Genomic DNA, 53,429 nt, shown 5'->3' with positions numbered 1-53,429 from the left:
ACCCCGGCCCAGCCCCCGCACGCGCAGAAGCACCCGCCTCCCACGCGACCGCCCTCACGGGCGTCGATGCGAGAAGCGGGTGCTCCCGAGCGAACCGCTCCCTCGTTACTCCAGCGCGAACAGCGTGTACGACTCCGCGTTCGCCGCGTTGATGACGATGCAGTCGATCGACTGCTTCTCGTCCTCGCCGGTCTCGCCGTCGGTCAGGTAGGCGTCGGCCTGCTGCACGGCGAGCTGCGAGATGAGCACGGCGGGCTGGAGGCCCGTGGCGACGAGCTTGCCGGCCTTGATCGCCTCGACCGCGTCGGGGCTGCCGTCGAAGCCGACGATCTTGATCTGGTCGATCAGGCCCGCGGCCTCGACCGCGGCGACGGCGCCGAGGGCCATCGTGTCGTTGCCGGCGATGATGCCCTGCACGTTCGGGTCGCGCTGCAGGAGGGTCTCGACCTTCGAGAAGGCCTCGTCCTGGCTCCAGTTCGCGGTCTCCTTGGCGGTCTGCACGAGCTGCGGGTACTGCGAGACGACGCTGGCGAACGCCTCCGAGCGCACGCCCGCGTTGGTGTCCGACTCCTTGCCGGTCAGCTCGATGTAGTTGCCGCCGTCGGGCAGCGCCGCGACGAACTCCTCGGCCACGGCCGCGGCGCCCTGCGCGTTGTTGGCGACGATCTGCGACTTGGCGATGCCGGTCGCGTTGATCTCGCGGTCGACCAGGAACACCGCGACTCCGGCGTCCTCGGCCTTCTGGATCGGGCCGATCGACGCGTCGGCGCCCGCGTTGTCGAGGATGATCGCCTTCGCGTTCTGGCTGATCGCCGAGTCGATGAGCTCGCTCTGGCGGTTGGGGTCGTCGTCGTGAGAGGCGACCGAGGTCTCGTAGCCGAGCTTCTCGGCCTCGGCCTGGGCCGCGTCCGCCTCGGCCTTGAAGAAGGGGTTCTCGAGCGGCGGAGTGATGATGGCGATCAGACCGCCCGCCTCACTGGCGCTGGACTCCCCACCACCGCTGGTCTCCGTGCCGCCCCCGGAGGAGCAGCCGACGAGCGCGAGGGCGGCGACCGCCACGGTCGCGGTGGCGAGAACGAGCTTGCGTCGCATCATGTGTCCGGTACCTTTCGTTTCTCTGTGCTGACCGACGCCGTTGCCGGTCAGAGCTTCCCGACGGGCGCGGAGGCGCCCGTCCGCGTGTCGTCGCTGCCCGTCGCGGGCGGCTCGGAGGGAGCGCCCTTCGACGAGGCGAGTGCGGCGTTCTTGTTGCGCGTGATCTTCTGCTGGGTCTGATCGAGCATCACGGCGAGCACGATGACGGCGCCCTTGATGGTGATCTGCCAGAAGGTCGAGACCCCGACGATGACCAGGCCGTCGCTGAGGAACCCGATCACGAAGGCGCCGAGCAGCACCCCGCGCACATTGCCCCGGCCGCCGGTCAGCGCCGCTCCGCCGATGACGACGGCCGCGATGGCGTTGAGCTCGAAGCTCTCGCCGGTCTGCGGGGCGGCGGCGGTCAGCTCGGACGAGATGATCAGTCCGGCGGTCGCGGCGCAGAAGCCGCTGATGATGTAGACGCTCATCTTGACCCGCTTGGTCGGCACGCCGGCGAGCTCGGCGGCCCGCTCGTTGCCTCCGGTGGCGTAGACCCAGCGGCCGAACGGCGTCTTGCGCAGCACGATCAGGGCGATCACGGCGAAGACGATCATGATCCAGATGGCCATCGGGATGCCCAGCACCCGGCCGCCGCCGATCAAGGTGAAGCCCGTGTTGCCGAGCGACTCGTCGCCCTGGAGCCGCGGGTACGTCGATCCGTTCGAGATCAGCAGCGCCGCACCGCGGGCGATGTAGAGCATGCCGAGCGTCGCGATGAACGGAGCCACGTTGAACCGGGTCACGAGCAGGCCGTTCACGAGGCCGACCAGCGAGCCGACGAGCAGCGAGCACAGGACGACGACCCAGACCTTCGGATAGAGGACCACGTCGAGCGCGTCGATCCGCAGCCCCTGCAGCAGCACGCCGGCGACGACGCCCGAGAGGCCGACCGTCGAGCCGACCGAGAGGTCGATGCCGCCCTTGAGGATCACGAACAGCATCCCGAGCGCGAGGATCGCGTTCATCGCCACGTGGCGGGTCATCGTGATGAGGTTCGGGAGCGTCAGGTAGGCGTCCGAGAGGAGGGAGAAGATGATGATGAGCGCGATCAGGGCGATGAACGCCCGGCCCTCCAGGAGGAGCGCGCCGAGGTCGAAGTCGCGCTTCGCCGCGGTCGGGGTGCTGCTGGTCATCGGTGTGCCGCCTCTTCTTCCGGGTCCTGATGGGTCTCGCCGCTGGCGACCATGACGTCGTCCCGCTCCGCCGTGCGGGGGTCGAACTCGCGCACGATGCGCCCCTTCGACAGCACGATCACGCGGTTGGAGGCGCCGAGCGCCTCGCCGATCTCGCTCGTCGCGAAGAGGACGCCCAGTCCGCGCCGCGCCTCCCGCGCCATCAGCGCGAAGATCTCGGCCTTCGCTCCGACGTCGATGCCGCGGGTGGGCTCGTCGAGCAGCAGCACGTCCGGCTGCGTCATCAGGACCTTGCCGATGACGACCTTCTGCTGGTTGCCGCCCGAGAGCGAGGTGATGGAGGCCTGCGGTCCGGCGGTCTTCACCCGCACGTCGCGCACGCCCGCGTCGACGGAGGCGCGCTCGGGGCCGCGGCGGAGGAAGCCGCCGCGCACGAAGTCGAGCAGCGACGCGAGCGAGAGGTTCTCGCCGACCGACATGGTCTGCACCAGTCCGTCCCGCTGCCGGTCCTCGGGCACGAGGGCGAGTCCGCGGGCGATGCGCCGGCGGACGTCGAGCCCCTTCACCGAGACGCCCTTGAGGCGCACGTCCCCGTCGCGCAGGGCCAGGCGCCCGGCGACCGCCTCGAGCAGCTCGGTGCGCCCGGCGCCCATCAGCCCGTAGAGGCAGACGATCTCACCGGCCCGCACCGTCAGGCTCAGCCGGTCGACGCTGAGGCGGCTGGGGTTCGAAGGATCGGCGACGCTCACCCCGTCGATCTCGAGGACCGGCTCGCCGAAGGTCTCGAGCAGATCGGGGTTCAGGTCGTCGGCGCTGCGGCCGACCATGTTCGCGATCACCCAGTTGATGTCGATCTCGTCGCGGTCGCCGCGGGCGACGAGCTCGCCGTCGCGGAACACGACCGCGTGATCGGCGATCTCGAGCGCCTCCTCGAGGTGGTGCGAGATGTAGACGATCGCGACGCCGCGCGAGGTCAGGTCGTGGATCACTCCGAAGAGCACCTCGACCTCGCTGCCGCTGAGGGCGGAGGTGGGCTCGTCCATGATGAGCACCCGCGCGTCGCCGGCCAGCGCTCGGGCGATCTCGACGAGCTGCTGCTGGCCCAGGCGCAGGTCGGCGACCAGGGTCCTGGGGTCCAGCGGCTCCTGCAGCCGCGCGAGCAGCTCGACGGTCTGCGCCGCCTGCGTCCGGGAGTCGATGATCAGTCCGCCGCGGGCCAGCTCGCGCCCCATGAAGATGTTGTCCTGGATGCTGAGGTTCGGGGCGAGGCTCAGCTCCTGGTGGATGATCGCGATGCGCTTCTCGACCGCGTCGACGGTGCCGCGCAGCTGCAGGGGCTCGCCGTCGAGCTCGAGGGTGCCCGCCGTGGGGGTCTCGACTCCGCTCAGGATCTTCATCAGCGTCGACTTGCCGGCGCCGTTCTCGCCGAAGAGCACCGTGACGGATCCGCGCCGGATCTCGAAGTCGACGCCCTTGAGCGCCCGGGTCGCCCCGTAGACCTTCGTGATGCCGACGGCGCGCATCACGACCTCGCCGGTCATCCGATCACCTCGATCGAGACGGGGACGACCGACACGAGCTGCGGATTGACGCGGAGGAACGCGCCCGTGACTTCGATGGTCCTGCCTGCGGCGGCCGCGGCGTCGAAACCCTCGAGGACGTCGGTCCGCACGAGGTCGTTCAGCTCGGTCGACACGTTCTGGTACTCGAGCTGGTTGGTGAACTCGTTGAACGAGATCTCGCCGGTGACGTCGCGCAGCGCGGTGCCGTTGAGCGCCGGGCCGATCTGCACCTGCACGGTCGTCTCGGCGGGCACGCCCTCGACGGTGACCGGGAGGATCGGCGGCGTCGCGGTGCCGGCGACGGCGGTGAAGGTGACGGGGAACGCGTAGGCGCTGCTCGCTCCCGACGTGTTGCCGAACTCGGCCTCGTCGGCGCCGCCCTCGAGCTGCGTGAGCAGGTCGGCCAGCGGGACGGCCTCGTCCTCGACCTGCGCGGCGATGTCGTCGAAGCGCTCGGCGGCGTAGGCGGCGGGATCCAGCTGCCCCTCGGACGCGGCGGTGTCGGCGTCGGAGGCGCTCACGACCTTCACGTTGAAGGCCGCGGCGACGAGGACGACGGCGGCGAGAGCGGTGAGGACCATCCACGCTCGGACGGGTCGTCGTGAGGATCGGGACATCGATGTCGCTCCCAGGGAGGTGTTCGGCGGTGAACGGCAGCGGGCGGCGGGCCGGCTGAGCAGCCGGCGCGGAACATCCGGTGCAGCTGCTGATGGCACGGTGGCACGTCGTTCGGTAGCCTGTCAACCGGTTCGCCAATTCCGAGCCACTTCGACTCGACGATGAGGAGAACGACCTGTGGGATCCCCCTCCCGGCGCTCGACCGCGCCCCGCACTGCCGACCGCCGAGCGGAGACGCTCCCGTGCTGAAGGGCGTCGATCCGCTGCTCTCCGGCGCGCTGCTGCACCTGCTCGACGACATGGGCCACGGCGATCAGCTGCTGCTCGTCGACCGCAACTTCCCGGCCGTCGCCACCGGCCTGCCCGTCGTGCACCTCGGCGAGGCCACGATGAGCCGGGCGATGAGCGCCGTGCTCAGCGTGTTCCCGCTCGACGTCTTCGTCGACACCCCGCTCGAGCGGATGGAGGTCGACGGAGACGCGTCCGTCACGACTCCCGAGCAGGACGCGGTGCTCGACATCGCCCGTCGCTCGCACCCGCGGCCGCTCGAGTGGGGCGTCATCCCGCGGCTCGAGTTCTACGAGCGCGCGCGGTCGGCGTTCACCGTCGTGCACGTGCTCGATCCGGCGCCGTGGGGCTGCTTCGTGCTGCAGAAGGGCGTGGTGTTCCCGCCCGAGGCGGAGTGAGCGCCCGCGGCTCTTCCGCGGATGGCGAGGTGAACATAGGGTGGGGAGCGGCTCGGCCTCTCCGCCGCATCGACGCACAGACGGGTCACAGCAACGACCCAGGGCCCTCCTCGACTCCGACCGTAGTCTCGCCCGCACGACGCCTCCGGACCCGGAGTGCGGCCGACACCACGACGCCAAGGACGACGCCGATGAACCGCACGAAGATGATCACCGCCCTCGCGGCCGGACTCCTGCTCACGTCGGGCGTGGCCGCCCAGACGGCGGCCGCCGCCGAGACGTCGAACACGTCGGAGGACCGCGGCGTCGACAGCTCGGACACCCTCCTCATCAACGGGCGCGCGTACACGCTCGACTGAGCGCCGCCCTCTGCTCCCGTCCGCAACCGAGGCCAGTAGGCCTCGCGGAGTCGGTTCGAGCCGTTCGCGCAGCTCCTGACCTCGGTTGCGGACCACTCGGCCTGCACAACGAAGGCTGAGCGCGGAGATCAGGGCGAGAATCGCCGGATCGCGTCACGGAGCCTTACTTCCGAGGCCCGTCCGGGCACCTCCGACGCCGCCGCTCGATGCGCAGCCTGCGGAGCAGGAGTCCGCGTCAGGCCGGCTCGGCCACCGGCTCCGCCGCGGTCGTCGCGCGCGGACGCGCCGCGCCCGTCAGCAGCGACACCGCCGCGACCAGCACGAGGACCACGATCATCGCCCCGCGCAGCCCGAAGTGCTCCCCGAGGAACCCGAGCAGCGGCGGACCCACCAGGAACGCGACGTAGCCGGCGGTCGCGACGGCCGAGACAGTGGCCGTCGGGTCGTCGCTGTCGGCGGCCGACGACAGCGTGACCGGGAAGCCCAGCGCCGCGCCGAGCCCCCAGAGCGCGACCGCGACTCCGGCCATCGCCGCGCTGTCGGCGACGACCACGACGGCGATGCCCGCGGCCGAGACCAGGGCGCTCGCGCGCAGCACGGCGACGTTGCCGAACCGGGCCAGCAGCGGAGCGCCGACGAAGCGGCCCACGGTCATCGCGGCCGCGAAGCCGGCGAACACGACGGTGCCGACCGTGGCGGTCGCTCCGTAGCCGTCGACCATCAGCAGGGGCAGCCAGTCCATGGCCGAGCCCTCGGCGAGCGCCAGCGCGAGCACGATGGCACCCAGCGCGAGCACGCGCGGCTGCCGCCAGACCGGACCGCCGGTGCGTACGGCCACGGGCTCTCCGGGAGTGCCGGGCACGATCTTGCCGGTGTCGCTCGGCACCGAGCGGATCACCGTGACCAGCAGCGCCAGGCTGAGCGCCGCGACCGCGAGCAGCTGCCAGAGCACGGGGAAGTCGACGGCGGTGAGTCCGATGCCCGCGACGGCGCCGATCACCGTGCCGAGGCTGAAGCAGCCGTGCAGCGCGGGCAGGACGGAGCGGCCCGACACCGCCTCGAGCGCCGCGCCCTCGAGGTTCAGGGCGATCTCGGAGACGCCGATGCCCAGGCCCACGAGCGCCAGGCCGACGAAGACCCCGGGCGCCGAGGAGAGGTTCGCGGCGAGGCCGACGAGCGCGACTCCGCTCGTGAACGAGAGGCCGCCGATCGTCACCGTGAAGCGCACTCCCCGGCGGCGCACGATCGCGGCGGAGGAGAGCACCCCGGTCATCGAGCCCACCGAGAGACCCAGCAGCACGAGCCCCATCTGCGCGGTCGAGGCGCTGAGGAGGTCGCGGACGGCGGGCGTGCGGACGACCCACGACGCCATTCCGACCCCGAAGACGAGCATGAAGGCGAAGATCGCGAGACGGCGGCGGGCGACGGACGTGGGCATGGTTACGACCGTAGGTGCACGACAGCCGTCGGGGGAACAGCTCCGCACTTGCGGTCGTCGACGGCGGACGCGACGATCCGTGCATGCGGAAACGGTGGTGGGCGGTGGGCGGCGCGTCGGTGCTCCTGGCGTGCGCGGTCCTGACGGTCATCGCGATGCTGGCGGATCACGGCGGCAGCGTCCCTCCCGACGGCGAGAACGAGCGGGTCGCCGCGATCCTCGCCGACGACCTGTCCGCGGTCGACTCCGTGGCCCGGCTCGAGAAGCACTTCCCGGCGACCGACCGCTCCGCCCTCGCCGCCCTGGCCGCGAGCTGCGGACCGATCGCCGTCCGGGCGCCCGCCCCCGCGATCCACGCCGACATCATCCCCACCTCCGCCCGGATCCTCCTCACCGATCCCGAGGGAGCCGTCTGCGACGCCCGGATCGAGTGGGTCGACGGGGAGTCGGCCTGGCACGCGTACCTGTCGCAGCCCGGTCCCGGCTGAGCCGCCCGGGTGAACACCGGCTGTCCAGAATCCGTCGGCCTCCGCACGGGGTCGCCCCGGCGTGCGACGCTGGAGGGTCCCCCTCCGCCCCTCCCCCGCTTGGACCCTGTTGACCGACGTCAAGACCCCCGTGTTCCCCTGGATCGGCCTGCTCACGCTGGCCGGCGCGATCTTCGTGTCGGTGACGAGCGAGTTCCTGCCGACCGGACTCATCCCCGACATGTCGCGCGACCTCGGCGTGAGCATCCCGCTCACCGGCCAGCTGGTCACGATCTTCGCGGCGACGGTCGTGGTGGCGACCACTCCGCTGACCCTCGTCACGCAGCGCTTCTCGCGCAAGAGCCTCGTGCTGGTCGCGCTGGGCGTCATCGCGGTCGCGAACGTCCTCGCCGCCCTCGCGCCGACCTTCGAGCTGCTGGTCGGCGCGCGGATCCTCGGCGGACTCGCGCACGGGCTGTTCTGGGCGGTCGTGGCCGCCTACTCCGCCCACCTCGTCGCTCCCGAGCACCTCGGCCGGGCCACGGCGATCACGGCGGGCGGAGGCTCCGCGGCCTTCGTGCTCGGCGTGCCGGTGGGAACGGCGCTCGGACACGCGTTCGGCTGGCGTCCGACGTTCGCGATCCTCGGCGGGATCGTGCTGGTCCTCGCGCTCGTCGTCATCCGCTACCTGCCCGCGGTCGAGCACATCGTCCCGGTGCGCACCGGCGAGATCCGGCTGCCGGCGCGCAAGGACCGCTCGCTGCCGCGGATCCTCGGCGTCTGCCTCGTGATCCTGCTGGTGCTGATCGGACAGAACACCCTCTCGACCTACATCACGCCGTGGCTCGAGGAGGCGCAGTTCGCGCCCGACTCGATCCCGCTGGTGCTGTTCGCCTTCGGCGGCGCGGGCGCCGTGGGCCTCGTGCTCGCCGGCTTCGCGACCGACCGGTTCCCCCGCTCCGGCTTCGTCGTCGCGGCCCTCGCGGTACTCGCGGCGCTCGCGGGCCTGTCGTTCGCGGCGGGCTCCGGAGTGCCGGCGCTCGTGGTCGTCGCGGCGATCGTCTGGAACATCGCGTTCGGAGGCATCCCCGCGATGCTGCAGACCCGGATGCTGCGGACCGCGTCGTTCCAGCTGCGCAGCCTCGCGGCCGCCCTGCAGACGACGGCGTTCAACATCGGCATCGGCGGCGGAGCGATCGTGGGCGGCCTGGTCATCGACGGGAGCGGCCTCGGCGCGCTGCCGTGGGTCGCTCTCGGCATCGTGGCGCTCGGGCTCGTCGTGAGCCTGCTGGTGGAGTGGCGCGCCGGCCGGACCGCCGCCCCCGTGGCGCGACGCGTCCCGACGGAGCCGGTGCGGACCGACTCGGCGCGCTGAGCGCCCCGGGTCCGCCGCGCGACGGACGGCTCGGGCGAGCGCCGCGGGTAGCGTCGGAGGATGGCTGAGACGACTCCCGACCTCGTGCCCGCCCCGCTCCGGCAGGGGGCGCGCGGATGAGCCGCGTCGCTCCCGCGCTCGAACTGCCCTACCCGGGCGCCCCGGCGAGGGACGCGGTGTCGCGCTTCTTCCGCAAGTACGCGACCTTCCGGGGGCGCGCGAGCCGCGCGGAGTACTGGTGGATCATCCTCGCGACGCTGGTCGTGAACCTGCTGCTCCGCTGGGCCGACGGGTCGCTGTCGCGCTACACCTTCACGACCTCGCCCTTCACGACGGGATCGGACTTCTCGACGCCGTGGGTCACCGGACTGTCGATCCTGATCGCGCTCGCGACGCTGATCCCCGGACTCGCGCTGATCTGGCGGCGCCTGCACGACGTGGGCCGCAGCGGCACGTGGTTCCTGATCATCCTGATCCCGATCGCGGGCTGGGTCGTGCTGATGATCTGGTTCCTGATGCCGGGCCGGCCGGAGGGCGCGCGCCTCGACTGAGCCCCCGCTTGCTGGTCGAGCAGCCGCGCAGCGGCGTATCGAGACCCGCGTCCGCCCGCAGTGCCGGTGACGTGGATCTCGATACGGCCCTCCGGGCCTACTCGATCAGCAAGGGAAGGGGGGCCTGCGGGCCTACTCGACCGCGGCAGTCCCTTGCTGGTCGAGTAGCCGCGCAGCGGCGTATCGAGACCCTCGTGTCCAGCGGACGGGGATCTCGATTCGGCCCTCCGGGCCTACTCGATCAGCAAGGGAAGGGGGGCCTGCGGGGGTCCACGCTCGACCATCGGCAGTCCCCTGCTGGTCGAGTAGCCGCGCAGCGGCGTATCGAGACCCGCGTGTCCAGCGGACGGGGATCTCGATACGGCCCTGCGGGCCTACTCGATCAGCAGGGGGGCCCTGCGGGCCTGCTCGATCAGCAGAGGGGTCACGCGCACCAGTCGCGCGAGACGCCGTTCACGCTGCGGGAGGTGTCGCCCGATTCCAGGTCGACGAGCACCGTCGACGTCGCGCTGAAGCCCGGCACCTCGGGGTAGTCGTCGGGCTCGCCCTCGACCGAGACCGCCTCGACGGCCAGGAACTGCCCGTTCGGCGAGAGGCAGATGCTCCGGATGCGGCCGGTGGGCGATGTGCGGAACACCTCGGAGGTTCCCTCCGCGTCGACGCGCACGACCGAGTACTGCGTCGCTCCGCTCTCGGGCGAGTACTCGGCCTCGAGCTCCACGTAGCTCGTCGCGTCGAGCAGGAGCAGCTGCACGGGCGACGCGGTCGGGCTGACCTCGGCGACCGGCAGGGCGAGCGTCTCGACGGAGCCGTCGGCCAGGTCGATCAGCGAGCCGCGGTCGGGGTCGGCCACGACCAGCCGGTTCGCGCCCGGCACGAAGCCGCGCAGCTCCGCGTGCTGGCCGAGCGGGCTGATCGCCCCGGGCACGAGCAGGTCGACCAGCAGCACCGTGTCGTCCACCGAGTGCGTGACCACGGAGGTGGTGCCCGGCACGAACAGCCAGTCGCGGGCGCGCAGGGGTCCGCCGTCGATCCCGACGACCGCCACCGCTTCGGCCTTCTGATCGGTGAGGTCGTAGGAGTAGAGCGCGCGGTCGAGCGGGCCGGTCGGCGCCTCGCCGGTGAAGGTCCAGCCCAGCACGCCCTTCTCGGACGCGGCGTGCAGCTCGCGCACGACGCCCGATCCGGGCAGCGGGATGACCCCCTCCGCCCCCGTGTCGAGCGCGACGGTGCGGATGAGGTTCGTGTTGTCGGGCTCGATCGTCACCAGCACGAGCAGCGGGCCGACGACGACGTAGTCCTGGATGCGGTCGGCCGTGGCGACGACGCGGGTCTCGTCCCCCGCTCCCCCGGACAGCGGGCGCACGCGGATCGCGTCGGGCTCGGCCGGGTCGGGCGTGCGGTCGAGCGTGAAGAGGTCGGGGTCCTTCGTGGTGAAGGAGGCGCTCACATCAGCCGCCGAGCCGGTCGCCCGGCCGCGGGCGTCGTCGATCGTGATCTCGTAGGTCGTGGCGTAGCGGAGGGTGTCGGCGAAGGTCACGGTGACCACTCCGTTCTCGAGCTCGACGGTGTGCTCGGCCTCGGGAGTCACGCCGACCCGGTCGAGCGCGTCGGGCTCGAGGTCCTGGTCGAGGTGCAGGCGGGCGCGGCCGCCGTCGCGCTCGACGACGCCGTCCGCGCTCACCTCGAGCGAGGTCACCCGCGGACCCCTGCTGATCGTCGCCGCGGTCAGCCCGCCGACGCCGAGCGCGAGGACGAGGGTCGCGCCCCAGAAGACGCGCGAGAAGCCGCGGGCGGAGGCGGCGCGCGGCTCCCGGGAGCGGCGCGGGCGCGACTCCCACGATTCCTCGCCCCAGGGCTCAGTAGACATAGGGCATCGCCGGCTCGTCGATCTCGGCGACCGACGACGGCTCGAGCACGACCGCCTCGGCGCTCGTCACGCTGGCGTTCGCCGCGAAGCCGCCGGACACCTCCAGCCACTGGCCCTCGGTGTACGTGTCGGCCCATCCGGGCTCGTAGATCGGCACGCCGACCGGCTGCGCGTCGACCGCGCAGCACGTCACGACGAAGCGGGCGACGTAGAAGACGTTCTCGGGGTCGTCGGCGTCCGGAGTCACGAATCCGCTGACCGTCGCGGTCGTGCCCGCCAGGAACTGCTCGCTCGCCCCGGAGCGGAGCAGGGCCGCCCAGTCGCGCACCGAGAACGAGGCGTAGTCGCCGGTCGGCGCGGCGACGACCGCGGTCGTGTCGACGGCGCTCGTGTTGACCTCGCGCTGCGTCGCCGTGCCCGCGGTGAGCGCGGCGGGCGGGACGACGAGCAGCGCGACTCCGGCGGTCACGATGATCGCGACCGAGCCGAGCACCGCCGACCGCGCCCGCCACGGGTGACCGGGCGCGTGGTCGTGCAGGTGGCCGTGGGCGTCCGACTCCTCGACGCTCGCTCCGTCGCTCTCGTCGGCGCCCGGCACGATCGCGAAGGCGAGCACCAGCAGCACGGCCGCGATCACGGCGAGGATCACCGTGAACTCGAAGTAGCGGGGGTGGATGTAGAGGCCGAGCCGGCCGGTCGCCGCGAGCCACAGCGTCGAGACGACGCCGATGACGCTCAGGACCACGCCCTTCCAGCGGGTGAGGAGGCGCTCAGAGCGCATGGTTGACCGCCAATCCGAGGACCGCGGAGCACAGCCCGACCAGGACCGTCATCCGCACGAGCGTGGGGACCGAGAAGGTGGTGCGCAGCAGCGCGAGCATCTTGATGTCGATCATGGGCCCGAAGACGAGGAACGCGATGATGCCGCCCGGCAGGAACGTGGAGCCGAAGGACAGCACGAAGAACGCGTCGACGTTCGAGCAGATCGAGATGACGAACGCGAGCACCATCATCGCGAGCACCGACCAGAGCGGGTTGCCGCCCAGCGCCGTGAGAACGTCGCGCGAGACTCCGACCTGGATCAGCCCCGCGATCGCCGACCCGACGAAGAGCGCCGGCAGCATCGCCCCGGTCTCCTCGGCGAACAGCAGGACGCTGCGGCGCGAGCGGGCGCGGAGCGTGCCGGGCGCCCGCTCCCCCGCCTCGCACGCGGCGCGGAAGCGGTCGGTGAGCAGCGACATCGGCTCGGAGTGGCGGCTGAAGATCCAGCCGACCAGGTTCGCGATCACGAAGCCGCCGACGATGCGCCAGACGAGGATCCCGTCCTCCCAGCCGAAGGCCTGGTAGGTCGTGATGATCGTGATCGGATTCACGATCGGTGCCGCGAGCAGGAACGTCATCGACTCCGAGACCGAGAGGCCCTTCACGATCAGCCCGCGGGCCAGCGGCACGTTGCCGCACTCGCAGACCGGGAGCAGCACGCCGAGCAGCGAGATCACCAGGCGCCGCGGCAGGGCGCGCTTCGGCAGGATCCGCAGCAGCACAGCCTCGGGCACCCAGAGCTGCACGGCGATCGAGAGCACGATGCCGAGGAAGACGAACGGCAACGACTCGATGACGACGCTGATCGAGAGGGTGAGGAAGTCGCGCATCGCGTCGGACAGCACATCGCCCGTCGCGTCGGGCGAGAGCAGCCGCAGGGCGACCGCGGCGGCCACGAGGGCCAGCCCGATGCCCAGTCGACGACCGGTGCGGGACCGGGGACGGGGCGGGGCGGCGATCGACATCGCGGTCCATCGTAGGCGGGGCCGCGGAGGCGGGGCTTCAGGAGCGGCTGTAGGCGGGACGCCTGACAGCCGAGCCCTCCTCAGTCAGCCGAGCGTCCGCACCGGCCGCCGCGGCACCCAGCAGCGCACGGCGCGCCGGTACGCGCGGAACTGCTCGCCGAAGCGCTCCTCGAGATCGGCCTCCTCGAGCGGGCGCACCGCGTGGTTCCAGACCAGCGAGCCCAGCAGGGCGTAGACGACGACCAGCCAGGAGGAGAAGAGGAGCCCCACCGCGACGCCCTGCGCGATACCCGCGACCGCCATCGGGTTCCGCACCCACCGGTACGGACCGGCGATGACGAGCCGGTTCGGCATCGCGCTCGGCAGCGGCGTGCCGTCGCCGAGCAGCGACATGGCCAGCGCCGACCAGATGCCCAGCGCGCTGGCCGCCACGAGCAGCACCGCACCGAGCGGAGCGACGACCGGCGGCACCGGCACGCCGACGCCCCAGCGGGACTCCAGCAGCGCGATCACTGCCGGGATCACCGCGAGCGCCCCGCCCCAGAAGACGACGATCTGGGCGGCGGTCGCGGCCAGGTGCGCGAGCGGCGAGCGCCCGCGGGCGGCGAGGCGGAAGGCGAAGGGGCCGGAGGCGATCCAGCGGGTCGGGAGGCGGCCGGTGGTGAGCAGGAGGAGCGCGGCGACCGAGCCGCCCGCCGCGGCGAGCATGGCGAGGACGCCCCAGCCCGCCTCCGTCGTGAGCGTCGCGACGACGGCGAGCGCTGCCGTGACGAGGAGCGTCCAGACCGTCGCGACCCACGCCGCCCACCGCACGCCCGCGGCGGCCAGAGCGGAGGCGCCGACGAACAGCGGCAGGTCGAGGACGGCGATCGGCACCGGGTCGAGGGAGCCGAGCGTCGCCTCCCGCACCGGCGGCACGAGGGCGACGCCGAGCCACCAGAGCGCGCCGCCGAGCGCCTGCACGGCGAAGTAGACCCGACCCCAGCGCATGCGTGCACGGTACACGGCGCGAATATAGAGTGTCGCTAGGTATTCGGCGCGAGGCTGGATCAGGACCCGGCAGCGCTGCCGACCGAGAGGCTCACCATGACGAGCACCGTCGAATGGATCACGACCACCGAGTCCTCCCCGTGGCAGCGGCAGGAGGACGTGCCGCTCACCGAGCTCCGCGGCATGCCGAACGTGATAGTCGGCGTGGACGCCCCGCGCCAGCGGATCGACGGCATCGGCGGCTGCTTCAACGAGCTCGGCTGGGACGCGCTCTCCCTCCTGTCCGAGGAGGACCGCGAGCGCATCCTCCGCGACTTCTTCGCACCCGGCGCCGGGCTCAACCTCTCGCTCTGCCGCATGCCGATCGGCGCCAACGACTTCTCGCGCGACTGGTACTCCTACGACGAGGTCGCCGGAGACCTCGCCCTCGAGCACTTCGACGTCGCGAACGACCGCGGCACGCTGATCCCCTACATCCGCGCCGCGCAGCGCCACAACCCGGAGCTCCGACTGTGGGCGTCGCCGTGGAGCCCGCCGACGTGGATGAAGACGAACGGGCACTACGCGGCCGCCCTGCCGTGGCCGGGCAGCGACGTCGAGAACGGACTGCGCCCCGACCAGGTCGGCACCGAGGGCACCGACCTCTTCCGCGTCGACGACGACGGCTACCTCGAGGCGTACGCCCGCTACTTCGCGCGGTTCGTCGAGGCGTACGGCGAGGAGGGCATCCGGGTCGAGACCGTGATGCCGCAGAACGAGTTCAACTCGGCGCAGGTGTTCCCGAGCTGCGTCTGGTCTGCGGAGGGACTCGCGCGCTTCATCGCGCTGCTCGGACCCGAGATGGCGCGACTCGGGGTGCGGGTGTTCCTCGGCACCCAGGAGCGGCCGCACGACGAGCAGATCGAGCTGGTGCTCGCGCATCCGGAGGCGGGGCCGTGGGTCTCGGGAGTCGGGTTCCAGTGGGCGGGCAAGGGCGCGATCGCGGCCGTGCGGCACGCGCATCCGTCGCTCGCGCTCTACCAGACCGAGCAGGAGTGCGGCGACGGGCGGAACGACTGGCGCTTCTGCCGGTACGCCTGGGGGCTGATGAAGCACTTCTTCACGCAGGGAGTGGAGTCGTACGCGTACTGGAACCTCGCGCTGACGGAGGGAGGCGTCTCGCGCTGGGGCTGGGCGCAGAACTCGCTCGTGGTGGTCGATCCCGAGACGCGGACTGCGCGGTACACGCACGAGTACTTCCTCCTGCGCCACGTCTCGCACTTCCTGCAGCCCGGCGCCCGCCGGCTCGACACCTTCAGCTGGACGGGGCACGAGAACCAGCTGGCGTTCGCGAACCCCGACGGCAGCACCGTGATCGTGCTGCAGAACGACCTCGGGACGCCGCTGCCGGTGTCGATCGCGGTGGGCGACGTCGCGCTCACTCCGACGCTGCCGGCGGACTCGTTCTCGACGCTGGTGCTGCGGCCCTGACCCGGCGACTCCTCGGAAGTCGTCGTACCCGGCCCCGAGTACGACGACTCCTGCGGACTCGATCCGCGCGCCCGCCCCGACTCCTCGAAAGTCGTCGTACTCGGCCTCGAGTACGACGACTTGTGCGGACTCGCGGCAAGCGCGGGAGTCGTACCTGAGGATTCTTCGCGACAGAACCCCCCGCCCGACGGGTGATCACGCCCCCACCGGCGCTCCTAGCCTGACCCCGATCGTGAGCGAGGACGGCCTCGCTCCACCGAGTGAGTCAGGGGTTCGTCGTGCACCGTCGTTCTGCAAAGGTGGTCGCGCTGGCCGCGATCGCGACTCTCGCCGCAACACTCACCGGAGGCGTCATCCCCGATTCCGCGCAGGCCGCCGAGGCCACCGCCCCCGCCGTCTCCCTCGCCGCCCCCGCCCCCGCGGCGGGCTGGACGACCGTCTTCGCCGACGACTTCGACGGTGCCGCCGGCTCCCCCGTCGGCGCCAAGTGGATCCACGAGATCGGGGTCTGGGGCACCGGCGCCGTCGACCGCACGACGAACTCCACCGCCAACGTCTTCCTCGACGGCGCGGGCAACCTCGGCATCCGCGCACTTCAGGACGCGGCGGGCGCCTGGACGTCGGGCCGCATCATCACCGCCGACAAGTCCTTCTCGGCCCCCGCCGGCGGACAGCTGCTGATGACCGCGTCGATCCGCCAGCCGAACCCCGCGCAGGCCACCGGCTACTGGCCCGCGTTCTGGGCGCTGGGCCTCGATGAGCAGGGCGCGATCGACTGGCCGAGGACGGGCGAGATCGACATCCTCGAGGCGGTCAACGGCACCGGCCAGGTCACCCAGACCTTCCACTGCGACCTCGAGGACGGCGGCGAGTGCGAGGAGCCGTACGGGCTCACGAGCGGGTTCCAGGACTGCGACGGCTGCCTCACCGAGTTCCACACCTACTCCGCCCTCGTCGACCGCCGCATCGCGGGGCAGGAGCGGCTGCAGTTCCTCGTCGACGGCGAGGTGCGGCACACGGTCGAGCAGACCCAGCTGAGCCCGGAGGCGTGGAGCGCCGCCATCGGCAACGACTACTTCCTGATCCTCAACCTGGCGATCGGCGGCGGGCTGCCCAACGGGGTCTGCGGCTGCGACAGCGCGGCCGCGCCGAAGTCGTCGGGAGGCACGATGAGCGTCGATCACGTCGCCGTCTACCGGTCGGACGCCGCGGCCGAGATGGCGGCCCCGACTCCGACGGTCACCGGCACCGCGAAGGTCGGCTCGACCCTGACCGCTCAGCCCGGCACGTGGGGACCGGCTCCGGTCGCCCTCTCATACCAGTGGAGCGCCGACGGCGTCGACCTGGTCGGGGCGACCTCGCCGACGCTCGTGCTCGGCGCCGCGACGGCGGGCAAGCAGATCACGGTCGAGGTGACCGGCACGAAGGCCGGCTACGCGACCACGAGCCGCACGTCGCTGCCCACCGCGGCCGTCGGAACAGGGACGCTGACCGCCGCGACTCCGACGATCACGGGAACCGCGAAGGTCGGGTCGCTGCTCACCGCGAAGCCGGGAACGTGGGGGCCGTCCCCGGTGACGCTGAAGTACCAGTGGCGGGCGAACGGAGTCGCGATCAGCGGAGCGACCGCGGCGACGTACAAGCCGTCGAGCCTGATGGTCGGGCTGAAGATCACCGTCTCGGTGACCGGGTCGAAGACCGGCTACACGAGCGTCACGCGGACGTCGACGGCCACGGCCGCCGTCGTCCGGTGACGCCTCGGGGTCAGGACTCCTGGACCTCGCGGTGACGGCGCGGGACGATGCGCATGATCGCGGTGCCGGTGGCGATGAGGGCGAAGGCCGCGAGGCCGAACCACAGCGAGTTGAAGCCGGTCGACGCGAGGACTCCTGCGCCGGCGCCGGCCCCGAGGGCGGGCGAGAGGTTGCTGTACATGGTCGGGTTCTTCCTTTCGATTCACCACGCGCGCTGACGGCGGGTCAGCGCATCGAAGTAGGCCTTGGTGTGCACGATCTGCAGGAACAGATCGAGGAACAGCTCGTACATCGAGGCGGCGAGGAGCATGTGCTTCCACCCGCGGTCGCGCACCGTGACGATGCGCTCGACGACGAAGATGAGGGTGATGCCGAGCCAGAACGGCTGGATCGAGAGCTGACCGAGCACGAGGGCGTAGATCACGGTCGCGAGGTACACGTAGGTGATGACGCAGCCTGCCATGGTCAGCAGCTGGCGGCCCCAGTACGGCCAGGTGACGCGGGTGAGCCCGTACTGCACGCAGTTCTCGACGGCGCCGCGCTTCCAGCGCAGGCGCTGGTGCCAGAGCTCCTTCCACGTCGGCATGACCTCGGTGACGAGGGTGCAGCCCGCGGGGCTGAGCACGTCGTAGCCGAGGTGCTTGATCGCGAAGGTGAGTTCGTTGTCCTCGGTCAGGACCGTGGTGTCGTAGATCCCGCCGCGGCCGTCGCCCGCGGGGAGCGTTCCGGCGCGCCGGGCCTGGCTGATCTCGCGGAGCAGTCCGCCCTTGAGCACCGCAGCGGTTCCGGTGACGACCAGGCACTTGCCGTTCAGGCGCCGCACATCGCGGGCGTAGCGGGCGTACTCGTTGCGCTGCAGGTGGCCGACGACGCCGCCGCCCGGGGTGCCGCGGAACACGCCGCCGACGGCGCCGATCCGCTTGATGCCGACCTTGAGGCGGGCGATCGCGAGGAAGTCGGGGTCCAGGGCCGAGTCGGCGTCCTGCACGAGGACGAGGTCGTCGTCCTCGAGCTCGAGCAGGAGCACCTCGAGGAACTGGTTGAGCGCGCCGGCCTTCTTGTCGGTGTTGCCGACGGTCGCGAAGACCTCGGCGCCCTCCTCGAGCGCGATGCGCGCGGTGCCGTCGGTGCAGTTGTCGGTGACGACGACGATGCGGTCGGGCGGGGAAGTCTGGTTCTGCAGTCCGTGGATGGCGGCGGCGATGCCGGCCTCCTCGTTGTGCGCGGGGAGGACGGCGACGAGGCGGCCGACGACCGGCGACGCGTGGCGTCCGGAGCGGGCGGTGCCGGTCCGGCGCACGGGGGCGGGGGCCTCGGCCTTCGCCTTCCCGGTCGGGGCATCGGCGAAGCGCACGGGGAGCGGAGAGGCGCCCGCCGCCGCCAGCGACCGGAACGGTGCGGCGGGGGTCAGGGCGCGGGCGGTCGCCGTAGGGGCGGTCGCTCGTGTCGGTGCTCCGGACGCAGGGGTCGTCCGGGCAGCGGGCATCACGCCCGCAGAGTGCGCTGTCAAGGCCAGGGGTCCTTCACTCGATCGGATCAAACGCGCGCCGATGTCCGTCGTGAGGCGATTCGGGTCGCCGGACGACGGGTGAGGGGGACCTTCCGACGCTCCGGGGGAAGCATTGCCGGTCTGTACCAGATCACTGAGCATCGGGTTGCTCGATGATCAAGCTACTGCGCCGGACGTTGAATGATCAACAAAAATTTTCACCCCCGGATGGGGCGCGCCAGGGGGGTTGCCATCGAGAAGTGCGTTCGGAGGTGCTCCGCGGGATTGTCGAGAGGCGCCGCTTTCCTTTCGGCAGACCCTCCGGATAACAGCACTCCCGTCATTCGCGGCACGTGTGCGGGCTATGCGGGAGAAGCACGGAGAAGTCACTCCGGAATGCGACGCTCTCACCCTCGGGAGAATGATCGTTCTCTGCCCCGATCACTCCCCCCTCAGGGAGATCGGATCCAGTGGAGAACGATTGTTCTCCTGTAGCCCCGCCTGCCGACGATCGTCGAGAAACAGCCTCTCACCGGCTCTTTCGAGCTCACCTCCACACCTTCGACCGTTCCGGAATCGTCTCGGACACGGATCACCGGCTGGCTCGACCGCTAATCCGCATTCAGAGCCACCGCTCAGCGACAATCGGGCGCGAGCAGTGCCGGTGTGCTCCGGGGGGGACACTCGGAAGGAGTGACGGCGTCCCGATTCTCGGCACTCGCCGCCGAATTCCGCCGGGGAGATCGGCGAGAGCGTCAATGCCGCCCGGGAGGCGCGGGACGGCCTCCCGGAGAGGCTGCTCCCGCAATTCGATAGGCGTGACGTGTCGCGTCGGGAGACGGTCGCGGGACGTCGCTCCGCTCGGCGTGTCGCGGGAGCGCCTTCGGCGTGTCGCGGGTCCGGAACGGAGCCGCCGCGGTGGCGCGCGCCCGGTCGCGTCCCGTCGCGGACCCCCCTTTTGAGACACAGCGTCGGACCCCATTGCCCGGGCGCGGAGCGTGACGATAGCTTGCGAAGACCGTTCCACTCCCTTGTCGGTTCCCGGCATCCGGTCGCATCGTCGCGTCTCGCGTGAGCGACGGGACCCTCCGACGAGGACGTCGACGGCCCGATCCGCCCTCTCGAGAAAGCCGACACGATGTCGTCAACGCTCCTCCTCTCCTCTCTCTGCACCTCTGCGGTGGTGGCCCTGTGAAGGTCTCGCGCCGCTCCCGCCTCGCCCTGATCACCGCCGCGCTGATCGCCGGCTCCGCGGGACTCACTCCCGCGCTCAGCGCCGCCGCCGCCCCCTCCGCCTCCACCGCCGTCACCTGCGACGCCGACGGCCCTGTCAGCGCCATCGTCTCCGGCACCAGCGACGCGACCGCGAGCGACACCGCCCTGGGCCTCGATCGCAACGACGTCACCGTCGAGCGGAAGACCCAGCCCGCCTCCGGCGGCGCCTTCGTCTTCGCCCCGGTCGACGTCGAGATCGGCGACACCCTCGAGGTCTGGGCCGCGAGCTCCGCGAACGTGCAGTACCGCTACCGGGTCACCGCGCAGTCGTGCGGAGGCACCGCCACGCCGACCCCGACGCCGACCGGCACCGCCGTCCCGACTCCTGAGCCCACCGCGACGGCCACCCCGACCGCGACGCCCACGGCGACGCCCACCGCGACGCCCACCGCGACTCCGACCGCCACTCCGACCGCGACTGCGACTCCGACCCCGGTTCCGACCGCGGTCACGGACACGCAGAAGCCGACCGCGACGATCACCTCGCCGGCCACCGGGACCACCGTCTCGGGTTCGATCCGCCTGGTCGCCACTGCCGAGGACAACGTCGGCGTGACCGCCGTCGTGTTCTACGCGGGCCCGACCAAGCTCGGCCCCGGCGTGAAGCAGACCAACGGGACCTGGGCGCTCTCCACGAGCTCCCTGACCTACCCGAACGGCTCGTACAACGTGACCGCCAAGGCGCAGGACAAGGCCGGCAACGTCGGCACCAGCGCTCCGATCGTGGTGCGGGTCGCCAACTGACGGGTGCTCCTCTGAGAACGACCGAGGGCCGAGTGGCCGTGCCGTGTGCACGCCCGCTCGGCCCTCGGTCGTTCGGCGGATGCTCCCCTGCTGGTCAGCCGCGGCCGGAGGCCGCGTATCGCGACCCGCGTGGCCCGGGTGACGGGGATCTCGATACGCCCGCTGCGCGGGCTACTCGATCAGCGGGGCGGGCGGGTGCCCTCTTGCTGGTCGAGTAGCCGCGGTACGCGGCGTATCGAGACCCACCCACTCCCGGAGGGCGGGTATCACCGATACGCCCGCTGCGCGGGCTACTCGATCAGCCGGGCGGCCGGTGGGCGGGACGCGGCGCCGATGAGGTGGGTGAGGCTGTCGCGGATCGCGACGAGGTCCTCGAGGGGGAGGTCCAGGCGCTCGACGATCTGCGGGGGCACCTGCAGGGCCTGCTCGCGGAGGGCCGCTCCGGCGGGGGTGAGCGCGACGTCGAGGCGGCGCTCGTCCTCGCTGCTGCGGGTGCGCGTGACGTGGCCGCTCGCCTCGAGGCGCTTGACCAGCGGGCTGAGGGTCGCGGGCTCGAGGTGCAGCGCCTCGCCGAGGTCCCCGAGCGAGCGCGGGCTGCTCTCCCACAGGGCGAGCATCACGAGGTACTGCGGGTGGGTCAGGCCCATCGGCTCCAGCACCGGGCGGTAGAGGCCGATGACGGTGCGCGCAGCGACGGCGAGCGAGAAGCACACCTGGTTCTGCAGGGCGAGCGGGTCCGGTTCCACCCGCTCATCCTGCCACTCGTCGCGGCGCGAATCATTCGTGCCCTCACGATCCGGGAGCGTTCCTCCTCCACTCCGGTCCGTTCGGCTGTCCGCGAGGCGCACGTCCCCGTTCGGGGGTCACCGGTTCTCGTCCGAGGAGGAACAGGATGAGCCCATGAACCGTCTGCGCTCCGACTCCGCCCGTGTGGTCCAGTACTCCCGCTTCGGCGGGGTCGACGTGCTCGAGGTGGCCGAGGTCCCCCGTCCCGTCCCGGGGAGGGGCGAGGTGCTCGTCGAGGTGCTGTCGGCGGGCGTGAACCACATGGAGGCGTTCATCCGCGAGGGGCGCTTCGACTCCGATCACTCCGCCGTCTTCCCCATGCGCCAGGGCACCGATCTGGCCGGCGTCGTCGTCGGTCTCGGGGAGGGGGTCACCGACCTCAAGCTCAAGAGCGACGTGGTCGGCCACGCCCTCGTCGGCTCGCACGCCACCCACGTGGTCGTGCCGCGCGAGAACCTCGTGCCCAAGCCCGCCTCGGTCAGCTGGGAGGTCGGCGGCGCGCTGTTCCTGGCCGGCGTGACCGCCTGGCGCGCACTCGAGGCGGTGCACGTCGGAGCGGGCGACACCGTGGTCGTCTCGGCCGCGGCGGGCGGGGTCGGCAGCCTCGAGATCCAGCTCGCGAAGCTGCGCGGCGCGACGGTCATCGGCACCTGCGGCGAGCGCAACTTCGACTACCTCCGCCAGATCGGAGTGAAGCCGATCGTGTACGGCGACGGCATCGCCGATCGCATCCGCGAGGTCGCTCCGGGAGGCGTCACGGCGTTCCTGGACAACTTCGGCGGCAACGACGAGCTCGCCGCGTCGCTGGGCATCGAGGGCAGCCGGTACCACTCGAGCGACGACCGCAAGGAGATCGAGCTCCGCGCCGTCTGGCCCGATGCCGAGACGGCGGCGCAGGACACCGAGATCCTCGGCGAGCTGGTCGGCCTCGTCGCCGCGCAGAAGCTGCGCGTGCTCGTGTCGGGCTTCTACCCGTACGGCCTCGTGCAGGACGCGTTCGACGACCTCGAGAAGCGGCACTCCCGCGGCAAGATCGTGCTCGGCATGAACCCCGTCGACTCGGCCCGGGTGATGAAGGCGCGCGACGTGCACGACTCGCGCCGCTGACCCGCCTCGACGACCCCCGCCACGAGGCCGTCCCGAGCGCCATGATGGTGCCCGGAGGCGCGCCGCACGCGCCCCCGGAGAGGGCCCTGTGGAGGAACCGGTCGTCGCGATCGTCTGGATCGTCTCGTTCGTCGTCGTCACCGTCCTGGTCACCGGCCTCTCGGGCCGGGTGAACTGGTCGGCTCCCGTCGCGCTCGTCGCGGTCGGTGCGCTGGCCTCGTTCGTGCCCGGGATCCCCGAGGTGGTCGTCGAGCCCGACGTGGTGCTGTTCGGGATCCTGCCGCCGCTGCTCTACGCGGCGGCGATCCGCACCTCGGTGCTCGACGTGCGCGCCCGCGGCGACAGCATCCTCCTGCTCTCGGTCGGCCTCGTCGTCTTCACGGTGCTCGTGGTCGGAGCGGTGGCCTGGGCGGTGGTGCCGGCGATCTCGATCGCGGCGGCCCTCGCCTTCGGCGCCATCGTCGCTCCGACCGACGCGGTGGCCGTGACCGCGATCGCCGGGCGGCTCCGCCTGCCGCGCCGCATGCTCACGGTGCTCGAGGGCGAGAGCCTGCTCAACGACGCGACCGCGCTCGTGGCGCTGAACGCGTCCATCCTGGCCCTGGTGAGCACGGTCACGCCGGGCGGCGTCGCGCTCGACTTCGTGCTCGCCGTGGTCGTCGGCGGGGGAGTCGGCATCGTCGTCGCCGTGGTGCTGGGGGCCGTGCGCAAGCAGGTGCAGTCCTCGGTGCTCGACACGAGCCTGTCGCTCGTGACCCCCTACCTCGCCTTCATCCCCGCGCAGCTGCTGCACGGCTCGGGAGTGCTCGCGGTCGTGGTCGCCGGGCTGTACCTCGGCTTCCGGGCGCCGGTGATCCAGTCGGCGCAGGCGCGGATCGCGGAGTCGCTGAACTGGCGGACGATCCAGTTCCTGCTCGAGAACGCGGTGTTCCTCTTCATCGGGCTGAGCCTCGCGTCGGTCGTCGAGGCGACCGCCGACTCCGGGATCGGCCTCTGGCAGACCGTGGGCATCAGCGCGGCGCTGCTCGGGGCGCTGATCGGCAGCCGGGTGCTCTGGATGGTCATGACGACCGTGCTCTACCGGCACGGTCCGACGCGGCTGCAGCAGCGCGGCTGGACCTGGCCGACGGCGATCGGGGTCTCGTTCGCGGGCATCCGCGGCGTGGTCACGCTGGCCGCCGCGTTCCTCCTGCCCGAGGAGACACCGCAGCGGGCGTTCCTGCAGTTCCTCGCGTTCGTGGTGGTGGCGGGCACGCTCGTGGAGGGTCTCGCGCTGCCGAGCCTGATCCGGGTGCTGAAGCTGCCGCCGCCCAACGACATGCAGGAGCACGTCGAGAAGCAGATGCTGCTCGCGGAGGCGCAGACCGCGGGTCTCGCCCGGCTCGACGAGGAGCCGCAGGAGGGCGTCGAGGAGCGGGTGCTCGACCGGCTGCGGCGCAACGCCGTGTTCCTCTCGGACGCGCTCGAGAACCCGCCGGCCGATGAGGACTCGGAGCCGCTGACGCACTCCTACAACCGGCTGCGGCGCGTGATGATCGCGGCCGAGCGGGAGGCGGTGCTGCGAGCCCGCGCCGAGGGGCGGTACCAGGAGCCGGCGGTGGTCAGCGCGCTCGCGTTCCTGGATGTGGAGGAGGAGGCGCTCGCGGTCGGCCGGGAGTAGAGCGCGGCCCTGGCCTCGTCGGGCCAAAATCCTATAGGATCGAGTCTGTCAGGCCTTCGGGCCGGAGAACTCGATGATGAGGAGCCGACGCGCACATGACCCGTCTCTGGAACGAACCGGCGGACTTCGCCGACGACATGGTGGACGGCTTCGTCCGCGCCAACGGCCGCTGGGTGCGGAAGGTGCACGGCGGCGTCTCGCGCTCGACCCGCTCCGCCGACCCCGAGGTCGCGGTGGTGATCGGCGGCGGCTCCGGCCACTACCCCGCCTTCGCAGGACTGGTCGGGCCGGGCCTCGCGCACGGAGCCGCGATGGGCAACCTGTTCGCCTCGCCCTCGGCGCACCAGGTCGAGTCCGTCATCCGCGCCAGCGAGCAGGGACGCGGGGTGCTGCTCAGCTACGGCAACTACGCGGGCGACGTGCTGCACTTCACCGCGGCGCAGGACGCGGTGCGCGCCGACGGCATCGACTGCCGGACCGTCACGGTCACGGACGACGTCTTCAGCGCCCCCCCCGCCGAGGCGCACCGCCGACGGGGCATCGCCGGCGACCTCACGGTCTTCAAGGTCGCCGGAGCCGCGGCCGCCGCGGGCTACGACCTCGACGGCGTCGAGCGGGTCGCCGCCGCCGCGAACGCCCGCACCCGCTCGCTCGGCGTCGCCTTCAGCGGCTGCACGCTGCCGGGCGCCGACGAGCCGCTGTTCTCGGTGCCCGAGGGGAGGATGGCCGTCGGGCTCGGCATCCACGGCGAGCCCGGGATCGACGAGGTCGACGTGCCCAGCGCCGCCGGACTCGCCGAGCTGCTCGTCACGCACCTGCTCGACGACGCCGAGATCCCGGAGGGGGTCGCCGTCGAGGGAGCGCGCGTCGTCCCGATCCTCAACGGACTGGGCTCGGTCAAGAGCGAGGAGCTGTTCGTCGTGTTCAGCACCGTCGCCGACCTGCTCGAGGCGCGCGGGGCGGTCCTCGTCGATCCGCAGGTGGGCGAGTTCTGCACGAGCTTCGACATGGCCGGCGTCTCGCTGACGCTGCTCTGGGTGGACGACGAGCTCGAGACCCTGTGGACGGCTCCGGCCGACACCCCCGCCTACCGCACGGGCGCGATCGACTCCGGCTCGCTGACGACCGTCACGACCACGGACGAGGACGTCGCCGAGGCCGCGCTCGGCGAGGCGAGCGACGAGTCGCGCGGGGCCGCGGCCCGCCTGGCCGACGCGCTCGGCGCGATCCGCACGGTGATCGACGAGAACGCCGACGAGCTCGGACGCCTCGACGCGATCGCGGGCGACGGCGACCACGGCATCGGCATGCAGCGCGGAGCCCGCGCGGCGGCCGACGAGGCCGGGTCCGTGCTCGCCCGGGGTGCGGGAGCCGGCTCGCTGCTGACGCGCGCCGGCGACGCCTGGTCGGACCGTGCGGGCGGCACCTCCGGAGCGCTCTGGGGCGTGATCCTGCGCAGCCTCGGCGACGCGCTGGGCGACGACCGGCCCGTGACCGCCGCCGAGGTGAGCGCGGGCGCGACCGCCGCCTCGGACGCCGTGCGCGCCTACGGCAAGGCCGAGCCCGGTGATAAGACCATGGTCGACGCGCTCGTGCCGTTCGCCGAGACGCTCGCCGAGCGCGTCGCGGCCGGCTCCGCGCTCAGCGAGGCCTGGGCGGCCGCGGCCGTCGCCGCGCGAACCGCCGCCGACGCCACCAGCGAGCTGATGCCCGGCCTCGGCCGCGCGCGATCGCACGGCAGCAAGTCCCTCGGCACCCCCGATCCCGGAGCGGTGTCGCTGGCCCTGATCGTCGAGACCGTCGGACGACGGCTCGCCGCCCCGATGGAGGAGGAGACACCGTGAGCACCACCTGGAGACTCGTGATCGGCTCGGACGACGCCGGCTACGACTACAAGGAAGCCCTGAAGCGCGACCTCGAGGCGGACGACCGCGTCGTCTCGGTGGTCGACGTGGGAGTGGACGCCGACGGGCACACGGCGTACCCGACCGTCGCGACCACCGCCGCCGAGATCGTGGCGCGCGGCGACGCCGATCGCGCCCTGCTGATCTGCGGCACCGGCCTCGGAGTCGCGATCGCCGCGAACAAGGTGCCGGGCATCCGCGCGGTGACGGCCCACGACTCCTACTCGGTGGAGCGCAGCGTGCTCTCGAACGACGCGCAGGTGCTCTGCATGGGCCAGCGCGTCGTGGGCCTGGAGGTCGCGCGCCGGAACGTGAAGGAGTGGCTGGGCTACGTCTTCGACACCTCGAGCGCCTCGGCGGCGAAGGTCGACGAGATCCGCGAGTACGAGCGCGGGACGTCCGGCGGGGAGTGATCGGGCGGCTGCCGGGCGTGGGATGCGTAAGCTTCTCCCGGGCCCGGCAGCCGTCGCCCCTCCTGCAGCACTCACCCCGCGAGGCCACATGACCGACCCCGTGTTCCGACTCACCGGCTCGGAGTCGATCGAGCGGCGGGGGCTGCGCGACCACGTCTACGACCGCGTCCTCGACGTGCTGCTCGGCCCCGGCATCGAGCCCGGCATGCGGCTGTCCATCGACGCGGTCGCCCGCGAGCTCGGCGTCTCGCCGACTCCCGTGCGCGAGGCGCTCGTGCAGCTCGAGCGGACCGGCCTCGTGACCCGGGTGGCCAACAAGGGCTACCGCGTCGCTCCTCCGCTCGCCGACGACCAGCTCGACGCGCTCTTCGACGCCCGCGTGGTGCTCGAGAGCGGGGCCGCGGCGCTCGCGTCGGCGCACGAGGCCGCGCTCGTGCCGCGCCTCGAGGCGGCGCTCGCGGAGCACGAGGCGATGACGGCGGTGGTGCGGGCCGCGTCGTCGACCGGCGACCTGCCCGTGGACCTGCTGCGCGAGTACTTCGAGGTGGACTGGAACTTCCACCACCTGATCTTCGAGGGCACGCACAACCCGTTCCTCATCGACATGTCGGACGCCATCTCGACCCGCGTGCACCGCATGCGCCAGACGGTGCAGACCGGGGTGAGCGATGCGGACGACGCGGTGATCGAGCACCGGGCTATCGTCGCCGCGTTCGCCGAAGGGCCGGAGGCGGCGGCCGCGGCGATGCGCGCGCACATCGAGCGGGTGCGCGAGCGCTCGCGCCGGGACTCGGTGCGCTGAGCGATCGGCGCTCGGGCGGGTCGCGCCGCTCCGAGGGTCGGAACGCGCCGACGAGGGCGGAGAATGGGGTGTCCTGCGCGCGCGGGCGGGGGAGGAGCGGCATGACGGGGCCCGAGGTGCTGCCCGAGACGACGGCGATCGTCGTGCCCAGCACCGTCGACCGGCTCCGCGGCACCCTCGCCGACACCTACGAGCGCGGAGTGCTGCTCGTCGGACTCGGCGTGCCCATCAGCGTCCTCGTCGTGCTCGGCAAGATCGCCCTGACGGCCGCCTCGCCGTCGGTCTTCCTCTTCGCGAACGTGCTCGTCACCGCGGCCGTCGCCGTCTCGCGCGTGCTCGTGTTCCGCGCGCACCACTCGAAGCGCGCGATCGGCGTGCGGGCCGACTTCCCCGTGCAGCGCCGGCTCTACCGCGTGATCGGGCGCCTGATCGCCGGGACGGCGCTCCTCTACACGGCGGCGTCGGGCTGGGAGTTCGTCGACGACTCCCCGGAGGCGGCGTTCCCGCAGCCGATCGCGCTCGCCCTCGCCGTCATCGCCCTGACCGAGCTGGTCTTCGCGATCGTCGGCACGATCACCGCGCGGCGCCAGCGGGCGCTCCTGCTCGAGGCGGCGCGGCTGGCCAACATCGCGGCCGCTCTCGTGCTGCTGGTGCTCGCGCAGACGGCGCTGCTCAGCCTCGTGAACGCGGAGTCGCAGGGCCGGATCGACGCGGTGAGCGGCATCGTGCTCGGCTCCGCGGCGACGCTGATCGGAGTCGGGATGCTCGTGCGCTCGCGGATCCCGCGCGGCCGGTTCTCCCCGGATCCGCGGGTGCGGGCGCGGCTCGACGACTGAGCGCGGCTCGACGACCGAGGGACCCGGCCGCTCGCCGCGACCCGGTCCCTACCACCCGAGCACAGACCTGCGCAGGCGGGGCTTGAGCCACTCGGTGGGGTGGCCGGGTGTCATCGGCAGTGCCGCATGTCCCGCGAACTCCACGGTCGTGTCCCGGCCCGGATGAACGACGATCACCTCTCGGCACAGACCCTGAGGGTCGTTCCTCCGATGGATACCGCCGTAACGGGCGTGCAGCTTCTGCGACTTGGACGCCAGGTCCTGCTCTCCCACGTACTTCGCGTCGAGCACGAGGATGCCGGCCGGGCCACTGACCACGACATCGGGGGTGACGTGCACGGGGGCCCGTTCTCTGTCGACTTCGAACGGGGGGACACGGAGATCGAATCCGCCAGCGCGGGTCGAGGGGTCGGCTCGTCCGATAACGGGTTCGTAGTGCACCGAGACACCGCCCCGGAAGTCAAGTCGCGTGCCGGGCTCGAGTCTGAGTTCACGGCGGTCCCCGCCTCGATCGCGACCGAAAGCCGCGTAACCCTCGTCGAGGGGTGCGCCCAGAATCAGCTCGACACCGATGACGACTTTCATGAAGACCCAGTACTCGTACAGAGCGGAGAGCCGGATCAGTCCGATCGGGTCGGGGAAGGGTCCGGTTGTGTTCGACGTCGCAGGAGACGCGAGTCGCCGCAAGGCATGCCAGCAGCGGAGGTACCGCTGATCCTTCGCGACGACTGCGTCAGGCGAGGGGAAGGCATCGGCGCGCAGCTCCCGGAGAGTCGGATGATCCCTCATCCGCCTCGCGTCGGCGGCGACGACGGCGTTGCCCGCTCGCTCGGCCGCGGTGGCCACGGCGTCGCAGAACCGGGCGATCAAGCGATTGGCAGGGATGTCGGCGCTGCCGATGACCGGCCGAGTCGGCAGTTCATCCTGAAGGGCCGCGCCCATGACAAGCTTCCGGGACGGCGTGAAATCGACGTTCCGCGCTCGCGCGTAGGGCGCAGTGGACCGCCCTCGGACGAGTTGGGTCTGCGGGTAGGCGCAGATCGACTCTACGAGCGGACGTGCGCCCCGCCAGAGCGAGCCGGGGTCTGCACGGCGTTCGACCGCACGGATCGACGATCGCGCACGGAAGAGCAGATCGACCCAGACCTCGTGGAGCTCTCGCCACAGCACATCGAACTCCGCCTGCCGCACTTTGCCCGGCAGGATCTCCACAGTCGCGCGAGCGATGTCGCGCCGACCGCGCCAGACCGAGGCGGAGGTGAGGCCGATCGCCTGCAAGTGGGCCAGTCGCACGATCACCGTTCCGTTGGCCGCCGGAAAGGTCCGGGTCCCGCCGAGGATGAGCTCGTCACCGGTCTCGAGACCCGTGACGGTCAGAGTGGACGTCTCGGCCACGACCACCTCCGCTCCATGCAGCGGGGTCGCGCTGCCGTCGTCGATGGAGTACCAGGTCGTCACAGGTCGACGACCTCGTCGATGACATCGGGAGCGAAACCCCACGTCGAGGCTTCGAGCCTCTCACGCATCGCCGTCCGTAGACGGAAGAGCCCGTACTCGGCCGAGTACACGTCCGCGGCCAGCCGGAACGTCGAGGGGGGTCCCGGTTCCTCGGTCTTCTCGAGAACCGCGGCCGAGATCAGATTCCGGACGCAGCGGCTCCACTCCTCCGGCTGCGCGTCGACCATGCCGACGAGACCGGTCAATTCCGTCTGCTGCCACTCCCGAGGGTCCTCCAGCAGCGTCCGCAAGCCGGACTCCGTCAGCCCGCGCGGAACACGATCGAAGCGTGGTGCCCCTTGAAGCACCAGTTCGGCTCCAGAGGGGGACCGCAGCGAGTGCTCGGGGATGTCTGCATGCGGACGTACGGCAGTCGCACGCGGCGCGATCACGAGTGCGGCCGGAAGGCCCGGTTCGTCCACGCAGTACTCGGAGCCTGTCAGGGCGTAGCGCAGAGCTACCGAGAGCTTCGGGAAGCCGCTCTCCCGGAAAGTGGGCGCCGACGCGGACAGACGGCCGCCGAGCATCGTGAGCTCCAGAAGGCCACGCGGTGCGGTGCGGAGGCTGGTGGTCCACGGCTCCGAGGCCAGCGCCTCGAGGACGGCCGAACGGAAGGCCGACGGGGTCGTCGACGTGCTGACGGAGACGGGGTTCGCGGCCTCGTGAGCGACCGGAGCGACCGGAGCGACCGGAGCGACCGGAGTAGCGGGAACCGCCGGCGCCATGGTCCAGCCGAGGCTCTCGACCAGCTGCTTGAGGCCTCGGGGCTTCTGGCCGAGGCCGGGGACCTGCCTCCGCAGCTCTGTGCCGAGGGACGGCCCGAGGACCATGCCGCTCGGGTCGGTATAGGCGCCGGACTCGATGAGTCCGCGGACGATCGGCCTCAGCTCGTCGTCGTTCCACAGTCGGACGACGGGAACGGGCGCCGCGACGGGAGAAGAGACCTGGACCCGCTCCGCGACGGAAGCCGGGTTGTGCGCCCGCTCCTCCACAGGATCCTCGTAGACGGGTGCGACCCCGCTCAGCACGAGTCCGACGGCCTGGTCTCCGCCGTCAAGGTAGTCGTCGATGTCGACGGCGTCGGACAGCCACCACCGGGTGACATGGGCGCAGCGGTGAGCTCCCTGAGCTTCGAAGACGACGGTGAGCTCTTCGAGTGTCGCTTGAAGTCTGCGCTTGAACCCGCGGATCTTGGGGATCACCCGTTGCAGTAGCGCCGCGTCGAGGGCCGCCTGACGGCCGAGCACACCGGTCGAGTTCGCGATGTAGCTCTCAATGCCGAGATGCGATCGGAGACCGACGCCGATGTTCACGGCACCCAGTTCGCGCGCGATGCGGACGAGCGGCTCATGCGCCCACCGGGCGACGCCCGTGTCCTCCGCGCAGATGGCCCTCCAGGCGCGCATGCGCACTTGAATGGGGGAGACCTTCGTCGCCGAAGTCCTCCGCTGATGGTGGGTGTCGTCGACTGTCGTGTCGAGCTGCACGTAGCTGGCACGGTCGAGCACGCGCTGCGAGATGGTGCGCGTCGTCTCGTCCGTGTTCACCGTGCCGATGAGGAAGAGGTTCGGCGGATAGGCGATCGTCGGTTCGTAGGTCTCCCTGTTGGCCGGGTGGATACCGGACGAGTAGAGCCGGATGGTGGAGCCCTCGCTGTCCTGGACGTCCTCCATGACGGAGAGGACGTCGGCGAGGTAGTACTCGACCGGAGCGAGGTTCATCTCGTCGAGGAGGACGAAGTGCGGCTTGTCCGGCGCGTTCAGGCAGCGCACGATCACGTCGGTCAGCCAGCCGGGCTCGAACGCCCCCGTTACCGGGTTGTAAAAGCCGAGTGTGCTGGCCGTGTCGATCCAGTTCGGCTGCACCGCTTCGCGGGAGAACTGCCCGTTGACCGCCGTCGCCCCGATCGCCTCCGCGTAGAGGCGGGCGATACTGCTTTTCCCTGATCCGGAGAGCCCTGCGAGGATGACGAATGGCTTGGTCTTCAAGGCCACGTGCAGTCGCTTGATGTCGTCAGCTGAGACATTGAGCCGCGCGCGCACGTACTGGGTGACTCGCTCGATGAGCGTCGCCTCGCCGAGGGCCGGCTCGAAGACGGGAGCGGTTCGGAGCCGAAGACCGCTCAGTGAACGTTGCGCGATACGGCGCGCGCTTCTGAAGTCCTGCTGATCACGGAGCATCTCAGCCGCCGCCAGCTCGCTCTCGGCCTGCGGATCGATCCCGTCCTGGAGTTCGCCTCGCAGGGCCGCGATCGCATCGTTCGCCGACGTCTGCAGCAGCTCGCGCTGCTGCTCGATGAATGTGCTGAGGGCGTCGAGATCGGAGATCGCATCGGAGGGGTCTGCCGAGTCCTCGCCCGAGCGCTCGTAGAGCGCCCTCCCGCTTGCGAGGACGGGACCGGCGAGCTCGAGCTCGTCCAGGGCGGACTTGAGCAACGCGCGCCGAGCCGCACGCTGAGTGGCCCGCTGCTCTTGTTGGACGTCGAAGGCCTGTCGCACGGCGTCATTCATGAGATCGATCGCGGTATCGGTCAGTTCCTCGACCGGAGTCTCCGAGAGTGACCGGGCGAGCATCCGCAGAGCCTCAGAAGTCTCGTCCAGGCGTTCGAACGCGGAGATGACCTGTCCGCGCCGCTCCACGAACCGGTCGCGCTGCTCCTGAACCCGTCGTGATCCTCTGAGGACGCGGAGCAGGGATTCCGCCTGCGCGAGATCGCCCGTGTCGAGTGCGACCTCGACCTCGAAGAGCTCCTCGTCCGTGTCCATCGTCGATGGATCCCGGGCCGATTCGACACTTGTGGCGAGTGCCTCGTGACGCCGTTTCCATGCCGTCATGTTCGGCCGCAAGGAGTCGTCCATCGGCGAGAAGGAGGTCAACTGCAGTTCGGAGACGACTCGGAGTCGGACGTCGTCGGGGAGGTCCGGCCATTCGGCGTCGAGGTCCTCGATGAGAGTCAGTGCCTCCGCCTCAAGGACCTCAGGCAGAGCCCCATCGGGTCCATGAGCATCCAGCCAGGCGAGGAGGCTGTTCGCCGCGGGATCGGTGAGGGTCCTCTCGAAAGCCGCGCGAAGACTCAGACCCCGCAGCTCCACGGCCAGCTCGGCGCTGACGGGCCAGCCCGATCGCGCGTCCTCCGCGTCAGCGGCCCGGTGGAAGGCTGCCCAGGTCTCCTCCATGCGGCTGACCATGATGTTGTAGCGCGGCGAGTTGAGCTCGAGCCGAGCGGCGCGGGCTGCGGTCTCCAGTTCCCGGGCGGTCGGAGGCGCAGGCACATCGCGGACGGTGACGTCCCAGGATTCGAAGGCGGCGCGCAGTGGCGAGACCAGATCGGTGAAGGCGGCCAGTTCGGCCTGAGTGTCGAGATTCCCGTGCGCCGTGTAGACCAGGAGCGAGCGGGCATCGGCGGAGAACTGTGCCGCCGTTTCCAGCCCGACGATCGCACGGAACAGCGGTCGCGAGTGCGTGTGGCTCGTCACGCCGAGGAGCCGGATGGCTTCGGAATGGGGATCGAACGACGGATCATTCGGGATCATCCACCTCGAATCATCGATGCCGGTCCCGACGGCGGCAGCCGACCACCAGTCGATGAGCTCGACCGACCACCTCTGCTCCGGCGCAGTCTCGGCGGCGACCGCCTGCAGACACGCGAGGGCAGGCTGGTGCCCGGCCGCCCACAGGGCCAGGAGGACGGTGACGGCCGGTATGCCCCCGCCGACGAGCGCTCCGCCTGGAGATGGCGTCTCGGACGAGCGGTCGTGATCCATCGGGATCCCTTCGTCGACGGAATCGCCTGGTCCGGCCGTGCTCCTTCGAGGCGATCGATTGGGACATCGTATCCGTACCGATCCGCTCCGGTCCCTTCTTCTTCCGGGGCTACCGTCGCGGTCGCGGTGCGCCGAAACGACGGAGGGGCCCGGCCGCCGCGGCGACCGGGCCCCTCCGCGCCGGGGTCAGTGCCCGGTGTTGATGTTCGTGGTCTCGAGCAGCTCGTCCGCCTTCGCACCGCGGAAGAACTTGGTGCTGAACATCATCGCGGCCGCGAGGAACGCGAAGACGCCCAGCGAGACGACTCCCCACACCCCGCTCTCGGTCGGGATCGCCTCGTTGAAGCCGTTGCGCATGAGGGGCGCGACGAAGCCGCCGAGGTTTCCGAGCGAGTTGATGAGGCCGATGCCCGCCGCCGCGGCCGCGCCCGTGAGGAACGCGGTCGGGTAGGCCCAGGTGATCGGTCCGACCGAGAGGAAGCTCGACACCGCGAGGGTGATGAACAGCAGGCCCAGGATCGGCTGGCCGTTCGCTCCCGCCCACGCCGATCCGAAGATCGACAGGCCGGTGAAGATGTAGAACAGCGAGCCCCAGGAGCGGCGTCGGCGGATGGTGTTCGCGTGCCGGCCCACGTAGTAGCAGGCGAAGAGGCCCACGAGCCACGGGATGGCCGACACGAGTCCGACCTGGAAGCCGACGTCCTGCCCGATCAGGTTCGCGACCTGCTGCGGGAGGTAGAAGGTGGTGCCGTAGACCGCGATCTGCAGGCAGAAGTAGATGATCGTGAAGTACCAGACCTTCCAGCTGCCCATGGCGCGCCAGATGCCGGTCGGGCCGTCGGCCTGCCGCACGGTGTCCTCGCGCTCCATCGCGGCCGTCAGCGAGTCCTTCTCCTCCTGGGTCAGCCACTTCGCCTTCTGCGGATGGTTCGTCAGGAACTTCAGCGCCGCGAATCCGGCGACCACCGCGAGCATGCCCTCGGCGAAGAACATCACCTGCCAGCCCTCCCAGGGGGTGATCTGGTTGCCGATGCTGATCAGGCCGCCGCTGAGCGGGGCGCCGAGCATCTGCGAGAACGGCTGCGCCAGGTAGAAGATCGAGAACATCTGCACGCGCACCTTGTTCGGGAACCACTCCGACAGGAACATGATGACGCCCGGGAACAGGCCCGCCTCGGTCACGCCGAGGAGGAAGCGCAGGATGATGAACATCGTGTCGTTCGTCGTGAAGGCGAACAGCGCCGCGACGATGCCCCAGGTCACCGCGATGCGGGCGAGCCAGAAGCGGGCGCCGAAGCGCTTGAGGAGCAGGTTGCTCGGGATCTCGAAGATCGCGTAGCCGATGAAGAAGATGCCGGCGCCGAGGGCGAACGCTCCGTCCGAGATGCCGCGGTCGACGCGGAGCGCCTCCTCCGCGAATCCGACGTTGGTGCGGTCGAGGAACGCGACGAAGTAGAGGATGACGAGCATCGGCATGAGATGCCGGCCCGCCTTGGTGATCGCGGACTTCAGTGCGGGATCCCGCGTGGATCCGACGGCCGCGGACGGCGAGGGGTTGGACAAGGCACTCTCCTTTGAGATGACCGGTGCGAGGGGGAGGCGCTGCTGCGCCGGACGGCCGGAGCCGCCGCGGAGGGCGGGGAGGTCAGCCGCCGAGGGCGGGCAGGATCTGGGCGGCGCCGACGCCGACCAGCAGGACGCCGACGGCGAGGAAGAGCACGCGGCCGATGGACCAGGTGCCGATCGTCTTGTTCATGAGGGCTCCGATCAGTGCATGTAGAGGCCGCCGTCGACGTTCAGGGTCTGGCCCGTCACGAATCCGGCGTCCTCGCTGATGAGGTAGGAGACGGCCGCGGCGATGTCGCGCGGTGTCCCGATGCGGGGGAGCACGCCGTCGGCCGCCATGGCCGTCTTGCGCTCCTCGGTGAGGGTGCCGCCCATGATGTCGGTGTCGATCGGGCCGGGCGAGATCGCGTTGACCGTGATCCCCTGATGGCCGAGCTCGCGGGCGACGCTCCGGGTGAAGCCGATGACGCCGGCCTCGGCGGCCGAGTAGGCGGTCTTGCTGAAGGTGCCGCCGCCGCGCTGGGCCGAGACGGAGGACAGGTTGACGACGCGGCCGACTCCGCGCGCCGTCATCGACTCGACGGCGCGACGGGTGCTGAAGTGCACGCCGTTGAGGTTGATGTCGATCACGCGCTGCCACTCCTCGGGAGTGACGTCGAGGTACGACACGGGGGAGGCGACTCCCGCCAGGTTCACGAGGGCGACGACCGGGGGCAGTGTGGCCTCGAGGGAGTCGAAGGCGGCGCGGACCTGCGCGTCCTTCGAGACGTCGGCACCGGCTCCCGCCGCTTGCACGCCGTGCTGCTCGGCGATCTCGGCGGCGACCTCGCGGGCGGCGTCGTCGGCGAGGTCGATGACGCCGACGTTCCAGCCCTGCTCGGCGAGGTGATGGGCGGTGTAGCGGCCGATGCCGCGGGGAGAGGCGGCGCCGGTGAGGACGACGGTGCGGGATTCGGGGAACGCGGGCATGCGGTGGCCTTTCTGACGACTCTGTCGGGGGTGGTGCGTGCGCGGTGGCGGGTGCGCTGCGCGGGGCCTGCGTGAGCGGGCGGCGGCCGCGGTGCGGGTCAGGCGATCGGGGCGGGGCCCAGCTCGTCCATCAGCTTCTTGATCGCGACGTAGGCGCGGTTGCGGTAGGCGATGAGCTCGGCGGTCCGCTCGGCGGGCACGTCGAGGTAGCCGGCGCCCGACTTCGTGCCGAACTTGCCGGCCTCGACCAGCTGCGCGAGCGACTCCGGGGTCGCGAAGCGCTCGGGCCAGCGGGTCTGCAGCGACGCGTAGCAGAAGGCGTAGACGTCGAGCCCCGCCATGTCGGCGATCGCGAACGGGCCGAAGACCGGCAGGCGGAAGCCGAAGGTGGTCCGCACGATCGTGTCGATGTCCTCGGGGGTCGCGATGCCCTCCTCGACGATCTGCGTCGCCTCGTGGAACAGCGCGTACTGCAGGCGGTTGAGCACGAAGCCGGTCGAGTCCTTCACCCGCGCCGTCTCCTTGCCGGTCGCGGCGACGATCTCCTCGGCGAGGGCGATCGCGCTCTCGGAGGTGGCGGCGTGCGGGATCAGCTCGACGCCGGGGATGAACGGCGCCGGGTTCGAGAAGTGCACGCCGAGGAAGCGCTCGGGGCCGGTGACCGCCTCGGCGAGCGAGCCGATCAGGATCGTGGAGGTGTTGGATCCGATGACCGCGTCCGGACGTGCGGCCGCGCTGATCCGCCGCAGGGTCTCGTGCTTGATCTCGATCTTCTCGGGCACGGCCTCCTCGATGAAGTCGGCGTCGGCGACGGCGTCCTCGATCGAGGCGGCGGGGGAGAGGTTCTCGCGGATGCGCTCCACGGCGTCCTCGGGGAAGAGCCCGTCGGCGACGAACTGCGCGGTCTCGGTGAGGAGGCGCTCGTAGTTGCTGCGGGCGATCTCCTCCGAGATGTCGGCGATGACGACGGTGGCGCCCGAGAGGGCGAGCACCTGGGCCATGCCCCCGCCCATGTAGCCGGAGCCGACGACGGCGATTCTGCGTGCGGTCATGGTGCTGCGTCCTTACTTCTTCGAGGTCCGGGCTGCCCGCGGGAGCAGGGTGCGGAGGTAGGTCTGGTTGGTGGCGCACATGCCGAGGCTGTCGCCGCCGTAGTGCTCGGCGAGGAGGATCCCGCGGAACCCGCCCTCGACGGCGTCGCGCATCACCTGCCGGTAGTTGATGAGACCGGCCTCCATCGTCGACGGGACCGAGGTCGCCCAGCTGCCGTCGGCCGACTCGTCGCGCGTGTAGTTCTTGACGTGCATGTAGTTGGCGTAGGGGAGGGTCTTGGCGAAGAGCTCGCGCCAGTCCTCGACCGGGCGGTGCAGGCGGATGAGGTTGGCGACGTCGGGGTTCAGGCCCACGTTGTCCAGTCCCACGTCCTCGACGAAGCGCACGGCGCTGTCGGCGGTGCCGAGGTAGGTGTCCTCGTAGAGCTCGAGGGCGAGCGGCAGGCCGACGGCGGCGGCGTGCTTCCCGAGCTCCCGGATGCGGCTGACGGCGGCGTTCCAGACGTCCGGGTCGTCGGGGTCCTTCGGGCCCTCGGCGGTCCAGAACCACAGCGCGCGCTTCTGCGCCTCGCTGAAGGGCTGGTGCAGTCCGGTCGAGAAGACCTTCATGCCCCACTCGGCCGCGGCGTCGATGGTGCGGTGCGCGTAGGCGAGGTTCTCCTCCTCGCGGCCCGGCATGATCACGCTCTGGCGCTGCAGATGGACGGAGGGGATGCCGACGCCGTGCGAGCGCGCGATGTCGAGGAACTCGTCGCGGCGCGAGGGCTCCAGGTCGGCGGGGCGGACGTGGCTGTCGGCCAGCTCGGCGAGCGTGAACCCGACGCCCTCGACCTGGGCGAACAGGTCGTCCCACACCTCGGGGGCCGCGTCGTGCAGGGCGACTCCGTCGCGCGAGACCGGGGGGATGCCGTGGAGGCAGGTGGCGATGGGCCAGGTCTCGGCGGTCCAGGTGTCGGGGTCCCAGTCGACGCCGTCCCAGGTCTGGGCTCCGGTCGGGGCTTCGGCGTCTGCTGCGCCGGTCGTGACGTCGGTCATCCGTGCTCCCTCGCACTCGGTGCGCCCGGCTCTGGACGCACAAAAGATCCTATAGGAAATATAGTCCTGATCGCGGGGAGCGCAAGGGGGCCGAGGGGTGGAGGTGCTCGGCGAGATGCCACTCCGGTACGCGACACGCCGTCCGAGGCGTACCGGAGTGGCATCTCGCGGGGGTGTCCCGGGGTGGACGCGCTGATGGCGGGGACCCCGGGAGGGATCCCCGCCATCAGCGGTGGTGGTGCGGGTCAGCCCAGGGTCGAGTGGACCGCGCTGCGCGCCTGCTCGAGCGCGGTGCGCAGGGCGTCGACGCTCTCGGGAGTGACGTCGCCCTGCGAGGCGGCCGTCCGCAGCTCGGCGCGCAGCTCGTCGCGGAATTCGGTGAGCAGCACCTCCGCGTCGCGGAGCGCGAGGCGCGACGCCGTGCGCGCGTCGGTCGGGGCGGGCATCGGCTCGCGGGAGGGCTCGGCGGCCGGCGTCGGTGATGGAGTAGACGGTCTTGCGGCCGTCGGCCTCCTTCGTCACGAGACCCTCCTCCTCGAGCTTCGCGAGGCGCGGGTACACCGTGCCGGCGCTGGGCGCGTAGGTGCCGCCGAAGCGGTCGCTCAGGGCCTGGATCAGCTCGTAGCCGTGCTTGGGGGCCTCGGCGAGGAGGCTGAGCAGGTAGAGGCGCAGGCGTCCGTGCGCGAAGACGGGGCTCACAGGGCACCTCCGTCGACGGGGCGCTGGTCGTCGGTCGAGGGGCCGCCGTCGGGCGAGCCCCAGCCGGCGCTCTCGCCGCTCGGGGCGGAGGTGGAGGCGGTGACGGGGCTGCGGCGCACGACGGTCACGTCTCCCGTGACCGAGTTGGCGGCGATGTCGACCCACTTCGAGTCGAGCGAGCCGGTGGTCGAGGTGTAGCCGCGACCGAAGGTGCCGCGCACGACCGAGCCGTCGAGCTGGAGCGTGCCCGACACGGTGTTGATGCGGTAGCGGGCGCCCAGGCCCTCGTCGACGCGGACGGTGAGGTCGCCGCTGACGGTGTTGGCCTGGATCTGGTCCGGAGTGCCTTCGGCATCGACGAAGACGCTGCCCGAGACTCCGTCGACCGAGAAGCGCGTGAGCTCTCCGGCCGCGGTGACGTCGCCCGAGACGGTGTGCGCGGTGACGCGTCCGGTGTGGTTGCGCACCGAGAGCTCGCCGTGGACGGTGTTCACGTCGATGTCGCCGTGCAGTCCGTCGACCACGACGTCGCCGCCGACCGTCGAGATCCGGGCGTCGCTGTGGAGCCCCGCGACGAGCCCGTCGGCCGAGACGGTGTCGAACTTGAGTGCGACGCCGCGGGGGACGAGCAGGCTGATGTCGGCGCGGTCGCCGCGACGGCCCAGTCCCTTGACGACCTCGACGATCGAGTCCCAGCGCAGCTGCACGTGGTCGATCTCGAGGCGGTCGCCCTCCATCGAGACCTTGAGCGCACGGCCGCCGACGCTGTGCACCTCGACGCGAGCCGTCGGCTCGTCGTGCGCGATGACGTCGATCTGACCGCCCACGAGGGCGATCTTGACCGAGCGGACGACGTCGAGGTCGATGACCTTCGACTCGCCCGCCTGCACGAGCCATTTCTCGAGCGACATGAGCTCCTCCTTCTGTCTCCGGCTCCATTGCGGGGCCGATGCGTATGACGCGATATATCGCGAGTGGTGAGAGACACGATATATCTCGACTCGTCGGCAGGACAAGACCGTTCAGCGAGTCCGCAGTTCTCGCCGTCTTGACTCTGACGCGGCGTCAACCCGTACCGTCGCTCCCATCGCCGTCGGATCCCCGTCGGCGGGCGGAGGGGGACGGTGCGGTGGAGCGGGAGTGGTTGGTGCACGAGGTGGCGCGCCTGGCGGGGACGACCAGCCGGACGCTGCGGCACTACGGGGCCCAGGGGCTCCTGCCGCCGAGCCGCGTGGGCGCGAACGGGTACCGCTACTACGACGCCGCCGCGCTCGTGACGCTGCAGCGGATCCTGCTGCTGCGCGACCTCGGTCTCGGGCTGTCCGAGATCGGGCGGATCCTGCGGCGCGACACCGAGCCGGTGGCCGCCCTCGAGCGGCACCTCGACGTGCTGCAGGAGGAGCGGCGACGGCTCGACCGCCGCATCCGGGCGGTCGCCGGGACCGTCGGGACGATGAAGGAGGGGAACGGGCCGATGGCCGAGGAGATGTTCGACGGGTTCGACCACGCGGAGCACCGCGAGGAGGTGGAGCGCCGCTGGGGTGCGCCGGCCTACGCCGACGGCGACCGCTGGTGGCGCTCGATGGGCGACGAGCAGCGGGAGCAGTGGCACCGCAGGCAGGCGGACCTCGCCGGCGCGTGGACCGCCGCGGCGGCGAGCGGGGCGGATCCGGCGGGGGAAGAGGCGCTCGCGCTCGCCGAGCGGCATCGCGCGTGGCTCGCAGACGTGCCGGGGACGCCGCGGGACGAGTCCGGCGGGCCGAGCGACGAGTACCTGCTCGGACTCGGCGCGATGTACGTCGAGGACGAGCGCTTCGCCGCGGTCTACGGCGGGGTCGCGGGCGCCCGGTTCGTCCGGGACGCGCTGAGGGCGCTGGTCGAGCACCGAGGGTGATCCTCCGCCCGGGCGACGGTGTCTGCTAGACCGGGGGTCATGGATCCTCTCGACGCGCTGCAGGAGATCGCGACACTGCTCGAGCGCGAAGGCGCCTCGAAGTACCGCGCCAAGGCCTTCCGGAAGGCGATCGCGGTGCTCGAGGGCATGCCGGAGGCGGAGCGCGAGGATCTCGCCGTCGTCCGTCGCGCGGCCGGGATCGGGGACACGACCTTCACCGTGATCAGCCAGGCGCGCGACGGGCGCGTCCCCGACTATCTGGCCGACCTCCGCGGGGGCGATCCGCTGCCCGCGAGCGCTCTGCGCGGCAGACTGCGGGGCGATCTGCACAGCCACAGCGAGTGGTCGGACGGCGCGACTCCGATCCTCGCGATGGCCGACGCCGCCCGCGCGCTCGGCCACGAGTACCTCGCGCTCACCGACCACTCCCCGCGGCTGCGCGTCGCGCACGGGCTGAGTGCCCAGCGCCTCGAGGAGCAGCTCGCCCACCTCGCGACCCTCGACACCGGCCCGCTCCGTCTGCTGAGCGGGATCGAGGTCGACGTGCTCGAGGACGGCTCGCTCGATCAGACGCCGGAGCTGCTCGACCGCCTCGACGTCGTCGTGGCCAGCGCGCACTCGAAGCTCCGGACCCCGCGGCGCGAGATGACGGCGCGCCTGGTCGCGGCGGCGTCGGATCCCCGGACGGACGTGCTCGGGCACGTCACCGGCAGGCTCGTCGGCGGGGAGCGGGGCACGCGTCCGCCGTCGGAGTTCGACGCGGTCGCCGTCTTCCGGGCGTGCGCCGATCACGGGACGGCCGTCGAGATCAACTCGCGGCCCGAGCGGGAGGACCCGCCGGACGAACTGATCGCACTGGCTCTGGACGCGGGCTGCCTCTTCGCGATCGACAGCGACGCCCACGCCCCGGGCCAGCTCGGTCTGCTGGACTACGGGGCCGAGCGCGCCGAGCGGCTCGGGGTGCCGGAGGAGCGGATCGTCACCACCTGGCCCGTGGACCGGCTGCTGGAGTGGACCCGGCGCTCCTGAGCGCGGGCCGGTTCTCTTCAGGCGCCTGCACGCGCGCGTGGAGGATGCGGATCGGTGGCGGTAGCCCCTTGACAGTGCGCACATTCCGGGGGTCTCCGCAAGTGGTGAAATCCCAGGGCTCGCCCCGGCATGCTCGTACTCGGTCCGCCGACACCGCGATCCGTCGAGCCCGAGGGCTCCGAAGGAGGAGCGGTGCCGACGCGCCGACCCATCCGCCCCGACGAGACCAGGTGAACTGTGGCCACCCAGACCGTTCTCGATGCCGTGCGCGGCGCGCCCACCCTGCTCGAGGCGATTCGGGCCGCCGACGAGCTCACCATCGCCGCGGTCAGCGACGGAGGCGGTCGCGCGGTGCGCCTGCTGACCCGCGCCGCTCTCGACCCCTCCGATCAGCTGACGGCCATCGCCGCGGTGCACTCGCTCGCCCAGGTCTTCGACGAGGAGGCCGATCTGGCGCTGCTGCGCCTGCTCGCCGACGAGCGGCCCTTCATCCGCGAGCACGCGGCGTGGGCGTTCGGCGGACGCCTCCCCCGCGCCGGCGCCGTCGGCCCTCTGCTGCGGATGATCGCCGCGGGCGGTTTCGCCGGCATGCTGGCCCAGCGCACGCTGCTGCTGTGGGCGCCCTCGACGCCCGATCCGATCTCGCTCGCCCTGGAGGGCGTGCTGATCGGCGAGCGCGATACCGGCGCCCGCTCGCGGGTCGTGGAGACCCTGGGCCTCGTCCCCGGCGCGATCGCCGAGCGGACCCTGCTCGAGGTGGCCGCCGACGAGGCGGAGGGCTTCGACGCCCGGGCCGCGGCCATCGACGCGCTCGGGGAGCGCCGCTCCGACGACGCCGAGCTGCTGCTCTCGCGCCTGACCACGCTCGACGGGGCACTGGGCTCGATCGCGCGCACCGCGCTCCTCGACCACGCCCCGGCTCCGGTCCCGGACGCGGGACCGACCATCGCGCAGCTCTTCGTGCACGCCGACATCGACGGCACGCTGACGCGGGTGGGCGCCGGCGACAACGGCGGCATCGCGACGCTGCTGGTCCGGCTCGGCGACGCGCTCGAGGGCGAGGACGGCATCGAGCGCGTCCTCACGCTCTCGCGCGGAACACCGGCCGAGGCGGAGCGCGCTCTCGCCGAGCTGCCCTCCTCCGGCCACGGCTTCGCGCCCGTGCCCTTCGCGGGGCCTGCGGTGCCCATGCCCGAGGCCTGGCCGCGCCGGGTCGCGGCCGAGCGGGGGATCCGTCGGATCCTGCGCGCCGCAGGACGGGTCGACGTGCTGCACCTGCGGATGGCCGACGTGGGATCGCTGGCCGCCGCCGCGGTCGCCCGCGAGCTCGAGATCCCCGTCGTCTTCACCGTCGCCCCCGATCCGCACGCTCTCATCGCGGGCCAGGACGCCTCCGGCGCTCTGTCGCGGGCCGACTTCGGCGACCGCGACGCCGCGGACCACTTCTGGTTCCGCGTGCGTCTCGTGCAGCGACTCGCCGCCGACGCCGCCCACACCGTCCTGTTCCCGCGTGCGGACCTCGAGCGGAGCATGCGCGAGCTGATCGGCATCGACATCACCGCGCATCCGGAGCGGCACACGATCGTCCCCGAGGGGATCGACGTGCACCTCGTCGAGCGCGGGGAGCAGGCCGCACGGAGCGCCGCCGCAGGCGAGCCCGTCGCGCTCGACGCGGGCGACGACCTCTCGGCCCTCGACGAGCTCCTCCGCGAACTGCCGGAGGATCGGCGCGGCCTGCCCCTGCTGCTCAGCGTCGGACGCCTGCACCGGGTCAAGGGCATGGCCGCCCTGGCCGAGGCGTGGGCCGGCGACCCGTCGCTGCGTCGGCGCGCGAACCTCGTACTGGTGGGCGGCGATCTCGCCGACCCCAGCCCGGACGAGCGCGAGCAGCTCGACCGCATCGGCGCCGCGGGCGGCTCCTCGGCCGGTCTCCTGCTCGCCGGCCACCGGCCCAACGGCACGGTGGCCCGCTGGCTGGGCGCGGTCCGGCACGGCAGACCCGGTCTCGCCGCACCCGGCGGCGCGTACGTCTGCGCCAGCGTGAAGGAGGAGTTCGGCATCGCCCTGCTCGAGGCGCTCGCCGCGGGCCTCGTCGTCGTCGCTCCCGCGACCGGCGGACCGGTCACCTACGTCGAGGACGGCGTCACCGGCTTCCTGATCGACACGGCCGACTGCGCCGCACTGGCCGGTGCCGCGGCGGACGCCCTCGATCTGGCGGGCGGTCCGCTGGCCGAGGACGCCTCCGAGCGCGGCCGCGCGATGGTCGCCGAGCGGTACACGATCGAGGCCATGGCGCGAGCCCTCTCGGGCGTCTACGCACACGCCACGGCGGACCAGGAGCGGCCCCTCCGCTCGGATCTCGTGCTGGGGGCGTCGTGACCCTGCTGATCGTGAGTCCGGACTACGCCTCGCACCTCCTCCCGCTCGCGACCCTCGGCACCGCCTGGCGCGACGCCGGGGAGCGCGTGGTCGTGGCGACGGGGGACGCGACCCGGTCGATCGTGGACGACTTCGGCTTCGAGCACGTGCCGCTGCGACTGGGCCGGGGCTCGAACCCCGGCACGATCCGCGCCGAGGAGCAGGCTCCGGACGAGGGCGCCTCGCTCCGCGGGTTCTTCGACGCCACCCGGCGCGGCATGGTGCCGACTCTCGCCTACCAGGCGCGGGAGCGGCTGACGGACCTGCTGTGGGATCCTGCCGGAGTCGCCGCGCGGCTGCGCGAGATCCTCGACGGGGTGCAGCCCGACGCGATCGTCGTCGACCACCTCGCCTTCACCGCCCGGGTGGCGCTGCGGGCGCTCGGCGTGCCCTACGGCGACGTGGTGCTCGGGCATCCGACCGCCCTCACGGTGCCCGGTGAGGTCTACGGGTTCCCGCCCGTCTGGCCCGACGCCTTCGCTCCCGAGCCGGACGAGCTGGCAGCCCTGCGCGCCCTGTGCGACGAGGTCCGCGACGCGTTCACCGCCGAGTGGAACACCGCCCTCGCCTCGCTGGACCCCTCCGCCCCGTCGAGCCAGGACGCCTTCGCCGAGTCCGGCGACGTGCTGCTGCTGAACTACCCGGGCGGCCTGCACGACCCGGCGCGCACCGCCCAGCTGACCCCGCACGCCTTCCTCGGCTCGGCCGTCCGCTCCGAGCCGGTCGACGACGAGGTCGAGCAGTGGCTCGCCGCCTCGGACGATCCGGTCGTCTACGTGAGCTTCGGCAGCTTCCTCTCGGTGCGCGACGACGTGCTCGCGCGGGTCGCGGCGGCGCTCGCGGACGTCTCGGTCGACGGCCGGCCGGTGCGCGTCGCACTCGCCTCCGGCGCGACGGACCGCTCGGCCCTGGGCGGGGTCCCCCCGACCTGGCTGGTGCGCGGATTCCTCCCGCAGGTCACGCTGCTGGGTCGTGCGGCGCTCGCGATCACCCACGGCGGCAACAACAGCGTCACCGAGTCGATGACCGCCGGCGTGCCGCTGGTGGTGCTGCCCTTCTCGACCGACCAGTTCGCCGGCGCGGCAGCGCTGGAGGACGCGGGGGTCGCCGAGGTGCTCGACCCGAACAGCGCCGGACCCGGGGCGATCGCCGCGGCGGCCCGACGGCTGCTCGCCTCCGACCACCTCGGACGGGAGCGGCTCGCCGCCCTGTCGGCGGAGCTCACCGGGACGACCGGCCCCCAGCGCGCCTTCGCGGCCCTGTCCGGACTCGTCTCGCGCCGCTAGCCTGACCGGATGAGCGCCCTCCACGCCGAGACCGACCCGGAGCGGGGCCGCTGGGTCCTCGACGCGCTGGGCCCGTTCGCCACGTTCGAGGGCATCGTGCCGCCCCTGTTCGAGGCCGCCGTGCGGATCCTGCACCCCGCCTCCGACGACGCGGGGCAGCGGCTGAGGTGGCGCGAGGTCGCGGAGCGCGCGGGCACGGTGCTGCATCCGCTCGCCCAGTGGGAGGACCTCTCGCGTCACGACCGGAGCTTCGGCGCCCCGCGGCTCGGGGAGCTCGACCTCGACGAGCTGGCGGCGATCGCCGATGTCCTCGCCGGCGCCACCACGACTCCCGAGCGGTGCTCGGCGGCGTTCTGGGAGGGGACGGGCGTGATCAGCACGGTCGTTCTCGGTTCTCGTGACGTTCCGGAGGATCGGAACGCGGCGGCCCGGGCGTCCGGAAGCGGACGTCGGGTGATCTCCCGACTCGAGAGCATCGCGCTGCCGCAGCGGGAGTCGCTCCTGGTCGACCTCGACGTCCGCGCGCTCGTCGATCCGGCCTGGGCTCTCGACGCAGGACTCGCGACCGCCGACGGCATCGTCGTCCAGACTCCGCTCGCGCTCTGGCCGGACGACCGCGCCTGGTACCTCGCGAGCGAGATCGACTTCGACTCGACGCTGATCGGCGGCTCGGAGGAGCTCGTCGCGCGGATCCTCGCCCTCGCCGATCGCGGCGTGATCGAGGCGCTGCGGCTGCCCGCCTCGGTCGACCTGACGAGCACCGGCGATCGGATCAACGGGCGTGGCTGACCAGCACGACGCCGAACACGACGCCGCCCGGCAGGACGCCGAGCGCTGGCTCGTCGTGAACGGCCGCCGCTGGCGCCGCACCGACCCGATCCTCCCCGAGGAGCTCGTCGCCGCCCTGACCTCCCACCTCGGCCGCGGCCGCTCGGGCACCCGGTCGGCGAAGCGCGCCGGGGACGAGGACGCCGTGGCCGCCGCCCGCACCCGCACCGGTCTCGCCAAGCACGGGCTCGGGGAGCGGGGCCCCGCCTGGTGGGACGAGCCCGAGGCGGCGCGGCTCTCGCGCGCCCGGGACGCGCTGCGCGATCTGGACGCTCTGGACGGGGACTGACTCGACACCTGCATGCCGCGAGGATGCCCCGGCGACGGCAGGCGCGGTTCCGGAGCGACGCGATCGGTGGAGACGCGCCGTCATGAGCCCCTGGGGAGGACGTCAGGCCCGGAACGTCACCACGAAGCCGTCCGCCGGCTCCGTCGGGAACGAGCGGAGGCTGATCGAGAAGTCCTGCCCGGGCATCACGTCGTAGGGGTGGCCGGTCGCGAGCAGTTCCAGCGCCTCGGCCAGCAGGTCCACGGTCGCGGGCTCGCCGGGGCAGCGGTGGCCGTCGCCGTAGTGGCCGCCGCCCTGCGCGATGAAGCCGTTGCGGTCGACGGGGGCGAGGAACCGCTCGGGATCGAAGGTCTCGGGCGCATCCCAGTGCGCGGTCGCGTGGTCGGTCGCGTACAGGTCGAGCAGGAACCACTGCCGGTCGGGCAGGGTCTCGCCGTGGAAGTCCAGACCGCCGCGAGCCCGCCCGCCGACCATCGGGAAGAAGGGGTGGAACCGGCGCACCTCGTTCGCGAAGGCCGCCCGCTCCTCCGGATGCACGAGCCGCTCCCGCCACTCGGGGTGCTCGTGCAGCGCCAGCGCGGCGAACACGACGAAGCGCCCGACCGCCACCGTCGGCCGCAGCAGGTTGAGCAGCTCCACCGCGGCGACCCCGATCGGCAGCGGAGCGCCGTCCTCCTCGGCGTGCGCGATACGGTCGACGATCGACGCCGCACCGTCCTCGGGCGGCAGGCCCGCCGCCCGGCTCGCCTCGAGCAGGCCGCGCGCCCAGCTCTCGGTGCGCCGGCGCCGCAGCCGGGCCGCCCAGTTCGGCGGTCCGAAGCGACCGGCGTTGTCGATCATGCTGCGCAGCTCGTCCGACCGCTGCTGCGCCTCCCGATCCGGGAGCGCGACGCCGGCCCAGACGAGGACCGCGCGTCCGAGCACCTCGGCCGCCATGTCCTGCAGCGGTACGGGAGTGCCCGCGAAGCGCGCGGCAGCCCGCTGCCACTCGACCGCGAAGGCGTCGACGAGCCGCGAACGCTCCTCCGGCGCCTCGATCAGCGAGAGGAAGAGCCGCTTGCGGCGCCGGTGCCGCTCGTCCTCGAGGGTCTGCACGCTGCCCTCGTCCTGCAGCAGGTGCAGCACCGAGCCGGGCAGGGCGCCCGCCCGGTCGAATCGGCCGCCCTCGTAGAAGAAGCGGGCGGCCTCGATCCCCCGGGCGACCACGACGGGCCGCCCGAGGATCCGGGTGCGGAAAGCGTCGCCCTCGACCTGCGCGAAGCGCCTCGTCCCGAACAGGTAGCCGTCCGAGAGGACCGCCGCGGTGCTGTCCAGGGCGCTCAGCGCGGGGATCACGCTCAGTCCGTCGGCTCGCTGACGCCGGCGTCGAGGTCGTCGTCGTCGACCGCGGTCGTGACGTCCTCGGCGGTGCTCTCGGCGCCGCCGACCTGTGCGTCGTCGCCCTCGGCCTGCGAGGGCTTGTCCACTCCGGCGTCGCTCACCGTGTCGTGGTTCTGCGGGTTGTCCTGGGGTCCGTCGATGCCGCTCATGCCCGATCTCCTCTCGCGTGCGGCGCGGGTGCGCCGACCCCACCACGGTAGGGAGCGCCGCGGGAGGCCTGTAGCCGGTTGACTCCGTCCGCTCCCGCCTGGCATCCTCGCGCGACCGCCTCGGGCGGGGGAACGGCCCCGCGCTGTCAGCGCCGCCGAAGGATCACCGGCGCGGTGATCCACACCAGCGCGATGATCAGCAGGACCGCGCCGCCCGCGACGAGTCCCGCCGCCGGGGTGAGGACGAAGTCGAACACGAACGTCACGACGCCCACGAAGAGGAGGGAGCCGGCGGCGAGGCAGGTCAGGACGATGCGGTTGCCGAAGCGCACCAGCTCCGCCTTGCGCCCGCGCGCGAACAGCAGGCGGTGAACGGTGACCGGGGCCAGCGCCAGCACGGTCACCGACGCCGCGAGGAACACGAGCACCAGGTAGAGCGCGACGTCCGGCGCGGCGAGCTCCGTGAAGCGCTGCTGGAAGCAGAGGGTGAGCAGGAAGCCGCCGAGGATCTGCGTGCCGGTCTGCACGACGCGCAGCTCCTGCAGGATCTCGTTCCAGTTGCGGTCCGAGCGCTCCTCGGGCGTCTCGTCGCGGCCCGCTCCCGGCTGCGGTCGCCCCTCGTGTCCTGTCATGGACAGGAGGGTAGCGCCGCGGCGGGTCTCCCCGTGTTCACCATCGGGCGTCATACTCGTCAGGCCCATCCCCGACCCCACTCCGAGGAGCCCCCGTGAGCGACGCCCCCGCCGTCCTGTTCGTCTGCATCCACAACGCCGGCCGCTCGCAGATGGCCGCCGGCTACCTGACGAGCCTGTCCGGCGGCCGGGTGCAGGTCCGCTCCGGCGGCTCGGAGCCGGGTGCGAGCATCAACCCCGTCGCGGTCGCCGCGATGGCGGAGGAGGGCATCGACATCTCGCAGGAGGTGCCGCAGCAGATGACGACCGAGCAGGTGCGCGAGTCGGACGTCGTGATCACCATGGGCTGCGGCGACGTCTGCCCGGTCTTCCCCGGCAAGCGCTACGAGGACTGGGAGCTCGCCGATCCGGCCGGTCTGCCGCTCGAGCAGGTGCGCCCGATCCGCGACGACATCCGCGGTCGTGTGGAGCGCCTGGTCGCCGAGCTGCTCGGCTGACCCGCGCTCCTCAGACCAGGGACTGCGCGAGCGACAGCGCGCCGCGCACGCCCGACTCGTCGCCCAGGCCCGGACGCACGATGCGGACCCGCCCCGCCGACGTGCCCGTCGCTCCCGGCGCGCCCATCAGCCGCTCCACCTCGGCGTCGACCGCCTCGAGCAGTCCGGGCGTCTTGGACACCCCGCCGCCGAGGATCGCCAGGCGCACTCCGGCGACGTAGGCGAGCGTCGTGACGAGCTGGGCGAGGTAGTACGAGCTGAAGCGGAGGTTCGCCGCCGCGTCGTCGCGCCCCAGGCTCGAGCCGTCGACTCCCCAGCGCGCCGAGATCGCGGGCCCGGCGACGAGGCCTTCGAGGCAGTCGCCGTGGAACGGGCAGGTGCCGGCGAAGGCGTCCTCGGGGTGGCGGCGGGGGAGGAGGTGCGCGATCTCGGGCCAGCCGCTGCCGGCGAGGAGGCGGCCGCCGGCGAGCAGGCCACCGCCCACTCCGGTGCCGACGGTGACGTAGACGACGTCGGGCTCCCCGGCGGCGGCACCCCAGCGCGCCTCGCCGAGGGCGGCGCCGTTCACGTCGGTGACCAGAGCGGTGCGGGCGCCCGGCGCGGCCGCGCCCAGCGGGCCGAGGACGTCGACGCCCTCCCAGCCGATCTTCGGCGTCGAGGTGAGGTGGCCGTAGGTGGGCGAGCCGGGGTCGACGTCGAGCGGCCCGAAGGAGGCGACGCCGATCGCCGAGACGGAGCCCTCGACGCCGTGGCCGCGCACGAACGCCGCGATGTCGGCGAGGGTCTCGACGGGGCCGCGGGTGGGCAGCGTGGTCGTCGCGAGCAGCCGCTCCGGTTCGTCGAGGGCGGCGACGGCGGCGACGACCTTGGTGCCTCCGGTCTCGATCCCGACGAGGAGGGGGCGTGCGGTGGCAGTGCTCATGGCGGTCTCCGGAGTGAATGTCCTACGTTGGCACTCCGACAGTAGCGGCCCGCGGTCGCGTCGTCACGCGATCCGCGGGCCGCTGCCGCGAGGAGGCCTCAGCAGGCCGTGAAGCGGGTGACCCCGATCGACAGGGTCAGGTCGCTCCCGAGCACGACGGCGGTGTCGAGGTGCTGGCGCTTGAGCGAGTCGATCGTCTCGGCGGGCACGCAGTCGGGGCGGGCGAGCGAGAGCGGCGCCCCCTGCGCGGCGGCGACGGCCGCGCCGGACAGGGCGTCCGCGGCGCCCTCGCCCGAGGCGAGGTACGTCGTGGCGGTGAGGCCCCGGGCCGGGTACGCCTCGTTGATCAGCCGGCTCGTGGCGTACCGGCTGGCGCCGCCGATGCGGGTGGTGCCGCCGACCAGGGCGTCCACGTCGGCCTCGATCCCCGCGGAGACGGACGGCGCCTGGCCGAGGATCACCGCGCTCTCGGGGTCGAGGCGGGTGATGGCGGAGCGGGTGGCGTCGTCGATGCCGGGCTCGGCGCCGTCGACGAGCAGGACGGCCTGGTCCCTGCGGCCCGCGACGGGGGCGACGGACAGGGCGTCGGGGAAGTTGCCGCCGGTCGCGAGGAACAGCTCGTCGGCCGAGCCCGCTCCGAACGCGTCCGCCACGATCCTGCGGGACGTGTCGTAGCGGTCCGTCCCGCCGATGCGGGTGATCGGGCCGGCGACGAGTGCGTCGATCTGCCGGTAGACGGCCGCGGACACGGTCGCGTCGCTGCCCACGACGACGGTCTTCTTCGGAGCGAGCCGCGTGATCTCGGCGGAGGTGCTCGCGAAGAGCGCGTCCGGGTCGGTGAGCAGGAGCGCTCCGTCCTGGACGGACGCGGCGGGGGCGGCGCTCAGGGCGTCCGCCCATCCCGCGCCGCTGGCGATGTAGAGCACGGGGACGCCGGGCTCGAAGGCCTGCGTGGAGGCGACCGAGGTGGCGTAGCGGTCGCTGCCCTCGACGCGGGCGGTGGAGAAGAAGTACGGGTCCGGTGCGAAGTCGATGCCTGTGACGGTCGTGCCGGCGACCTCCACGCGGGTCGAGGAGCCCACCCAGTCGGTGTCCTCCCAGAAGGAGTCGCCGACGGTCGGGACGGCGCCCTGCAGGGGAGTCTCGAGGACGCGGACGACGTAGGAGCCGTCGGGCAGGGCGGGCAGGGTGTATCCGCCCGTGGCTCCGCTCGCGAGGGTCGTGGTCGTCGAGGCGACCAGCTCCGCGTCGGCGACGTCGTCCTCCAGGGTCCAGGCCTGCACCGTGTACGTGTGCGAGCCGGGCACCGAGGCCGGGGAGGTGATCGAGCCGGACACCGGCGCCGGTGCGGCGTGCGCGGGGGAGGCGACGAGTCCGGTCAGCGCGACGGCGCCGACGGTGGAGAGGGTGAGCGCGAGCAGACGCGCGGAGGGCCGACGGCGGCGAGGAGTCACGAGGAGTCTTTCCGGTGGTCGCGGCGGACCGCGGCGGACACGATGTTCTGAATCTAACGGGCGGGCGCATCGACGACGTGCCCCGTCAGGGGGCGGATCCGCGAGGGATCGGGCGCAGCAGCGCGGTACGTCCTCGTCCCGAGGACAGGGGCCACCCGTTCCTCCACGGGCGGTGGGGAACGGGGAGCCCGGCGGTGGACACGATCAGGATGAGCGGAGCCCGCGGGATCGTGTCCACCGGGCCCTAGGGGCAGACCGCGAGCGAGCCGACCGCCGGCTGGAGGGTGTTGGGCCCGCCGAGCAGCGTCACGTAGTCGAGCTCGTGGGCCTGCAGCTCGACCCGGGTGTCGTAGGGGACGCAGCCCGGGTTGCTGAGGTAGAGCGGAGCGCCCAGGGCGGCGGCCGCCGGTCCGACCGAGAGCGCGTCGGCGAACGAGTCGGCGCGGGCGAGGAACGCCGCGTCGTTCAGTTCGAACGAGGGGTACTCGGCGTTGAGGAGGCGGCTCGTGTCGTGACGGTCCTCGCCCGCGATGCGGTCGACGCTGCCGACCAGGCCGGACGCGGAGAGGTCGGCCTCGATGCCCGCTGAGATCGACGGGGTGTCGCCGATCAGCCGGCCGAGGTCGGCGTCCAGGCGATCCAGGGCTGCCCGGGTGGCGGCGTCCAGGCCGCCCGCCGCGCCGTTGACGAGGATGACCGGCTGGCCCGAGCGCCCCGCGATCGGCGCGACGGACAGGGCGTCGGGGAACTTCTCGCCCGTGGGCAGGAACACCTCGCGGTAGGACCCGGCCGGGAACGCGTCCTCGACGATGAGGCGGCTCGTCTCGTAGCGGTTCGCGCCGCCGATGCGGCTGACCTCGTCCGTGGGGGAGAGGGCGTCGATCTCGCGGAGGACGTTCTCGCTGACGGAGTTGGCGCTGCCGACCACGATGATCCGTTCGGGCCGGAGCCGCTGGATCTCGGCGGCGGTGACGGGGAACAGCGAGCCCGGATCGGTGAGCAGCAGTGCGCCGCCCTGGAAGGACGCGGCGGGCCCGGCGCTCAGCGCGTCCGGCCAGGTCGTCTCGGCGCCGGCCGCCACGTAGAGCACGGGGACGGGGCCGTCGAACGCCAGCTGCGTGGTCTTCACAGAGGTGTCGTACCGGTCGCTGCCCGCGATCCGGTCGGTGGTGGACCCGAAGTCGCGCGGGGTGAAGCCGACGCCGGTGCGCCCGGCGAGGGTCAGCGTGGTGACCGGCGTGCCCTCGAGCCTCGACCGGTTCAGGTAGTACTGGTCGTCGAAGATCGGGTAGCCCGGCTGCGTCAGGCGGAACTTGTACCCGCCGACCGGCAGCGCCGTGGCGCCGCTGAACGACCAGTCCGAGGTGCTGAGCGCGGCGCCCGAGGTCGCCGTCTCGCCGAGGAGGCGGGGTCGCTCGCTGTTCTCCGGGTCGATCCACCAGGCCTGGACCGTGTAGGCGGCGGCGCCGTCGAGGTAGCCGCTGTCCGGGGTGCTGACCGTGCCCGCGACGGGGGCGGTGCGCGGCAGGGTGACGACGATCTCGGCGCTGGTGCTGATCGGGTCGGCGTCCTCGGGGCTCGGGGTGTCGCCGTACCAGGTCGGGTACCAGGTCGTGCTTCCGGTCACCCGCGCCTGCAGGTGGTACGGGCCTCCGGCGGGGAGGGGCACGCTGAAGGCGGCTCCGGTGACGGTCTCGCTGACGGTCTCGAGATCCGCGTTCGTGACGCGCACGGTGTACGCGTCGCCCTCCGGTGCCGGATGCGCCTCGTCGACGCCCGACAGGGCGAGGGTGCCCGTCACCACGATGTCGCCCTCGGCGGCGGCCGCGACGAGGTCCTCGGGGGCGGGGGAGGGG

General features: G+C 72.1%; 47 protein-coding genes and 1 pseudogene. 21 read left to right on the top strand and 27 right to left on the bottom strand.

From position 1 onward, the window contains the following. Positions 1–105: 105 nt before the first annotated feature. From NB037_RS05300 to NB037_RS05285, 4 genes are read right to left on the bottom strand one after another with little or no spacing between them, the layout of a single operon-like run. Entirely contained in the window at positions 106–1,095 is a 990-nt protein-coding gene (locus NB037_RS05300; RefSeq protein WP_251944254.1) for a D-ribose ABC transporter substrate-binding protein, read from the bottom strand. Between the two features lie 47 nt (positions 1,096–1,142). After that, positions 1,143–2,270, bottom strand: a complete 1,128-nt coding sequence (locus tag NB037_RS05295) for an ABC transporter permease (protein WP_251944253.1) — start codon at positions 2,268–2,270, stop codon at positions 1,143–1,145. Then, complete coding sequence (locus NB037_RS05290; protein WP_251944252.1) at positions 2,267–3,811, bottom strand: sugar ABC transporter ATP-binding protein; 1,545 nt, start codon at positions 3,809–3,811, stop codon at positions 2,267–2,269. The genes NB037_RS05295 and NB037_RS05290 overlap by 4 nt, the downstream gene beginning before the upstream one ends. Beyond that, positions 3,808–4,413: a DUF2291 domain-containing protein gene (locus tag NB037_RS05285; RefSeq protein WP_251944251.1), complete on the bottom strand. Its 606-nt coding sequence runs from the start codon at positions 4,411–4,413 to the stop codon at positions 3,808–3,810. The genes NB037_RS05290 and NB037_RS05285 overlap by 4 nt, the downstream gene beginning before the upstream one ends. Before the next feature lie 279 nt (positions 4,414–4,692). On the opposite strand from NB037_RS05285, the gene NB037_RS05280 reads away from it, so the two are divergent. Both NB037_RS05280 and NB037_RS05275 read left to right on the top strand, forming a co-directional pair. Then, entirely contained in the window at positions 4,693–5,136 is a 444-nt protein-coding gene (locus tag NB037_RS05280) for an RbsD/FucU family protein (protein WP_251944250.1), read from the top strand. A 191-nt stretch (positions 5,137–5,327) separates the two neighbouring features. Then, positions 5,328–5,495: a hypothetical protein gene (locus NB037_RS05275; protein WP_251944249.1), complete on the top strand. Its 168-nt coding sequence runs from the start codon at positions 5,328–5,330 to the stop codon at positions 5,493–5,495. A 235-nt stretch (positions 5,496–5,730) separates the two neighbouring features. Here NB037_RS05275 and NB037_RS05270 read toward each other — a convergent pair whose 3' ends face one another. Further along, a complete protein-coding gene (locus NB037_RS05270; protein ID WP_251944248.1) occupies positions 5,731–6,933 on the bottom strand; it encodes an MFS transporter in 1,203 nt (400 codons plus the stop codon). A gap of 83 nt (positions 6,934–7,016) precedes the next feature. On the opposite strand from NB037_RS05270, the gene NB037_RS05265 reads away from it, so the two are divergent. The 3 genes from NB037_RS05265 (at position 7,017) to NB037_RS05255 (ending at position 9,326) form a co-directional block, all read left to right on the top strand. Continuing rightward, positions 7,017–7,421, top strand: a complete 405-nt coding sequence (locus NB037_RS05265) for a hypothetical protein (protein WP_251944247.1) — start codon at positions 7,017–7,019, stop codon at positions 7,419–7,421. Positions 7,422–7,530: 109 nt separating this feature from the next. Further along, the gene (locus NB037_RS05260; protein ID WP_251944246.1) at positions 7,531–8,775 is read left to right on the top strand and encodes an MFS transporter; all 1,245 of its coding nucleotides are present in this window, start codon (positions 7,531–7,533) and stop codon (positions 8,773–8,775) included. Between the two features lie 116 nt (positions 8,776–8,891). Continuing rightward, the gene (locus tag NB037_RS05255; RefSeq protein WP_251944245.1) at positions 8,892–9,326 is read left to right on the top strand and encodes a DUF805 domain-containing protein; all 435 of its coding nucleotides are present in this window, start codon (positions 8,892–8,894) and stop codon (positions 9,324–9,326) included. A 424-nt stretch (positions 9,327–9,750) separates the two neighbouring features. Here NB037_RS05255 and NB037_RS05250 read toward each other — a convergent pair whose 3' ends face one another. From NB037_RS05250 to NB037_RS05235, 4 genes are all read right to left on the bottom strand, one after another. Continuing rightward, positions 9,751–11,196 (bottom strand): hypothetical protein, encoded by a 1,446-nt coding sequence (locus NB037_RS05250; protein ID WP_251944244.1) that lies wholly within the window; start codon positions 11,194–11,196, stop codon positions 9,751–9,753. Then, the gene (locus NB037_RS05245; protein WP_251944243.1) at positions 11,186–11,977 is read right to left on the bottom strand and encodes a TIGR03943 family putative permease subunit; all 792 of its coding nucleotides are present in this window, start codon (positions 11,975–11,977) and stop codon (positions 11,186–11,188) included. The genes NB037_RS05250 and NB037_RS05245 overlap by 11 nt, the downstream gene beginning before the upstream one ends. After that, the gene (locus NB037_RS05240) at positions 11,967–12,983 is read right to left on the bottom strand and encodes a permease (RefSeq protein WP_251944242.1); all 1,017 of its coding nucleotides are present in this window, start codon (positions 12,981–12,983) and stop codon (positions 11,967–11,969) included. The genes NB037_RS05245 and NB037_RS05240 overlap by 11 nt, the downstream gene beginning before the upstream one ends. Before the next feature lie 84 nt (positions 12,984–13,067). Further along, positions 13,068–13,973 (bottom strand): methyltransferase family protein, encoded by a 906-nt coding sequence (locus NB037_RS05235; protein ID WP_251944241.1) that lies wholly within the window; start codon positions 13,971–13,973, stop codon positions 13,068–13,070. A 96-nt stretch (positions 13,974–14,069) separates the two neighbouring features. Between NB037_RS05235 and NB037_RS05230 the strand changes: the two genes are divergently transcribed. Next, positions 14,070–15,443 carry a glycoside hydrolase family 30 protein gene (locus tag NB037_RS05230; protein ID WP_251944240.1) on the top strand — a complete coding sequence of 458 codons (1,374 nt, stop codon included), beginning with the start codon at positions 14,070–14,072 and terminating at the stop codon, positions 15,441–15,443. Positions 15,444–15,703: 260 nt separating this feature from the next. Further along, on the top strand, positions 15,704–17,197 hold the full coding sequence (locus tag NB037_RS05225; RefSeq protein ID WP_251944239.1) for a family 16 glycosylhydrolase: 1,494 nt from the start codon (positions 15,704–15,706) through the stop codon (positions 17,195–17,197). Positions 17,198–17,207: 10 nt separating this feature from the next. On the opposite strand, the gene NB037_RS05220 is transcribed toward NB037_RS05225, so the two are convergent. Both NB037_RS05220 and NB037_RS05215 read right to left on the bottom strand, forming a co-directional pair. Then, on the bottom strand, positions 17,208–17,378 hold the full coding sequence (locus NB037_RS05220) for a hypothetical protein (protein ID WP_207407022.1): 171 nt from the start codon (positions 17,376–17,378) through the stop codon (positions 17,208–17,210). 21 nt (positions 17,379–17,399) lie between these two features. Then, positions 17,400–18,707, bottom strand: a complete 1,308-nt coding sequence (locus NB037_RS05215) for a glycosyltransferase family 2 protein (RefSeq protein WP_251944238.1) — start codon at positions 18,705–18,707, stop codon at positions 17,400–17,402. Between the two features lie 1,170 nt (positions 18,708–19,877). On the opposite strand from NB037_RS05215, the gene NB037_RS05210 reads away from it, so the two are divergent. Continuing rightward, the gene (locus NB037_RS05210) at positions 19,878–20,705 is read left to right on the top strand and encodes an Ig-like domain-containing protein (RefSeq protein WP_251944237.1); all 828 of its coding nucleotides are present in this window, start codon (positions 19,878–19,880) and stop codon (positions 20,703–20,705) included. 290 nt (positions 20,706–20,995) lie between these two features. On the opposite strand, the gene NB037_RS05205 is transcribed toward NB037_RS05210, so the two are convergent. Beyond that, positions 20,996–21,451, bottom strand: a complete 456-nt coding sequence (locus NB037_RS05205; RefSeq protein WP_251944236.1) for a MarR family winged helix-turn-helix transcriptional regulator — start codon at positions 21,449–21,451, stop codon at positions 20,996–20,998. 154 nt (positions 21,452–21,605) lie between these two features. Here NB037_RS05205 and NB037_RS05200 point away from each other — a divergent pair, with 154 nt between their 5' ends. The 6 genes from NB037_RS05200 (at position 21,606) to NB037_RS05175 (ending at position 28,213) form a co-directional block, all read left to right on the top strand. Continuing rightward, positions 21,606–22,598 carry an NADP-dependent oxidoreductase gene (locus tag NB037_RS05200; RefSeq protein WP_251944235.1) on the top strand — a complete coding sequence of 331 codons (993 nt, stop codon included), beginning with the start codon at positions 21,606–21,608 and terminating at the stop codon, positions 22,596–22,598. 88 nt (positions 22,599–22,686) lie between these two features. Continuing rightward, the gene (locus NB037_RS05195; protein ID WP_251944234.1) at positions 22,687–24,258 is read left to right on the top strand and encodes a cation:proton antiporter; all 1,572 of its coding nucleotides are present in this window, start codon (positions 22,687–22,689) and stop codon (positions 24,256–24,258) included. A 95-nt stretch (positions 24,259–24,353) separates the two neighbouring features. After that, entirely contained in the window at positions 24,354–26,102 is a 1,749-nt protein-coding gene (locus NB037_RS05190; protein ID WP_251944233.1) for a dihydroxyacetone kinase family protein, read from the top strand. Then, a complete protein-coding gene (locus tag NB037_RS05185) occupies positions 26,099–26,575 on the top strand; it encodes a ribose-5-phosphate isomerase (protein ID WP_251944232.1) in 477 nt (158 codons plus the stop codon). The genes NB037_RS05190 and NB037_RS05185 overlap by 4 nt, the downstream gene beginning before the upstream one ends. An 88-nt stretch (positions 26,576–26,663) precedes the next feature. Beyond that, positions 26,664–27,377, top strand: a complete 714-nt coding sequence (locus NB037_RS05180) for a GntR family transcriptional regulator (RefSeq protein WP_251944231.1) — start codon at positions 26,664–26,666, stop codon at positions 27,375–27,377. A gap of 101 nt (positions 27,378–27,478) precedes the next feature. Then, positions 27,479–28,213, top strand: coding sequence for a hypothetical protein (locus NB037_RS05175; protein ID WP_251944230.1), 735 nt, complete (start codon positions 27,479–27,481; stop codon positions 28,211–28,213). 48 nt (positions 28,214–28,261) lie between these two features. Here the strand turns inward: NB037_RS05175 and NB037_RS05170 are convergent, their stop codons facing one another. The 9 genes and pseudogenes from NB037_RS05170 to NB037_RS05135 all read right to left on the bottom strand — a co-directional run bounded on the left by NB037_RS05170 (position 28,262) and on the right by NB037_RS05135 (position 39,706). Beyond that, positions 28,262–29,671 (bottom strand): hypothetical protein, encoded by a 1,410-nt coding sequence (locus tag NB037_RS05170; RefSeq protein ID WP_251944229.1) that lies wholly within the window; start codon positions 29,669–29,671, stop codon positions 28,262–28,264. Then, the gene (locus NB037_RS05165) at positions 29,668–33,474 is read right to left on the bottom strand and encodes an McrB family protein (RefSeq protein WP_251944228.1); all 3,807 of its coding nucleotides are present in this window, start codon (positions 33,472–33,474) and stop codon (positions 29,668–29,670) included. Before NB037_RS05165 ends, NB037_RS05170 begins: the two co-directional genes overlap by 4 nt. Positions 33,475–33,660: 186 nt before the next feature. After that, positions 33,661–35,037 (bottom strand): MFS transporter, encoded by a 1,377-nt coding sequence (locus NB037_RS05160; RefSeq protein ID WP_251944227.1) that lies wholly within the window; start codon positions 35,035–35,037, stop codon positions 33,661–33,663. Between the two features lie 204 nt (positions 35,038–35,241). Next, positions 35,242–36,009 (bottom strand): SDR family NAD(P)-dependent oxidoreductase, encoded by a 768-nt coding sequence (locus NB037_RS05155; RefSeq protein WP_251944226.1) that lies wholly within the window; start codon positions 36,007–36,009, stop codon positions 35,242–35,244. Positions 36,010–36,107: 98 nt separating this feature from the next. After that, positions 36,108–37,061: a 3-hydroxyacyl-CoA dehydrogenase family protein gene (locus NB037_RS05150; RefSeq protein ID WP_251944225.1), complete on the bottom strand. Its 954-nt coding sequence runs from the start codon at positions 37,059–37,061 to the stop codon at positions 36,108–36,110. 12 nt (positions 37,062–37,073) lie between these two features. Further along, positions 37,074–38,156 (bottom strand): sugar phosphate isomerase/epimerase family protein, encoded by a 1,083-nt coding sequence (locus NB037_RS05145; protein WP_504971708.1) that lies wholly within the window; start codon positions 38,154–38,156, stop codon positions 37,074–37,076. A gap of 185 nt (positions 38,157–38,341) precedes the next feature. Beyond that, positions 38,342–38,542, bottom strand: coding sequence for a hypothetical protein (locus NB037_RS20060; protein ID WP_308202050.1), 201 nt, complete (start codon positions 38,540–38,542; stop codon positions 38,342–38,344). 70 nt (positions 38,543–38,612) lie between these two features. Further along, a pseudogene (locus NB037_RS20055) lies at positions 38,613–38,795 on the bottom strand (PadR family transcriptional regulator); the annotation flags it as partial. Beyond that, entirely contained in the window at positions 38,792–39,706 is a 915-nt protein-coding gene (locus NB037_RS05135) for a DUF4097 family beta strand repeat-containing protein (RefSeq protein ID WP_251944223.1), read from the bottom strand. The pseudogene NB037_RS20055 and the gene NB037_RS05135, both read right to left, overlap by 4 nt. A gap of 236 nt (positions 39,707–39,942) precedes the next feature. Between NB037_RS05135 and NB037_RS05130 the strand changes: the two genes are divergently transcribed. The 6 genes from NB037_RS05130 to NB037_RS05105 all read left to right on the top strand — a co-directional run bounded on the left by NB037_RS05130 (position 39,943) and on the right by NB037_RS05105 (position 46,539). After that, positions 39,943–40,689, top strand: a complete 747-nt coding sequence (locus NB037_RS05130; protein ID WP_308202049.1) for a MerR family transcriptional regulator — start codon at positions 39,943–39,945, stop codon at positions 40,687–40,689. A 39-nt stretch (positions 40,690–40,728) separates the two neighbouring features. Next, a complete protein-coding gene (locus tag NB037_RS05125; protein WP_251944221.1) occupies positions 40,729–41,718 on the top strand; it encodes a PHP domain-containing protein in 990 nt (329 codons plus the stop codon). Positions 41,719–41,955: 237 nt separating this feature from the next. Further along, entirely contained in the window at positions 41,956–44,097 is a 2,142-nt protein-coding gene (locus NB037_RS05120) for a glycosyltransferase (protein ID WP_251944220.1), read from the top strand. Continuing rightward, a complete protein-coding gene (locus NB037_RS05115) occupies positions 44,094–45,422 on the top strand; it encodes a glycosyltransferase (RefSeq protein ID WP_251944219.1) in 1,329 nt (442 codons plus the stop codon). Before NB037_RS05120 ends, NB037_RS05115 begins: the two co-directional genes overlap by 4 nt. Before the next feature lie 9 nt (positions 45,423–45,431). Next, entirely contained in the window at positions 45,432–46,211 is a 780-nt protein-coding gene (locus NB037_RS05110) for a hypothetical protein (RefSeq protein WP_251944218.1), read from the top strand. Then, a complete protein-coding gene (locus tag NB037_RS05105) occupies positions 46,204–46,539 on the top strand; it encodes a biopolymer transporter Tol (RefSeq protein ID WP_251944217.1) in 336 nt (111 codons plus the stop codon). Before NB037_RS05110 ends, NB037_RS05105 begins: the two co-directional genes overlap by 8 nt. Before the next feature lie 102 nt (positions 46,540–46,641). Here NB037_RS05105 and NB037_RS05100 read toward each other — a convergent pair whose 3' ends face one another. The 3 genes from NB037_RS05100 to NB037_RS05090 all read right to left on the bottom strand — a co-directional run bounded on the left by NB037_RS05100 (position 46,642) and on the right by NB037_RS05090 (position 48,700). Then, on the bottom strand, positions 46,642–47,874 hold the full coding sequence (locus NB037_RS05100) for a cytochrome P450 (protein ID WP_251944216.1): 1,233 nt from the start codon (positions 47,872–47,874) through the stop codon (positions 46,642–46,644). Between the two features lie 2 nt (positions 47,875–47,876). After that, the gene (locus tag NB037_RS05095; protein WP_207403548.1) at positions 47,877–48,068 is read right to left on the bottom strand and encodes a hypothetical protein; all 192 of its coding nucleotides are present in this window, start codon (positions 48,066–48,068) and stop codon (positions 47,877–47,879) included. Positions 48,069–48,214: 146 nt separating this feature from the next. Beyond that, positions 48,215–48,700 (bottom strand): DUF6328 family protein, encoded by a 486-nt coding sequence (locus NB037_RS05090; RefSeq protein WP_251944215.1) that lies wholly within the window; start codon positions 48,698–48,700, stop codon positions 48,215–48,217. A gap of 95 nt (positions 48,701–48,795) precedes the next feature. Here NB037_RS05090 and NB037_RS05085 point away from each other — a divergent pair, with 95 nt between their 5' ends. Further along, positions 48,796–49,197: an arsenate reductase ArsC gene (locus NB037_RS05085; protein ID WP_251944214.1), complete on the top strand. Its 402-nt coding sequence runs from the start codon at positions 48,796–48,798 to the stop codon at positions 49,195–49,197. 10 nt (positions 49,198–49,207) lie between these two features. On the opposite strand, the gene NB037_RS05080 is transcribed toward NB037_RS05085, so the two are convergent. The 3 genes from NB037_RS05080 to NB037_RS05070 all read right to left on the bottom strand — a co-directional run. After that, the gene (locus tag NB037_RS05080) at positions 49,208–50,119 is read right to left on the bottom strand and encodes an ROK family protein (protein WP_251944213.1); all 912 of its coding nucleotides are present in this window, start codon (positions 50,117–50,119) and stop codon (positions 49,208–49,210) included. A 98-nt stretch (positions 50,120–50,217) separates the two neighbouring features. Continuing rightward, positions 50,218–51,573: a cell wall-binding repeat-containing protein gene (locus NB037_RS05075; RefSeq protein ID WP_251944212.1), complete on the bottom strand. Its 1,356-nt coding sequence runs from the start codon at positions 51,571–51,573 to the stop codon at positions 50,218–50,220. Positions 51,574–51,817: 244 nt separating this feature from the next. Next, the coding region (locus NB037_RS05070) for a cell wall-binding repeat-containing protein (RefSeq protein ID WP_251944211.1) at positions 51,818–53,429 on the bottom strand (1,612 nt) is incomplete at its 5' end.

The organism is Rathayibacter rubneri (assembly GCF_023743255.1).
Classification (GTDB): domain Bacteria; phylum Actinomycetota; class Actinomycetes; order Actinomycetales; family Microbacteriaceae; genus Rathayibacter; species Rathayibacter rubneri.
Note: the sequence above shows the minus strand (reverse complement) of the source record. Positions and strands in the feature narration are given on the sequence as shown.

What these genes read in the sequence shown, in the direction of transcription:
- NB037_RS05240 (WP_251944242.1), bottom strand. Translation starts at nt 12,983, where the DNA reads ATGTCGATCGCCGCCCCGCCCCGTCCCCGGTCCCGCACCGGTCGTCGA.
- NB037_RS05190 (WP_251944233.1), top strand. Translation starts at nt 24,354, where the DNA reads ATGACCCGTCTCTGGAACGAACCGGCGGACTTCGCCGACGACATGGTG.
- NB037_RS05295 (WP_251944253.1), bottom strand. Translation starts at nt 2,270, where the DNA reads ATGACCAGCAGCACCCCGACCGCGGCGAAGCGCGACTTCGACCTCGGC.
- NB037_RS05150 (WP_251944225.1), bottom strand. Translation starts at nt 37,061, where the DNA reads ATGACCGCACGCAGAATCGCCGTCGTCGGCTCCGGCTACATGGGCGGG.
- NB037_RS05285 (WP_251944251.1), bottom strand. Translation starts at nt 4,413, where the DNA reads ATGGTCCTCACCGCTCTCGCCGCCGTCGTCCTCGTCGCCGCGGCCTTC.
- NB037_RS05300 (WP_251944254.1), bottom strand. Translation starts at nt 1,095, where the DNA reads ATGATGCGACGCAAGCTCGTTCTCGCCACCGCGACCGTGGCGGTCGCC.
- NB037_RS05175 (WP_251944230.1), top strand. Translation starts at nt 27,479, where the DNA reads ATGACGGGGCCCGAGGTGCTGCCCGAGACGACGGCGATCGTCGTGCCC.
- NB037_RS05200 (WP_251944235.1), top strand. Translation starts at nt 21,606, where the DNA reads ATGAACCGTCTGCGCTCCGACTCCGCCCGTGTGGTCCAGTACTCCCGC.
- NB037_RS05180 (WP_251944231.1), top strand. Translation starts at nt 26,664, where the DNA reads ATGACCGACCCCGTGTTCCGACTCACCGGCTCGGAGTCGATCGAGCGG.
- NB037_RS05270 (WP_251944248.1), bottom strand. Translation starts at nt 6,933, where the DNA reads ATGCCCACGTCCGTCGCCCGCCGCCGTCTCGCGATCTTCGCCTTCATG.
- NB037_RS05275 (WP_251944249.1), top strand. Translation starts at nt 5,328, where the DNA reads ATGAACCGCACGAAGATGATCACCGCCCTCGCGGCCGGACTCCTGCTC.
- NB037_RS05220 (WP_207407022.1), bottom strand. Translation starts at nt 17,378, where the DNA reads ATGTACAGCAACCTCTCGCCCGCCCTCGGGGCCGGCGCCGGCGCAGGA.
- NB037_RS05125 (WP_251944221.1), top strand. Translation starts at nt 40,729, where the DNA reads ATGGATCCTCTCGACGCGCTGCAGGAGATCGCGACACTGCTCGAGCGC.
- NB037_RS05135 (WP_251944223.1), bottom strand. Translation starts at nt 39,706, where the DNA reads ATGTCGCTCGAGAAATGGCTCGTGCAGGCGGGCGAGTCGAAGGTCATC.
- NB037_RS05095 (WP_207403548.1), bottom strand. Translation starts at nt 48,068, where the DNA reads ATGAGCGGCATCGACGGACCCCAGGACAACCCGCAGAACCACGACACG.
- NB037_RS20060 (WP_308202050.1), bottom strand. Translation starts at nt 38,542, where the DNA reads ATGCCCGCCCCGACCGACGCGCGCACGGCGTCGCGCCTCGCGCTCCGC.
- NB037_RS05155 (WP_251944226.1), bottom strand. Translation starts at nt 36,009, where the DNA reads ATGCCCGCGTTCCCCGAATCCCGCACCGTCGTCCTCACCGGCGCCGCC.
- NB037_RS05110 (WP_251944218.1), top strand. Translation starts at nt 45,432, where the DNA reads ATGAGCGCCCTCCACGCCGAGACCGACCCGGAGCGGGGCCGCTGGGTC.
- NB037_RS05250 (WP_251944244.1), bottom strand. Translation starts at nt 11,196, where the DNA reads ATGTCTACTGAGCCCTGGGGCGAGGAATCGTGGGAGTCGCGCCCGCGC.
- NB037_RS05090 (WP_251944215.1), bottom strand. Translation starts at nt 48,700, where the DNA reads ATGACAGGACACGAGGGGCGACCGCAGCCGGGAGCGGGCCGCGACGAG.
- NB037_RS05165 (WP_251944228.1), bottom strand. Translation starts at nt 33,474, where the DNA reads ATGGATCACGACCGCTCGTCCGAGACGCCATCTCCAGGCGGAGCGCTC.
- NB037_RS05265 (WP_251944247.1), top strand. Translation starts at nt 7,017, where the DNA reads ATGCGGAAACGGTGGTGGGCGGTGGGCGGCGCGTCGGTGCTCCTGGCG.
- NB037_RS05080 (WP_251944213.1), bottom strand. Translation starts at nt 50,119, where the DNA reads ATGAGCACTGCCACCGCACGCCCCCTCCTCGTCGGGATCGAGACCGGA.
- NB037_RS05290 (WP_251944252.1), bottom strand. Translation starts at nt 3,811, where the DNA reads ATGACCGGCGAGGTCGTGATGCGCGCCGTCGGCATCACGAAGGTCTAC.
- NB037_RS05230 (WP_251944240.1), top strand. Translation starts at nt 14,070, where the DNA reads ATGACGAGCACCGTCGAATGGATCACGACCACCGAGTCCTCCCCGTGG.
- NB037_RS05235 (WP_251944241.1), bottom strand. Translation starts at nt 13,973, where the DNA reads ATGCGCTGGGGTCGGGTCTACTTCGCCGTGCAGGCGCTCGGCGGCGCG.
- NB037_RS05245 (WP_251944243.1), bottom strand. Translation starts at nt 11,977, where the DNA reads ATGCGCTCTGAGCGCCTCCTCACCCGCTGGAAGGGCGTGGTCCTGAGC.
- NB037_RS05255 (WP_251944245.1), top strand. Translation starts at nt 8,892, where the DNA reads ATGAGCCGCGTCGCTCCCGCGCTCGAACTGCCCTACCCGGGCGCCCCG.